At 73.0% G+C, this 55,630-nt stretch carries 48 protein-coding genes and 2 pseudogenes; 26 read left to right on the forward strand and 24 right to left on the reverse strand.

Annotation, left to right across the window (positions count from 1 at the left end):
- Positions 1-76: 76 nt before the first annotated feature.
- Both ACZ3YO_RS02230 and ACZ3YO_RS02235 read right to left on the reverse strand, forming a co-directional pair.
- Positions 77-2,401 (reverse strand): ArnT family glycosyltransferase, encoded by a 2,325-nt coding sequence (locus tag ACZ3YO_RS02230; RefSeq protein WP_465563657.1) that lies wholly within the window; start codon positions 2,399-2,401, stop codon positions 77-79.
- Between the two features lie 243 nt (positions 2,402-2,644).
- A complete protein-coding gene (locus ACZ3YO_RS02235; protein ID WP_465563660.1) occupies positions 2,645-3,763 on the reverse strand; it encodes an alpha/beta hydrolase in 1,119 nt (372 codons plus the stop codon).
- Positions 3,764-3,969: 206 nt separating this feature from the next.
- On the opposite strand from ACZ3YO_RS02235, the gene ACZ3YO_RS02240 reads away from it, so the two are divergent.
- Positions 3,970-4,929 (forward strand): hypothetical protein, encoded by a 960-nt coding sequence (locus ACZ3YO_RS02240; RefSeq protein ID WP_465563663.1) that lies wholly within the window; start codon positions 3,970-3,972, stop codon positions 4,927-4,929.
- 202 nt (positions 4,930-5,131) lie between these two features.
- Here ACZ3YO_RS02240 and ACZ3YO_RS02245 read toward each other — a convergent pair whose 3' ends face one another.
- Positions 5,132-5,776, reverse strand: a complete 645-nt coding sequence (locus tag ACZ3YO_RS02245) for a TetR/AcrR family transcriptional regulator (protein WP_465563665.1) — start codon at positions 5,774-5,776, stop codon at positions 5,132-5,134.
- 119 nt (positions 5,777-5,895) lie between these two features.
- Between ACZ3YO_RS02245 and ACZ3YO_RS02250 the strand changes: the two genes are divergently transcribed.
- On the forward strand, positions 5,896-6,306 hold the full coding sequence (locus ACZ3YO_RS02250; protein WP_396319213.1) for an ester cyclase: 411 nt from the start codon (positions 5,896-5,898) through the stop codon (positions 6,304-6,306).
- 248 nt (positions 6,307-6,554) lie between these two features.
- On the opposite strand, the gene ACZ3YO_RS02255 is transcribed toward ACZ3YO_RS02250, so the two are convergent.
- The 3 genes from ACZ3YO_RS02255 to ACZ3YO_RS02265 form a co-directional block, all read right to left on the reverse strand.
- Positions 6,555-6,965 carry a winged helix-turn-helix domain-containing protein gene (locus tag ACZ3YO_RS02255; protein WP_465563668.1) on the reverse strand — a complete coding sequence of 137 codons (411 nt, stop codon included), beginning with the start codon at positions 6,963-6,965 and terminating at the stop codon, positions 6,555-6,557.
- Entirely contained in the window at positions 6,962-7,795 is an 834-nt protein-coding gene (locus ACZ3YO_RS02260) for a hypothetical protein (protein WP_465563670.1), read from the reverse strand. Before ACZ3YO_RS02260 ends, ACZ3YO_RS02255 begins: the two co-directional genes overlap by 4 nt.
- Before the next feature lie 278 nt (positions 7,796-8,073).
- Complete coding sequence (locus ACZ3YO_RS02265; protein ID WP_465563672.1) at positions 8,074-8,808, reverse strand: dienelactone hydrolase family protein; 735 nt, start codon at positions 8,806-8,808, stop codon at positions 8,074-8,076.
- A 286-nt stretch (positions 8,809-9,094) separates the two neighbouring features.
- Here ACZ3YO_RS02265 and ACZ3YO_RS02270 point away from each other — a divergent pair, with 286 nt between their 5' ends.
- On the forward strand, positions 9,095-10,639 hold the full coding sequence (locus tag ACZ3YO_RS02270) for a putative Ig domain-containing protein (protein WP_465563675.1): 1,545 nt from the start codon (positions 9,095-9,097) through the stop codon (positions 10,637-10,639).
- 239 nt (positions 10,640-10,878) lie between these two features.
- Here the strand turns inward: ACZ3YO_RS02270 and ACZ3YO_RS02275 are convergent, their stop codons facing one another.
- A complete protein-coding gene (locus ACZ3YO_RS02275; RefSeq protein WP_465563677.1) occupies positions 10,879-11,496 on the reverse strand; it encodes a hypothetical protein in 618 nt (205 codons plus the stop codon).
- A gap of 225 nt (positions 11,497-11,721) precedes the next feature.
- Between ACZ3YO_RS02275 and ACZ3YO_RS02280 the strand changes: the two genes are divergently transcribed.
- Together ACZ3YO_RS02280 and ACZ3YO_RS02285 are read left to right on the forward strand one after the other, a co-directional pair.
- Entirely contained in the window at positions 11,722-11,979 is a 258-nt protein-coding gene (locus ACZ3YO_RS02280; protein WP_465563680.1) for a hypothetical protein, read from the forward strand.
- Positions 11,980-12,177: 198 nt separating this feature from the next.
- Positions 12,178-13,428 carry a hypothetical protein gene (locus tag ACZ3YO_RS02285; protein ID WP_465563683.1) on the forward strand — a complete coding sequence of 417 codons (1,251 nt, stop codon included), beginning with the start codon at positions 12,178-12,180 and terminating at the stop codon, positions 13,426-13,428.
- Between the two features lie 22 nt (positions 13,429-13,450).
- Here the strand turns inward: ACZ3YO_RS02285 and ACZ3YO_RS02290 are convergent.
- Positions 13,451-13,549, reverse strand: a pseudogene (locus tag ACZ3YO_RS02290) (MBL fold metallo-hydrolase); the annotation flags it as partial.
- A 228-nt stretch (positions 13,550-13,777) separates the two neighbouring features.
- Here ACZ3YO_RS02290 and ACZ3YO_RS02295 point away from each other — a divergent pair.
- Both ACZ3YO_RS02295 and ACZ3YO_RS02300 read left to right on the forward strand, forming a co-directional pair.
- Positions 13,778-14,359, forward strand: coding sequence for a SigE family RNA polymerase sigma factor (locus tag ACZ3YO_RS02295; RefSeq protein WP_465548324.1), 582 nt, complete (start codon positions 13,778-13,780; stop codon positions 14,357-14,359).
- Positions 14,349-15,578, forward strand: coding sequence for a hypothetical protein (locus ACZ3YO_RS02300; protein ID WP_465563685.1), 1,230 nt, complete (start codon positions 14,349-14,351; stop codon positions 15,576-15,578). Before ACZ3YO_RS02295 ends, ACZ3YO_RS02300 begins: the two co-directional genes overlap by 11 nt.
- Before the next feature lie 46 nt (positions 15,579-15,624).
- Here the strand turns inward: ACZ3YO_RS02300 and ACZ3YO_RS02305 are convergent, their stop codons facing one another.
- The 3 genes from ACZ3YO_RS02305 to ACZ3YO_RS02315 all read right to left on the reverse strand — a co-directional run bounded on the left by ACZ3YO_RS02305 (position 15,625) and on the right by ACZ3YO_RS02315 (position 19,564).
- Complete coding sequence (locus ACZ3YO_RS02305; protein WP_465563688.1) at positions 15,625-16,335, reverse strand: aspartate/glutamate racemase family protein; 711 nt, start codon at positions 16,333-16,335, stop codon at positions 15,625-15,627.
- A gap of 132 nt (positions 16,336-16,467) precedes the next feature.
- A complete protein-coding gene (locus ACZ3YO_RS02310) occupies positions 16,468-18,330 on the reverse strand; it encodes a CocE/NonD family hydrolase (RefSeq protein ID WP_465563691.1) in 1,863 nt (620 codons plus the stop codon).
- 271 nt (positions 18,331-18,601) lie between these two features.
- Positions 18,602-19,564, reverse strand: a complete 963-nt coding sequence (locus ACZ3YO_RS02315; RefSeq protein ID WP_465563694.1) for a hydrolase — start codon at positions 19,562-19,564, stop codon at positions 18,602-18,604.
- Positions 19,565-19,868: 304 nt separating this feature from the next.
- Between ACZ3YO_RS02315 and nicT the strand changes: the two genes are divergently transcribed.
- The gene (gene nicT, locus ACZ3YO_RS02320; RefSeq protein WP_465563697.1) at positions 19,869-20,990 is read left to right on the forward strand and encodes a Nickel transporter NicT; all 1,122 of its coding nucleotides are present in this window, start codon (positions 19,869-19,871) and stop codon (positions 20,988-20,990) included.
- A gap of 184 nt (positions 20,991-21,174) precedes the next feature.
- Here the strand turns inward: nicT and ACZ3YO_RS02325 are convergent, their stop codons facing one another.
- Complete coding sequence (locus ACZ3YO_RS02325) at positions 21,175-22,161, reverse strand: LuxR C-terminal-related transcriptional regulator (protein ID WP_396319196.1); 987 nt, start codon at positions 22,159-22,161, stop codon at positions 21,175-21,177.
- 342 nt (positions 22,162-22,503) lie between these two features.
- On the opposite strand from ACZ3YO_RS02325, the gene ACZ3YO_RS02330 reads away from it, so the two are divergent.
- The 3 genes from ACZ3YO_RS02330 to ACZ3YO_RS02340 all read left to right on the forward strand — a co-directional run bounded on the left by ACZ3YO_RS02330 (position 22,504) and on the right by ACZ3YO_RS02340 (position 26,143).
- Positions 22,504-22,686 carry a hypothetical protein gene (locus ACZ3YO_RS02330; RefSeq protein WP_465563700.1) on the forward strand — a complete coding sequence of 61 codons (183 nt, stop codon included), beginning with the start codon at positions 22,504-22,506 and terminating at the stop codon, positions 22,684-22,686.
- Positions 22,687-22,723: 37 nt separating this feature from the next.
- Positions 22,724-22,999: a hypothetical protein gene (locus tag ACZ3YO_RS02335; RefSeq protein ID WP_465548317.1), complete on the forward strand. Its 276-nt coding sequence runs from the start codon at positions 22,724-22,726 to the stop codon at positions 22,997-22,999.
- Between the two features lie 714 nt (positions 23,000-23,713).
- Positions 23,714-26,143, forward strand: coding sequence for an endonuclease/exonuclease/phosphatase family protein (locus ACZ3YO_RS02340; RefSeq protein WP_465563703.1), 2,430 nt, complete (start codon positions 23,714-23,716; stop codon positions 26,141-26,143).
- Positions 26,144-26,215: 72 nt separating this feature from the next.
- On the opposite strand, the gene ACZ3YO_RS02345 is transcribed toward ACZ3YO_RS02340, so the two are convergent.
- Positions 26,216-27,169 carry an SGNH/GDSL hydrolase family protein gene (locus tag ACZ3YO_RS02345; protein WP_465563706.1) on the reverse strand — a complete coding sequence of 318 codons (954 nt, stop codon included), beginning with the start codon at positions 27,167-27,169 and terminating at the stop codon, positions 26,216-26,218.
- Positions 27,170-27,492: 323 nt separating this feature from the next.
- Between ACZ3YO_RS02345 and ACZ3YO_RS02350 the strand changes: the two genes are divergently transcribed.
- The 7 genes from ACZ3YO_RS02350 to ACZ3YO_RS02380 all read left to right on the forward strand — a co-directional run bounded on the left by ACZ3YO_RS02350 (position 27,493) and on the right by ACZ3YO_RS02380 (position 34,994).
- Entirely contained in the window at positions 27,493-29,148 is a 1,656-nt protein-coding gene (locus ACZ3YO_RS02350) for an FAD-binding dehydrogenase (RefSeq protein WP_465563709.1), read from the forward strand.
- Between the two features lie 135 nt (positions 29,149-29,283).
- Entirely contained in the window at positions 29,284-29,925 is a 642-nt protein-coding gene (locus ACZ3YO_RS02355; protein WP_465548313.1) for a TetR/AcrR family transcriptional regulator, read from the forward strand.
- Between the two features lie 61 nt (positions 29,926-29,986).
- Positions 29,987-31,996 carry a protein kinase domain-containing protein gene (locus tag ACZ3YO_RS02360; RefSeq protein ID WP_465563712.1) on the forward strand — a complete coding sequence of 670 codons (2,010 nt, stop codon included), beginning with the start codon at positions 29,987-29,989 and terminating at the stop codon, positions 31,994-31,996.
- A 59-nt stretch (positions 31,997-32,055) separates the two neighbouring features.
- Positions 32,056-32,229: a hypothetical protein gene (locus tag ACZ3YO_RS02365; RefSeq protein WP_465563715.1), complete on the forward strand. Its 174-nt coding sequence runs from the start codon at positions 32,056-32,058 to the stop codon at positions 32,227-32,229.
- A 6-nt stretch (positions 32,230-32,235) separates the two neighbouring features.
- The gene (locus tag ACZ3YO_RS02370; protein ID WP_396319187.1) at positions 32,236-32,646 is read left to right on the forward strand and encodes a (2Fe-2S) ferredoxin domain-containing protein; all 411 of its coding nucleotides are present in this window, start codon (positions 32,236-32,238) and stop codon (positions 32,644-32,646) included.
- Positions 32,647-32,844: 198 nt separating this feature from the next.
- Complete coding sequence (locus tag ACZ3YO_RS02375) at positions 32,845-33,096, forward strand: hypothetical protein (RefSeq protein ID WP_465563718.1); 252 nt, start codon at positions 32,845-32,847, stop codon at positions 33,094-33,096.
- A 230-nt stretch (positions 33,097-33,326) separates the two neighbouring features.
- Positions 33,327-34,994: a purple acid phosphatase family protein gene (locus tag ACZ3YO_RS02380; RefSeq protein ID WP_465563720.1), complete on the forward strand. Its 1,668-nt coding sequence runs from the start codon at positions 33,327-33,329 to the stop codon at positions 34,992-34,994.
- Positions 34,995-35,252: 258 nt separating this feature from the next.
- On the opposite strand, the gene ACZ3YO_RS02385 is transcribed toward ACZ3YO_RS02380, so the two are convergent.
- Positions 35,253-35,735, reverse strand: coding sequence for a peroxiredoxin (locus ACZ3YO_RS02385; protein ID WP_405359475.1), 483 nt, complete (start codon positions 35,733-35,735; stop codon positions 35,253-35,255).
- A 327-nt stretch (positions 35,736-36,062) separates the two neighbouring features.
- On the opposite strand from ACZ3YO_RS02385, the gene ACZ3YO_RS02390 reads away from it, so the two are divergent.
- Positions 36,063-37,151 carry a sugar ABC transporter substrate-binding protein gene (locus ACZ3YO_RS02390; RefSeq protein WP_465563723.1) on the forward strand — a complete coding sequence of 363 codons (1,089 nt, stop codon included), beginning with the start codon at positions 36,063-36,065 and terminating at the stop codon, positions 37,149-37,151.
- A 54-nt stretch (positions 37,152-37,205) separates the two neighbouring features.
- Here ACZ3YO_RS02390 and ACZ3YO_RS02395 read toward each other — a convergent pair whose 3' ends face one another.
- Positions 37,206-37,538, reverse strand: coding sequence for a YnfA family protein (locus ACZ3YO_RS02395; protein ID WP_465548308.1), 333 nt, complete (start codon positions 37,536-37,538; stop codon positions 37,206-37,208).
- Between the two features lie 56 nt (positions 37,539-37,594).
- Positions 37,595-38,809, reverse strand: coding sequence for a pyridoxal phosphate-dependent aminotransferase (locus ACZ3YO_RS02400; protein ID WP_465563726.1), 1,215 nt, complete (start codon positions 38,807-38,809; stop codon positions 37,595-37,597).
- A 97-nt stretch (positions 38,810-38,906) separates the two neighbouring features.
- On the opposite strand from ACZ3YO_RS02400, the pseudogene ACZ3YO_RS02405 reads away from it, so the two are divergent.
- Together ACZ3YO_RS02405 and ACZ3YO_RS02410 are read left to right on the forward strand one after the other, a co-directional pair.
- Positions 38,907-39,323, forward strand: a pseudogene (locus tag ACZ3YO_RS02405) (winged helix-turn-helix transcriptional regulator); the annotation flags it as partial.
- Positions 39,324-39,654: 331 nt separating this feature from the next.
- Positions 39,655-40,398 carry an SGNH/GDSL hydrolase family protein gene (locus ACZ3YO_RS02410; RefSeq protein WP_465564172.1) on the forward strand — a complete coding sequence of 248 codons (744 nt, stop codon included), beginning with the start codon at positions 39,655-39,657 and terminating at the stop codon, positions 40,396-40,398.
- 73 nt (positions 40,399-40,471) lie between these two features.
- On the opposite strand, the gene ACZ3YO_RS02415 is transcribed toward ACZ3YO_RS02410, so the two are convergent.
- Positions 40,472-42,085: a DUF2079 domain-containing protein gene (locus ACZ3YO_RS02415; protein ID WP_465563729.1), complete on the reverse strand. Its 1,614-nt coding sequence runs from the start codon at positions 42,083-42,085 to the stop codon at positions 40,472-40,474.
- A gap of 303 nt (positions 42,086-42,388) precedes the next feature.
- Between ACZ3YO_RS02415 and ACZ3YO_RS02420 the strand changes: the two genes are divergently transcribed.
- Positions 42,389-43,279, forward strand: coding sequence for a pentapeptide repeat-containing protein (locus ACZ3YO_RS02420; RefSeq protein WP_465563732.1), 891 nt, complete (start codon positions 42,389-42,391; stop codon positions 43,277-43,279).
- A gap of 53 nt (positions 43,280-43,332) precedes the next feature.
- Here ACZ3YO_RS02420 and ACZ3YO_RS02425 read toward each other — a convergent pair whose 3' ends face one another.
- On the reverse strand, positions 43,333-44,064 hold the full coding sequence (locus ACZ3YO_RS02425) for a tyrosine-protein phosphatase (protein WP_465563734.1): 732 nt from the start codon (positions 44,062-44,064) through the stop codon (positions 43,333-43,335).
- Positions 44,065-44,316: 252 nt separating this feature from the next.
- On the opposite strand from ACZ3YO_RS02425, the gene ACZ3YO_RS02430 reads away from it, so the two are divergent.
- On the forward strand, positions 44,317-45,168 hold the full coding sequence (locus ACZ3YO_RS02430; RefSeq protein ID WP_465563736.1) for an LLM class flavin-dependent oxidoreductase: 852 nt from the start codon (positions 44,317-44,319) through the stop codon (positions 45,166-45,168).
- A gap of 327 nt (positions 45,169-45,495) precedes the next feature.
- Positions 45,496-46,134 (forward strand): tetratricopeptide repeat protein, encoded by a 639-nt coding sequence (locus ACZ3YO_RS02435; protein ID WP_465563739.1) that lies wholly within the window; start codon positions 45,496-45,498, stop codon positions 46,132-46,134.
- Between the two features lie 46 nt (positions 46,135-46,180).
- Here the strand turns inward: ACZ3YO_RS02435 and ACZ3YO_RS02440 are convergent, their stop codons facing one another.
- The gene (locus tag ACZ3YO_RS02440) at positions 46,181-47,089 is read right to left on the reverse strand and encodes an aminoglycoside phosphotransferase family protein (RefSeq protein WP_465563742.1); all 909 of its coding nucleotides are present in this window, start codon (positions 47,087-47,089) and stop codon (positions 46,181-46,183) included.
- A gap of 63 nt (positions 47,090-47,152) precedes the next feature.
- Between ACZ3YO_RS02440 and ACZ3YO_RS02445 the strand changes: the two genes are divergently transcribed.
- Together ACZ3YO_RS02445 and ACZ3YO_RS02450 are read left to right on the forward strand one after the other, a co-directional pair.
- Complete coding sequence (locus ACZ3YO_RS02445) at positions 47,153-47,743, forward strand: hypothetical protein (protein WP_465563745.1); 591 nt, start codon at positions 47,153-47,155, stop codon at positions 47,741-47,743.
- A 127-nt stretch (positions 47,744-47,870) separates the two neighbouring features.
- Positions 47,871-50,372 (forward strand): Tex family protein, encoded by a 2,502-nt coding sequence (locus ACZ3YO_RS02450; RefSeq protein ID WP_465563748.1) that lies wholly within the window; start codon positions 47,871-47,873, stop codon positions 50,370-50,372.
- A 73-nt stretch (positions 50,373-50,445) separates the two neighbouring features.
- On the opposite strand, the gene ACZ3YO_RS02455 is transcribed toward ACZ3YO_RS02450, so the two are convergent.
- The 5 genes from ACZ3YO_RS02455 to ACZ3YO_RS02475 all read right to left on the reverse strand — a co-directional run bounded on the left by ACZ3YO_RS02455 (position 50,446) and on the right by ACZ3YO_RS02475 (position 55,343).
- Positions 50,446-50,871 carry an SHOCT domain-containing protein gene (locus ACZ3YO_RS02455; protein ID WP_465563751.1) on the reverse strand — a complete coding sequence of 142 codons (426 nt, stop codon included), beginning with the start codon at positions 50,869-50,871 and terminating at the stop codon, positions 50,446-50,448.
- A gap of 112 nt (positions 50,872-50,983) precedes the next feature.
- Complete coding sequence (locus tag ACZ3YO_RS02460; protein WP_396319171.1) at positions 50,984-51,559, reverse strand: NUDIX domain-containing protein; 576 nt, start codon at positions 51,557-51,559, stop codon at positions 50,984-50,986.
- A gap of 61 nt (positions 51,560-51,620) precedes the next feature.
- A complete protein-coding gene (locus ACZ3YO_RS02465; protein WP_465548296.1) occupies positions 51,621-52,754 on the reverse strand; it encodes a type III polyketide synthase in 1,134 nt (377 codons plus the stop codon).
- Between the two features lie 100 nt (positions 52,755-52,854).
- Positions 52,855-54,063 carry a cytochrome P450 gene (locus ACZ3YO_RS02470; protein WP_465563756.1) on the reverse strand — a complete coding sequence of 403 codons (1,209 nt, stop codon included), beginning with the start codon at positions 54,061-54,063 and terminating at the stop codon, positions 52,855-52,857.
- Positions 54,064-54,326: 263 nt separating this feature from the next.
- Positions 54,327-55,343, reverse strand: coding sequence for an ArsR/SmtB family transcription factor (locus ACZ3YO_RS02475; RefSeq protein ID WP_465563759.1), 1,017 nt, complete (start codon positions 55,341-55,343; stop codon positions 54,327-54,329).
- Positions 55,344-55,630 lie beyond the last annotated feature (287 nt).

A 55,630-nucleotide genomic window follows, 5' to 3' on the forward strand; every position in this document is an offset into this window, starting at 1 on the left:
GCTGACAACACGAAGGGGGCGCACCGCCCGGAAGCGGCGCGCCCCCTTCGGCGTCTTCAGGAACCGGGGGGCCGCGTCAGGAACCGGGGGCCTTCGTCAGGTCGTAGAACGTCGAGCCGCCCACCGTCTCGGCGGTGTAGTGGCTCTCCACCCAACTCTCGATCAGGGCGGTCTGCGACTCCTGGGCCTCGCCGGTGGCGCCGCCGCCGACCGCCCGGCGGGAGCCGCTGCCGATGAACCAGTGGATCCTGCCCTCCTGCACGTACTGCCGGAAGGCGCTCAGGCTGAGCGAGGGGTCGCTGCCGTTGAAGCCGCCGAGGGCCATCACCGGGACCCCGGAGGCGAGTTGGTAGCTTGCGGCGTTCTGCGAGCCGCTGGTCGCGGCGGCCCAGGTGTAGTGGTCGGCGTCCCGGGCGAGCGCCGCGGCGGCCTCGTCGCTCACCTTGGCGCCGTTCAGCAGCCCGCCCATGCCGCCCGTGCCGCCGGGTGCGCCGCCCGTCGTGCCGCCGAACGCGCCGCGCTCGCCGCGGCCGTCCGTGCCGGGCCGGCCGCCCTGGCCGCCGCCTTGGCCGCCCGGCATCATGCCGGGTGCTCCGCCGGGCACGCCGCCCTGGCCGGGCGTGAACGGCCGGCCGTTGATGGCCGGTTGGCCACCGGGCGGCAGGCCGCGCATCCCGCCCGGGCCCATGCCCCTGCCGCCCGTGACCGCCGGCCCGGCCGTCACGATCGACCCGGTGTGCGGCGTGTTCACGGTGTCGACCGCGTATGCGGCCGGGCCGCCGAGCGCCGCCGCCAGGCCCACCGCTCCCGCCACCGTGGCGAGCCGGCCGGGAACGCGGCCGGGGAGGCGGCGCGCCAGCGGCCCGGTCAGCAGCAGCGCCGCCGCGGCCAGGAGCCCGCCGGCCGGCACCGCCCAGCGCAGCCACGGCAGGAAGTGTGCGCTGCGCCCGAGCAGCACGTGCGCCCAGACCGCCGTCACCGCCAGGGTGACCGCCAGCACCGCCGCGTACGGCAGCCGGTGCCGGGCCCGCCAGAGACCGTCCGCACCCATGCCGACCAGTGCCGCGACCGCCGGGGCCAGCGCCACGGTGTAGTACTGGTGGAAGATGCCGGACATGAAGCTGAAGGTCAGCGCGGTGCAGAGCAGCCAGCCGCCCCAGACCAGGAACGCCGCGCGGGCGGTGTCCGTCCGGGCGTGACGGCGGGTCGCCCAGAGGCCGGCCAGCAGCAGGATCAGCGCGGCCGGGATCAGCCAGGCGATCTGGCCGCCGATGTCCCCGTCGAACATCCGGGTGATGCCGGTCTCGCCCCAGCCGCGCATGGCCCTTCCGCCGCCGGGCGGGGCGTCCGTTCCGGCGGGGAGCCTGCCGCCGCCGCCCACGCTGCCGGTCTCGTTGCCGTTGAGGCGGCCGAGCCCGTTGTAGCCGAAGGTCAGCGAGAGGAAGCTGTTGTCCTGCGAGCCGCCGACGTAGGGCCGGGCCGAGGCCGGCACCAGCTCGACGACGGCGACCCACCAGCCGCCCGCGACCACCATGGCCAGCCCGGCGGCCAGCAGCTGGCGCACCCGGCGCCAGAGGCCGGCGGGCGCGACCACCAGGTAGACCAGCGCGAAGGCGGGCAGGACGAGGAAGGCCTGGAGCGTCTTGGTGAGGAAGGCCAGCCCGAACATCACCCCGGTGAACACCAGCCACCGGGTGCCGGCCGCCTCGACCGCCCGCACCAGCCCGTACGCGGCGAGCGTCAGCAGCAGCACCAGCAGCGCGTCCGGGTTGTTGAAGCGGAACATCAGCGCCGCCACCGGGGTCAGCGCCAGGACGGCGCCCGCCAGCAGGCCGCCGAGCGGGGAGAAGCGGCGGCGCACCGTCGCGTACAGGGTGCCCACGGTGGCGACCGCCATCAGCGCCTGCGGGGCCAGCACCGACCAGGAGGAGAGGCCGAAGACCCGGGCGGCCAGTGCCATCGGCCAGAGCGAGAGCGGCGGCTTGTCGACGGTGATGAAGTTCCCGGCGTCGGAGGAGCCGTAGAAGAACGCCTTCCAGCTCTGGCTGCCGGCCTGGACGGCCGCCGAGTAGAAGGAGTTGGCCCAGCCGGAGGCGCTCAGGCCCCACAGGTAGAGGACGGCGGTCGCGGCCAGCAGCGCCAGCAGCGCGGGCCGCGCCCAGCGCGGGTCGTCCGCGCGGCCGCGCCAGGCGCGGGCCGGCAGCGTGCGCAGCCGCCCGGCCCAGGAGACAGGGCCCTTGGGGCCGGCGGGCGGCAGCGGGAACTCCGGGAAGAGCGGTCCGGCCGGCGGGTCTGCGTCCGCGGGGGCGTCAGTGGCCGGCTGCGGCACCTCCGGCGGCGGGTGGTTCGCGGCCTCGGGCCACGGTTCGCCGGCCGGAGGGGAGAAGCTGGTCGTGGTCATGGGCGCTACGCTCGGCCGCGCGACTGAGAGGACCGTGAGACCCGGCTATGAGGGGTCTGTGATCCCTGCGGAACCACTGGAGGGACTACCGGAGGGGCCGCTGGGGAGGGCACTCGGGGGCGCTCGCGGCCTCGGAGGGGCTGTCGGCGGGGCGCCGGGGCCGCCGACGAGCACGGGGGCCGCGGGGCGGGCGGGACACCGGGCCGCCCCGGGGTGCCGGGGTGCCGGGGCGCGGGGCCGGGCTCAGGCCGCCTGGGGCATCGTCAGGTGCTTGCCCAGCCACTCCAGCGCGGGCGGGATCTCCCGGGTCCAGGTGTGGAAGTTGTGCCCGCCGGTGTCCAGGGTGATGGTGGAGAGCTTGGTCGGCGCCTTGAACGACTTCACCATCTCCTGGGTGGCGGCGTAGTTGTTCTCGTCGTAGGCGGTGCCCAGCAGCAGCGACACGGGTGCGGCCGGCTTGTTGTGCAGCCGCCACAGCAGGTCGTTCTCCTGCTTCAGCTGCCCGTTGCCGGCGAAGAGGTCGCCGGTGGTCTCGTCGATCGGTGCGGTGTAGTAGCCGGAGAGCGAGACGGCGGCCGGGTACGAGTCGGGCTTGCGCAGGGCGAACTTGAGCGCGCAGTAGCCGCCGGTCGAGTTGCCGATGACGGCCCGGTTGGACGGGTCGGTGCCGAGCCGGTAGGTGGTGGCGAGCGCCTTGGGCAGGTCGCTGGTGAAGAAGGTCTCCACCTGAGGGCCGTTGGGGACGTCCACGCACTCGGTGTCCCGGTTGCTGACGAGGGTCGGGCGCAGCATCACGAGGACGGTCGGCGGGAGCTTCTTCTGGTCGATCGCCTCCAGGGTGGAGGCGGGGTACTGCATCAGCGAGATCAGCTTCTCCGGCGTGCCGGGGTAGCCGGCCAGGACCAGCGCCATCGGGAACTTCCGCTGCGCGTACTCCGGCTGGAAGTACTGCGGCGGCAGATAGACGAAGCCGTCGGTGCTCAGGCCGCTGACGGCTCCTTTGACGGCGACCTGGTGGATCAGGCCGACGCGCTCCGGGTTCGAGCCCTGCTCCGCGTAGAACTTCTGCTCGCCGGTGATGGCGACGGCGGCGTTCGGCTGGTGGTCCACCACCGTGCCGGGCCCGCCGTTGGTGCCGAGCAGGTCGGTCCAGGAGCTGTAGAAACCGAAGTAGCCGTTGGCGATCAGGCCCATCGCGACCAGCACCGCGAGCTGGGTGGCGAGGAAGGCGCCGATCCGCCCGAGCCAGGCCTTCCAGCTCCGTCCGCCGAATCTCGGCCAGAGCCACATCGTGGCGGCGAACACGCAGATCGCGACGACGGAGGCGATGATCTGGAGCGGGAGTCCCGTGAGGCTGAACACGAGCCCGATCGTAGTTGACCGCGTCGCCCGCTCTGCGCGCCCCCATGTGCGCCGGTCCCGCGCTTCTGTGCGCCTCTTGTGCGCCCTGTTGACCGCGTCCCCCCGGCTCGGGATCATGTCGGCGGGGATTGCACGGAGCGTGCATCAGAGCTCACAGGGCCCGGTCACGGGACCGACGGGCCAAGGGACCACACCGGGGGAGCGGCATGAAGTCCTTCACCAAGGCCGGCCTGGCGGCCGGCGCCACGCTGCTGCTGGCAGCGTGCTCCAGCGGGGGATCAGGGGGTGCCGACGGGTTCGGCCTGGGGCCGGGGAAGACCGACGCGCCCTCCGCGAGCGCCACCCCGACACCCACGCCGACCCCGACCCCGACGCCGACCAGGCCGCCGTACGGGCCGGTGCTGACGGGCTACATCGACCCGGTCAGCACCGCGCTCGGCAAGCTCAACGCGTCCGCGAGCCTCGACGCCTTCTCCACGGCCCTCCAGGAGGCCGCCGCCGCGGCCTCCAAGGCCGGCAGCGGGCTCGGCCTCGCCGACGAGCCGGCCACCGTCACCACCGCCCAGCGCCAGCTGGTGGTGGCTCTCGGCCAGCTCTCCACGGACCTGACCAAGGTGCGCAGCGACATCAAGGCGAAGAACGTCTGCGCCACCACCTCGGCCTTCGCCGAGGTCGGCCAGTCCGAGGGTCTCAAGGGGGTGCCCGCCGCGCTCGCCCAGATGACCGCGGCCGGCTACCCCGCCACCTTCAACGTCCCGCAGGCCCCGCAGCTCCAGACCCGCACCCTGGAGAACGGCACCCTGGTCCGCCAGGGCCGCCTCAAGGGCGAGGGCGTCCTCAACGTCGACAACGGCGGCAGCTCCGACGCGGTGGTCTCGCTCGCCCAGAACGGCAAGTCGATCCACTCGGTGTACGTCGGCAAGGGCAAGAAGGCGTCCATCGAGGGCGTCGAGGACGGCACCTACGACGTGTACTTCGCCGGCGGCGTCGACTGGGACCCGTCACTCAAGGCGTTCACGCAGAGCTGCGACTTCAGCAAGTTCGACGACACCATGGCCTTCGAGACCGGTCGCACCTACACCTCGTGGTCGATCACCCTCCAGCCGACGGTCGGTGGCAACGCCAAGACCAGCGACGTGGACGAGGGCCAGTTCCCGCAGCCGTAGGCCCGTGTGAGGTCGCGTCGGTGGCGCCGTCGGCCGGACAGGCCGGCGGCGCCACTGTGCCGGGTGCGCCCGGTCCGGCCCCGGGCGGTCCCGGGGCGGCGGTTCCGGTGTCGGACGGGTCGCGTGTCGGGGGGTTCCGGCGCCGGGTGGTCCCGGATCGGCGGATCCGGGAGCGGGTGGTCCGGCGCCGGGTGGTCCCGGGTTATCCGAAGGCCGGGGCGAGGGTGCGGGCGACCGTCTCCACCGGGGGGAGGTGACGGACCGCGGCCTCGCCGAGCAGGTGGCTGTGGAGGGCGCGCTGGTGGGCCGCGCCGACGAGGAGGAGGGCGGCGGCAGCCGGGTCGAGTGCGGCCGGGAGCCGGCCGGCGGCCTGGCGGGTGCGGAGGGCGTCGGCGACGGCCCCGAGGGCGAGGTGCGGGCCGATCTCGCCGCCGCGCTCGGCGAGCAGCCCGCGCAGCTGGGCGTCGGACTGGACGGCGCCGAGGATCGGCATGATCCGGCGGTAGAACTGTTCGAGCCGGGTGAGCAGGGCGGTGAGGTCGGCCTGGAGGTCGCCGCCGGACCCGTTCTCCGAGCCGCCCCCGGGGCCGCCCCCGGGGCCGTCCTCGAAGGTGCCCAGCACGGCCGTCGCGTCGGCGAAGGCCGGCAGGTGCAGCCCGACGACGGCCTGGAGCAGGCCGAGCCGGTCACCGAAGTGGTAGAAGATGCTCGACTCCGCGACGCCCGCCCGGCGCGCGATCTCCTTGGTGGACAGCGCCAGTCCCGCGTCCCCGAGCACCTCCTCGGTGGCCTTGAGCACCGCTTCCCGTACCCCGGTCGAGGGTCGACCCCGTCGTGCCTGGGCCATGCCCGGCCTCCGTCTCTCCGTGCCGTCCCGGCTGCTTGAGTAATCGCTCAGGAAGAGGTTAACTTACTGATGGATCACTCAGTAATCAGCTCGGTCATCCACCTCGGGAGGGAACCCGCATGACCACCGTCGAGTACCGCAAGAACGCGATCCGCCGCCTCTACAAGGCACTTGAGGCCGGTGACGTGGACGTCGCCGATGAGCTGTTCACCGCCGACTTCGTCACCAGCGAAGGCCGGCACCAGAACGTCCGCGGCCCGCAGGGCTTCAAGGACGCCATCCGCGAGGTGCACGCCACCCACGCCGACCCGTCGTTCGAGATCCTCGACCTGCTGGGCGAGGGCGACGACGTCGCCGTCCGCTGGCGCATGACGGCCACCCACTCCGGCCCGCTGATGGGCATCCCGGCCACCGGCAGGCGCGTCAGCATGGAGGCGTTCGCCCTGTTCCGCTTCGTCGGCGACCGCATCAGCGAGCGGCACGCCGTCATCGACCGGCTCGGCCTGGTGCAGCAGCTCAAGGGCGAGTGACCGGCGCCGGGTGCGCGACCACGCCCGTCGCTGCCCGCCGGGGCGTTGCCGACCGTGGGTGCTACCCGCGGAGCACCAGTCGCAGCAGCCTCATGAACCGTCTCCGTCCCCGTGCGCCATCCGGCCGACGGTGCCGGCGACCGGCCGACTCCCCTGTGGTGGCGGCCGGTTGGTGACCACGGTGGCGGGCGCGGGCGCGGAGGCCGGCCGGCTCCGGTCGGACGACGACCGGAGCCGGCCCCGCACGGTCACGCCTCGGTCGGTTCCGGCCACGGGCGGGAGGAGTCCAGTCGCTGGACGAGTTCGCGCAGGGCCCTCAGCTCGCGTTCCAGTGCCTCGGCCCCCTGTGCGGTCAGGGTGACCCAGGTCCGCGGCCGGCGGCCGGCGTAGCCCTTCGCGACCACGATCAGGCCCGAGTCCTCCAGCACCTTGAGATGCCGGGACAGATTGCCGTCGGTGACGCCGAGCTGACCCTTCAGGTAGCCGAACTCGACGCGGTCGGCCTCGCGGCTGATGGTCAGGACCCCGAGCCGCACGCGCTGATGGACGGTGTCGTCCAGGTCCTGGGTCGGGTGGGGGCCCTCGGGTTCGCCGGCTTCCCGGCCCCGGTCCCCGGCTTCATCCTGGCCCCGGCCCCCGGGCGCGTCGGCAATGCTCATGAGGCGACCGTACTCGACGCGCCCGAGCCCGCCGCGGCCCGACCGCGGGCCACCGCCCGCTGCGCCAGCCAGGCCGTCAGCAGCACGGCGGCCAGCAGGAACGCCTTCAGCTGCGGGCCGTCGGCCCAACCGGTGCCGTCCGACTGCACCCACGGGATCCAACTGCTGCCCCAGGACGCCCCGAGGTAGGCGGAGAGCAGCGCGATGTGGGCGAGGGCCGCGCCCACGACGATACGGCTGCGCTCGGCCAGGCCGAGGACGAGCAGTCCGATCCCGACCGCGTACCACGGCGAGGTGTAGCTGTTCTCCAGCACGGAGAGGGTGAAGGGCTGGTTCCGGAGGAACAGCAGGGCGAGCAGGACGGAGGCGACCAGACCGGTGGCACCGAGACCCCCGACGGCCCAGGCGGCGCGGCGGGGCACGATCCCGCGCTCCTCGCCGCGCAGCCGGTACCAGCGCGCGAGGACGAGCCACGCCAGCGGAAGCACCGCGAACCATATGCCCCAGGCCACGAAGCGGAGCACGGATCCGTCGAACTCGCCCGCCTGGCAAGGGGCGTCGGGCGCGTGGGACACACAGAGGCCGGTCAGCTCCGCGTAGGCGAAGGCCGGGTAGGAGCTGACGTCGCGGGCATTGGAAGCGAAGTTGAACGCCTGCCGGGCGACCGGCACGGCCGCCAGCGAGAGCAGGCCGAAGGCCAGCAGCGGCACGCCCGAGCCGTGGAGCCGGATGCGGGCGCGTGCCCGGAGCGTCTCCGTTCCCGCCAGTAACTCGGCGGCCCTTACCGGGTCTTGCGGACCGACAGCGGCGATCTGATCGGGTGTTGCCATGGCCTACCCCCTGGTTGTCGCGCCGGTGCCGGCGCGGAGCGGACGGCGAGCGCTCCGTGCTCGCCGTCTGCGTCAACTTTGCAGTGCAAAGTAGATGGCAGTCAAGAGCTGATGGCATGACAAACTACTGTGTGCAGCGGTGAGATGAGGCGCCCGATGTGATGCCGAGGGCCGGTTCCCGTCGGGAGCCGGGGAACAGGAAAGGCCCCGACGGTGATCCGTCGGGGCCTTCCGGGGCGACTCCGCGGGGCGGCACAGCACCCCCGCGGCGGGTCCGCCTACAGGTACGTCTGCAGCGCCGCGTACACCCGGCGCCAGGCGTCCGCGCCGGCCTCCGGGTCGTAGTCGGCGGGGCGGTCGGAGCAGGCGAAGCCGTGGTTGGCGGCGGGGTAGGTGACGAGGTCGTGCGGGACCTTGGCCTCGGTGAGGCGCTCACCGGCCTGCTCCCACTCCTCGGCGGGGATGATGTGGTCCAGTTCGCCGCGGAAGCCGAGCAGGAACACGCCGTTGGCGGCGATCCGCTCGCTCGTCTCCAGCGGCGGGACCGGGCCGACCAGCGGGAAGCCGCTGTTGAGGAGCCAGCCGGGGTAGAAGACGGCGGCGAGTTCGAAGCGCAGCTCGGTGGCCGCGCGCACCGCGATGTGCCCGCCCATGCTGAGCCCCAGGAAGGCGACGCCCCGGCCGCCGGCCTCGGTGCGGGCGGTCGCGAGGGCGGCCGCGGCGTCCGCGACCAGCTCGTCGCGGTCGAGCGCGCGCATCAGCACCAGGCCGGACTCGCGTTCCTCGGCCGTGTAGCCGAGTTCGGTACGCCGGGCGTTGCGCCAGTAGTAGTCGGGTGCGATGGCGACGTACCCGGCCGCCGCCAGTTCGGCGCAGGTGTCGCGGACGTAGGCGTTCACGCCGTACAGCTCGGAGCAGACGACGACCGCGCCCCGGGCCTCGCCCTCCTGCGGGCGCTGGATGTAGGCCTCGACGCCGTCCGGTTCGCCGAGCGCTTCCCACTGACCGGCCATCAATTCCCCCGTGCTGCTTGTCGAAAAGTGCCGCCCAGCATCCTAGACGGTGCCCGTGGGCGGCCGGTCGAGTGAGTGGGGGTCGGCAGCCGGCCGGCCGGCCGGGCGGGCGGCGGTCGAGCGGCCGCAGGGTGGCCGGTGTGCGGCCGGCGAGCGGCCGGGTGAGTGGAATTCCGGTGGCGAGTTCTGCAGGCATGGTTGACGCATTGAAGTGGTCATGGCACTTTCGTGCGGCGCGGGCGTCCGCAACCGGTCGTACGCCCCGCAATCCCCCACAAGGAGAGCCATGTTCAGAAGATTTGCCGCCCTCGTCGGCGCGGGCGCAGTTGTCGCGGGTGGGCTCACCCTGGCCGCCACCCCCGCGCAGGCGGTCCAGGCAGGCGACCTGACGTCCACCATCGCGCTGAGCAACTGCTCCGCCTCGCTGGTGCGTTACCCCTCATCGGTCGACACCGACCGGGCCATGATGCTCACCAACGGCCACTGCCTGCCGACGATGCCGGCGGCCGGGGTGGTCATCCAGAACCAGAGTGCCAGCCGCAGCGGCACGCTGCTCAGCTCGTCCGGCTCGTCACTCGGCACCGTCCAGGCGGACAAGGTGCTGTACGCGACGATGACCGGCACCGACGTCGCCCTGTACCAACTGACCGACACCTTCGGTTCGGTCACCAGCAAGTACGGCGCCACCGCCCTCACCATCAGCGACACGCACCCGGCCGACGGCTCGGCGATGTACATACCCTCGTCGTACTGGAAGCAGGTGTGGAACTGCTCGATCAACGGGTTCGTCCCCACCCTGCGCGAGGACGCGTGGACCTGGCACGACTCGATCCGCTACAGCACCGGCTGCAACACCACGCACGGCACCTCCGGTTCGCCGATCGTCGACGCCGCGACCAAGAAGATCGTCGGCATCAACAACACCGGCAACGACGACGGCGAGATGTGCACGCTCAACAACCCGTGCGAGGTGGCGGCCGACGGCACCACCAAGGTCACCAAGGGCCAGAGCTACGGTGAGGAGACGTACTGGTTCACCACCTGCCTCGGCAACGGCCGCGTCATCGATCTCAACGTCAGCGGCTGCCTGCTCACCAAGCCGGCCGGCAGCGGCGCCGTCTCGGTCGCCAACCCGGGCAACCAGACCAGCGCACTGAACGGTCCGGTCAACCTCCAGATCGCGGCGAGCGGCGGCACCGCACCGCTCACCTACTCGGCCGCCGGGCTGCCGGCCGGGCTCTCGATCAACGCGTCCACCGGCCTGATCACCGGCACCGCGACGACGGCGGGCACGTCCACCGTGACGGTCACGGTCAAGGACGCGGCGGGCAAGACCGCCACGGCGACCTTCAGCTGGACGGTCAGCCGGGGCGACGGCTGCACCCCGGCGCAGCTGCTCGGCAACGCGGGCTTCGAGACCGGCGGCGCCGCCCCGTGGACCGCCACCAGCGGCGTCGTGGACAACAGCGCCTCGCAGGCCGCCCACTCCGGCTCCTGGAAGTCCTGGCTGAACGGCTACGGCTCGACCCACTCGGACAACCTCTCGCAGACGGTCACCGTCCCGCCCTTCTGCAGGGCGTCGCTCAGCTTCTACCTGCACGTCGACACGGCCGAGACCGGCACGACGGCGTACGACAAGCTGACCGTCACGGTGAACGGCACCGCGCTGAAGACCTACTCCAACGTGGACGCGGCCGCCGGCTACCAGCTGCGGACCTTCGACCTCTCGTCCTACGCGGGCCAGTCGGTGACGGTCAAGTTCGCCGGCACCGAGGACTCCTCGCTGCAGACCAGCTTCGTGATCGACGACACCTCGATCCAGACCAGCTGACGCCTTCGCGGTAACCCCTCGTGGCCGCCCGGTCCTTGACCGGGCGGCCACTCGCGCTCGACGGCCGGGCGCGCGGCTTCGGGGGCGACCGGCTGGGCCGGGCGCCTTCGGGCCGGCCACCACTCGTGGTAGCTCGCGGGAACGACGCCGCCCGCACACTGACATCACATCATCGAGCCTCAAGAACCGCTCAACTTCCGCGTGAACAGGTCGAGTCCATGACAGCTCCCGGGGGGCTGCTACTCCGTGACCTTCAGGGCCAGCGTCCGGGCGCCGTACTCGACCCCGGAGACCTGGTAGCCCACCCGCGTGTCACCGAGCGGCGCGTACGCGGCCACCACGTAGAAGGCCTGGTTGAGGCCCTCCCCGTTCACGGTGATGGTCCGCTCGACCTCGCAGCGCGCGTCGTCGTCCCCCTCCCACACGACCTGGAGCACGCTCCCCGCCTTCAGTACCCCCATCGCCGGGACCACCACGGTGACCTGGGCCATGCGCCCCAGTGCGAGCGCGCCCTCCCACGCCCCCTCGACCAGCGGCGCCGGCATGAGGAGTTCCGCGGCGCTCACGGTAAGGCGGAACGCCGTGAGGTCGTCGCCCCAGGCGGCGGTGACCTCCACCTCGCCGGGCGCCTCCCCGGCGACCAGCTCCACGGCGGCGAACCCGTCCTCGTCGGCCTTGACCGTGACCGTCGCCCCGGCCGCGCCGCCGAGCGAGGCGGCTCCGGAGACCGTGAACGTCACGTCCGCGTCCGGCGCCGGCATCTCGTCGGTGAAGGCCCGCACCCTCAGCGCGTCCGGGAACCGCGACCCGACCGGCGCCGTCCAGCCGTCCCCGCCAACGATCTGAACCCTGTCCACGGTCGTCACCCTGCGCCACCCCATTCTGCTGTTTCCGGCTCCTGCTCTTGCGGACGGATCATTTCATCCGGCGAGTGTCGGACCGGCCGTCAGAACCGAATCCCGACCGGCCGAGCGAAGCGGAGGCGGAGGGTTTCGGCCACCCTGACCGTCCGGAGGTCCGGCGAGCCGATCACCTTCCGGGGCCGGGGGGATCAGCAAGTCCACGTTGCACGGCCGGCTTACGTGGGCGGCGTCCCGGCCGGGGCGACCGCCGCGGCCGTCAACCTGACCGCGACCGGGGCCACGGTGCCCACCCGCCTCCCCGCCTGGGCCGGCGGCGGCGCCCGCCCCGGCACCAGCAACGTCAACGCCACCCCCGGGCTGGACGTCCCCAACCACACCACGATCCCGGTCGATGCGCAGGGCCGGTTCGACCTCGCCAACAACGCCGGGACGACGCACGTCGTCGCGGACCTCTTCGGCTACTACCGGAAGCAGTAGCGCGCGCACGGACACCCGAGGCCCGGTACCCCGTCCGTGGGGTGCCGGGCCTCGGGTGTTCCCGCCGTCGCGGGCCCCGGGGAAACCGCCGGAGGAATTCTCGGACCGACCTGCAACCCGGGCCGGGGCCGGACGTCCAAGGAATAGCGGTGCATCCGGAACCACCGGACCACCGGACTTACTTGGGGGGAACCAAGCATGCGCGTCCGCAACACGACCACCCTCGCCGTCCTCACGGCGCTCGCCCTGACCGTGCCCGTCCTGGCCGTCTCGCCGGCCGTCGCCGCCCCGACGGCGGCGTCGGGCTGGTCCGACGGCGTCACCGACCCGGCTGGCTTCGTGGGCATGGCCCCGACCCGGATGCTGGACACCCGCACCGACAACACGCCGAACCACGACCCCCGCACGCCGATCGGCCCCGGCGAGCACTACGTGGCCCCTCTGCAGGGCGACGTGATCCCGCACGGGGCGACGGCCCTGCTGGTCAACGTGACCGTGACCGACCCGACCGCCGCGGGGTACGTCGCGCTCGGAGGCGGCGGCGTGCCGGTGGGCGGAGGAGCGCCCGCCACCTCCAGCCTGAACTTCGTCCCCGGCCAGACGGTCTCCAACCTGGTCACGGTCGCGCTCGGGCAGGACGCGGTACGGCCCACCGTCGACGTCTTCAACAGCGCCGGGAAGACCGACGTCATCCTCGACGTGGTCGGCTACTACCAGCCCGGCACGGGCGACAAGTTCGCCCCGCTGGCCCCGGCCCGGATCACGGACACCCGGACCGACAGCGCCGGCCCCATCGGCGGAGGAACGGCCCGCACGATCAAGGTCGCCCGCCCCGAGCTCGGCACGGGTGACGCCCGCGCGGTGGTCCTCAACGTCACCGCCACCGACAGTTCCGCGGACAGCTACGTGACGGTCTACCCCGGCGGCACGGCCCGCCCGGCCGAGGGTTCGAACATCAACGTCCCCGTACGGCGCAGCGTCCCGAACCAGGTGGTGGTGCCGGTCGGTGAGGACGGGCGGATCAACATCTACAACAACGCCGGCGCGGCGAACGTCGTCGTCGACCTCGTCGGCTACTACGGCCCCTCGGGCACCGGCCTGTTCCGCGCCCTCAAGACGCCCCTCAGGCAGTTCGACAGCCGCCTCACCGGCAGCCGGATCGACTACCACCAGACGAAGCAGATCCAGGCCCTCTCGACGGACGGCTCCACCCCCGACGTCGTGGCCGTCGAGGCCAACGTCACGGCCACCGACATCTCCACCCCCGGACACCTCACGGTGTACCCGGGGCCGAACCGGCCGGACACCTCCAACCTCAACGTCGAGCTGGAGATGACCTCGGCCAACTCGGTGACCACCGGGCTGAACGGGGACACCTTCTCGGTCTTCAACGCCGGCGGTCCACTCGACCTGATCACCGACCTCACCGGCTACTTCACCAGGAGCTGACGCACCCGGGTGGTGGCAGTCCCGGGGTGAGGGACCGTCCGACGTGCGTGACGATCAGCCGGGCGGCGCCGGCCGCACGGGCGGTGTCGCCCGCCTCCTCCGGGGTGTGGTGGACCGGGTCGCGGTGGGGTACGGGGTGGCGCTGCCGAGGACGGTGAGGCGGAGGGGGGCGCCGGTCATCCGGGGAGTCTAGAACGCCCGCTCCCCAGGTGGCGTGCGTTTCCGGTGGGCCTGTGCCCCCCTCCGATCCGGTGGCGCGGCCCGGTGCAGGAGCGGCGTGGGACATGTTGTGTGAAAGTTCTCGTCCGAGGGCTGCCACATGACCGCGGGTCAGCGGCGTTAGAAGGTCATGAGTCAAACACCGAGCGCGGACACCCCGGCAGAGCCGGCGCCGCCCGACTTCCCGGCCTTCGTCGCGTCACGGGGGCGGTACCTCCTGCGCACCGCCTTCCTGCTCACCGGCGGCGACGCCCACCTCGCCGAGGACCTCGTGCAGGAGGCGCTCGGCCGGATCTTCGTGAAGTGGCGCAAGGTCTCCCGCCTCGACAACCCGAGTGGGTACGCGCAGACCGTGCTGGTCAACACCTTCCTGTCGTACCGCCGCAAGCGCAGCAGCTCCGAGCGGGTCACCGACACCGTGCCCGAGACCGCCGTGGACGGCCCCGACCCGGCGCTGCGGCTGACGCTGTTGCGGGCGCTCGGCGAGATACCGGCGCAGGACCGGGCCGTGCTGGTGCTGCGGTTCTGGGAGGACCGCAGTGTCGAGGAGACGGCCGCGACGCTGCGGCTGAGCAGTACGGCCGTGCGCTCGCGCAGCAGCCGGGCGCTGGCCCGGATGCGCGCCGCGCTCGGCGACGACCTGGGCGTCGGAGCGGGTCGCGCGCCCCAGGACCCGACCACCGAGAAGGCGGTGCTTCGCCATGCCCTTTGAAGACGACTTCGCCCTGGCCCTGCGCGACGCGGCCGAGTTGGCGCCGGAACCCGTGAGCCACACCGCCCTTGCCGCCGGAGCCGAGCGGCGCGGCCGCCGTGGGCAGCAGCGCCGGCGGGCCGCGGTGGCGGGCGGGTTGGCGGTGCTGCTGCTCGCCGCGGGCGGTGTCGCGGCCCTCGGCGGCGGTGTGGTGAACGCCGGTCCGGCCGGCCCGCCGCTGCCGTCGATGTCCGCCGACGAGGTGGTCACGCTGGTCACCGGTCTGCTGCCGGAGGGGAAGGTGACCGTGCTGAACACCGGCGGCACCGGCGAGGGCAAGCTGCCGGGGCACGAGTACGGGACCGGCGCGACGCTGCTGTTCGACGACGGCAAGGGGGCGAGCATCTTCTACTTCAGGGTGGAACGGACCGAGTTGACGCCCGAGGCGGGCGCGGTCTGCACGGACCCGTTCTCCACGCCACAGGACTCCTGCGACCGCGCGACGCGCCCGGACGGCTCCGTCGTGGTGATCGACAAGCTGCGGAGCAGGCCCCCCGAGGGAGACCATCGGGAGTGGCGGGCGACCTGGGCGGCCCCCGACGGCCGGCGGGTCAGCATCACCGAGTACAACGGTCAGCCTGCCACGCCCAACCGGGATGCCCCGCCGCTCGATGCAGACCAGCTGACCGCCCTGCTGACCTCCCCGGCCTGGGAGCAGGTCTTCGCCGCGCTGCCGCTGCGGCCCGATGCGCCCAAGCCACAGAAGGACTCCAGCCCGCCGAGCGCCGAAGCGACCCCGTCGGCGGCCGAGGTGGTCGCCAAACTGGTCCCGCTGCTCCCGCCGGGGACCACCCAGTCCGAAGTGAAGGGGGGCAGCAGTGCCAACCTGCTGGTGACCTTCGAGGGCCGCTCCAGCCTGCTGTCGGTGGTGCTGGGGCCGCCCGGCGACCGGGGGCGGAAGGACAAGGAGTACGCCGAGTCGGAGGGTTCGGCCGGTCCGCTGGCCGTGCGGGAGAAGCGGGCCGACGGCAGCACCGTCGTCCTCAACCAGTTCGGGAACGGCAAGACCGCCACCCAGCCGGTCCTGCACTGGACGGCCGCCGTGTACTACGCGGACGGCCGACAGGTGATGATCTCCGAGCAGAACGGTGAGAACGGCTACACCGCCCGGCCCGGGACCCCGGCCCTGAGCCTCGACCAGCTCAAGGCCATCGTCACCGATCCGGTCTGGCGGTCCTGACCCGCCGTCGGCGTCGCCCTGTCACAGGGGAGCAGGGCGACGCCGGCTAGCGCGCGTCCCCGAGCGCGTCCCCGAGCGCCGCCTCGACGGCGGCCTCGGCGTGCAGGCGGGCGGTCGGGAAGAGCGGCACGGGGCTGTCCTCCTCACCGACCAGCAGCTCGATCTCGGTGCAGCCGAGGATCACGCCCTCGGCGCCGGCGGCGACCAGTTCCTCGATCACCCGCCGGTATCCGGCGCGCGACTCCTCGCGGACGACGCCCAGGCAGAGCTCCTCGTAGATCACCCGGTGGACGAGGGCGCGCCCGTCCGCGTCGGGGACGACGACGGTGAGGCCGTTCGCCTCCAGCCGGCCCCGGTAGAAGTCCTGCTCCATGGTGAACGCCGTCCCCAGCAGGCCGACCCGGCGCAGCCCGGCGGACCGGACGGCGTCGGCGGTCGCGTCGGCGAGGTGGAGCAGCGGGACGGAGACGGCGGCCTCGACCTGGTCGGCGACCCGGTGCATGGTGTTGGTGCAGATCAGCAGCAGCTCGGCGCCGGCCGCCTCCAGCGAGCGCGCCGCATCGGCGAGGACCTCGCCCGCCTCCGTCCAGCGGCCCTGCGCCTGGAGGCGTTCGATGGCGGCGAAGTCGACGGAGTAGAGCACCAGCCGGGCGGAGTGCAGGCCGCCGAGCCGCTCGCGAGTGAGCTGGTTGAGCGTCCGGTAGTACTCGGCGGTGGACTCCCAGCTCATGCCGCCGATCAGGCCCAGTGTCTTCATGGGCACATATAAACATTGCTGGGCAATATCGGTAAAGATATAAGGATTGCTTTCTGCTCCTGCGCTGCCCGCACGGGGGCGCCGGGCCGGAGAGCACACAGGGGCCCGGCGCCCCCGCCCCGGCGGGTCGGGCTACGTCGCGCCACGGGGGATCTGCTGCTGCCAGTCGCGGGTGAAGACGACGTCGCCGGCTTCGAGGGCGGTCAGGCGGGTGTGGGCGAGGAAGTGGGTGGGGGTGCAGCGGAGTTCGGTCCGGGTCTGGAGGGTGACGTCCCAGCCGATGGCGGGGCGTTCGAGGCGGACGGTGAGGTCGGTGCGGGCCTGGGCGCTGGTGGGGGTGGCGCTGAGGATGCGGTACGCGGTGACGGTGTGCTCGTCGCGGACCAGGCCGTCCGCCTGGGTGCGGGTGCCGTCGGTGGCGGGGGAGAGCTCGGTGCGCCACTCGTGGCGGGCGATGTCGTGGATGGTGAGGCGCTCCGGGCGGGCGGTGAGCGGCTCGGTGGTGTGCACGGGCGGCGGGAGCGGGAGGGTGGGCGAGGCGAATGTGACGGGCGCGGCGCCGGAGTCGGCGGCCAGGTGGCGGACGGGGAGGGTCAGGGTGCTGCGGGAGGGGTCGAGGCCGAAGCCGGCGGGCTCGGGATCGGGCCAGAGCCACGGCCAGTAGGTGGAGGAGAGGGCGAGCCTGAGGCGGTGGCCGGGCGGGACGGTGTGGCCGGCGGCGGCCAGCTCGACGGTGACGTCCGGCGTTTCCGGGGAGGTGACGAGGGCGCCCCGGGTGACCAGGGTGGAGGTGCCGTCGGGGGCGACGTCGCAGAGGCGGGCGACGACCAGGCCCGCGACGGCCGAGGGGCGCAGCCGCAGCCGCAAGGACGGGGCACCGAGCAGTTCGAGCGGTTCGGGCAGTGGCTGGGAGTCGAAGCAGACGGAGCGTCCGTCCTCCTCCCGCTGGTCCGGCGCCCGGTCGGCGGGGCGGCCGAGCGGGATGTAGGCGCCGGCGTTGAGCCCGGTGTGCTGGGGGGAGCGGACGGGGACGTAGCGGTCGTCGGAGGCGGTGCCGGCGGTGCGCAGCGGCCCGTCGAGGCCGTAGTGGATGTCGCGGACGTCGGGGGAGGGCCAGGCCTCCTCGCCGGTCCAGCGGGTGCTGATCCAGCTGCGCAGGACGGGGGTCTTGAGGGCGCCGGTGTCGATGTCCCGGAGCCAGTGGTCCCACCAGCGGAGCGTCTCGGGGAGGATCTCGTCGGGCAGGCCGTGCGGCCAGGGGCCGAGGACGGCACGGACCGGGACGGGGCCGGAGGAGAGCAGGCGCAGCAGCAGCGTGCAGGACGGGTCGCCCCAGCCGGCGACGGCGAGGGTGGGGACCGTGGCGGTGCCGGGCGGGTCGTCGGGCGGGGCGTCGGCGATCCAGCCGGGGAGGGCGGGTTCCAGGGCGGCGAGCCGTTCCTGCCACCGGGGCCGCCAGTCGTCGCCGAGGTACTGCGGGTCGGGTGGGCGGGCCGCGTCGGCGAGGTGGGCGGTGGCACGGGTGTGCAGGTCGGCGGCGGGGACGGCACCGCCGGGGCGCAGGCCGGTCTCGGGGCAGGCGGCGACGACGGCGTGGACGGCGTCGGGGGCGTGGGCGGCGAGCCGCAGGGCGGTGGCGGCGGCGGGGCCGGTGCCGAGCAGGCCGGTCCGGCCGCTGGACCAGGGGCGGTCGGCGAGCCAGGCGAGGACGGCGGCCCCGTCGGCGAGTTCGGTGGCGTCATCGGGTGCGCCGCCGGAGTTGCCGTGGCCGCGCCGGTCGACCCGGACGCAGGCGTAGCCGTGGCCGGCGTACCAGGGGTGGCGGCGGGCGTCGTCGGTGGCGGTCCAGTCGGTGAGGCGCCCGGTGGAGTACTCCAGCAGCGCGGGCACGGGGTCGTCGGTCACCGGGCGCCAGAGACGGGCGTACAGCTCGGTTCCGTCGGGCAGGGGGACGCGTACGTCCTCCCGGAGGGTGCGGTAGGGGTACGAGGGCATGGCCGCTCCCATCGGGTCCCGGGAGTCCCGGGTCGGCGGGCGCCCGGGTGGGGCGGGGTTCCCGCTCGGCGGGCCACGGTGCGGGGCGGGCCGGGTGGCCCGCCCGCGCCGCAGGCGTCAGCATTCCGACCCTAGGGGAGGATGCCGCCGATTTCCTGGTGAGCCGGGGTTCCCGGGCCCACCGGAGCCGCCAGGCCCACCGGAGCCGCCCGGCCCACTGGCGCCGCCCGGTCGGCCGGAGCTGCCCGGTCGACCGGGGTCGGCCCCGTCGTCACGCCTTGCTGAGCCAGGAGGTGGCGTTCAGGGCGAGGGCGGCGTCGGTCCCGGCCGGGTCGTCCCAGCCGTTGAACAGCTTGTTGCCGCTCTGGCCGGTGCCGTCGTCGATGGGCGAGCTGTCGCCCCAGATGGCGACCCGGCCGCTGCCGTAGGTGCTGGTGACGAAGAACGCGCCGGTGTTGCCGCTGGAGCCGGTCCGGTAGACCAGGCCCTTGACCGTCGGGTTGTCGGCCGGCTTGAGGGTGAAGGTGGTGCCGTTGCGCAGGATCGAGCCGGTGACGGTGCCGAAGGGGCCGTGCAGGACGGGGTCGGTGGCGGAGTCGGCGGCGCGCGGGTTGTCGGTGGTGATGTTGAGCAGGTCGACCGAGAACCCGAAGGGGTCGTTGTTGTTCACCCCGTTGTTGGTGAGCAGGTCGTTGATGATCGCGGGGGAGTCCCAGCCGTCGTTGTTGCGGTCGCTCTGGGTGTGGTCGGAGATGAGGAAGAGCCCGCCGCCGTTCTGGACGAAGCGCATCAGGGCGGCCTTCTCGGCCGAGCTGAACCGGATGTTCGGCTCGGGGATCACGAAGGTGTCGAAGTTGGCCAGGTCGAGCGCGGCACCGGTGCCGTAGCTGATGGTGGAGCCGGCCGGGAGGGTCTTGAGGCTGTACTGGCCGGTCTTCTGGAGGGCGACGCCCCAGGCGGAGAGGGCGCCCGTCCAGCTCTTCTCGGTGGTGGGGTTGGCGTTCTGGGCCAGCGGGTCCGGCTGGGCGCTGGAGATGATCCAGTCGGCGTTGCCCGCGGTCTCGGCCTTGCTGTTGTCGAACAGCACGCGGTGGGGGGTCGCACTGACGGCGGCCGTGGTCGAGGTGGTGGCGACGGCGGTGGGGGTGGCCGAGGCGGTGGGGGCGAGGCCCGTGAGGCCGGCCGCGAGGAGGGCCGGGGCGGCCAGGGCGGCGGCCGTTCGAATGCGGATCATATGCCGTTCCTCCGTGGGGAGTTGAGGGTTCGGCGCCCGATTATTCGCGCGTAGAACTTGAGTATCCGCGCGTAGACGGGGTGGTGAAAGGCTTGGGAGGTTACGGGTATTTGTACGGTGCATGACGATCTCTGGGAGGGTGTGCGCCTTTCCCGGTCGCCCCCTCCGGCGGCCTTGCGCGCCCTCCTCGCGCGCCCCTTCGCATTCGTTCGCCGCCCACCTGTAATTGCGCATGACTTGCAAGTACTTCACTGCCGGGGGAAAGATGGCCCAGCTCCGCACGTTCCCCCGAAAGGACGACACGATGTCCAGCGCCGCCGCAGGTGCCACCGCCGTCAGATGGCGCGACCGGCTCACCCGTGAGGAGTGGATCCGCCTGGCAGGCATGGGCGGCTTCATCCTCGCTCTGCACGTGATCGGCTGGTTCACCCTGCTCGCGGTCATCGCGCCCGAGCACTACGACGTCGGCGGGCAGGTGTTCGGCGCCGGCATGGGCCTCACCGCCTACACCCTCGGCATGCGGCACGCCTTCGACGCGGACCACATCGCGGCCATCGACAACACCACCCGCAAGCTGATGGGCCAGGGCAAGCGCCCGCTCTCGGTCGGCTTCTGGTTCTCGCTGGGCCACTCGTCGATCGTCTTCGGCCTCTGCGCGCTGCTGGCCTTCGGGATCAAGTCCCTCGCCGGACAGGTCGAGACGGACGACTCCACCCTGCACGAGGCCACCGGCCTGATCGGCGTCACCGTCTCCGGAACGTTCCTGCTCCTGCTCGGCCTGATCAACCTGGGCGCCTTCAACGGCATCCTCAAGGTGTTCCGCAAGATGCGGGAGGGCGAGTACGACGAGGCCGAGCTGGAGGCGCAGCTGGAGAAGCGCGGCTTCATGAACCGCATCCTGGGCCGCGTGACCAGGGCCGTCACCAAGCCGTGGCACATGTACCCGGTCGGCCTGCTCTTCGGCCTCGGCTTCGACACCGCGACCGAGGTCTCGCTGCTGGTCCTGGCCGGCGGTGCGGCGGCCTTCCAGCTGCCCTGGTACGCCCTGCTGGTGCTGCCGGTCCTCTTCGCGGCGGGCATGAGCCTGCTGGACACCATCGACGGCTCGTTCATGAACTTCGCCTACGAGTGGGCGTTCTCCAAGCCGGTCCGGAAGATCTACTACAACCTGACCGTCACCGGCCTCTCGGTGCTGGTCGCGCTGGTCATCGGCTCGATCGAGCTGATCGGGCTGCTCGGGGAGAAGCTGGACATCACCAGCGGGCCGGTCGCCTGGATCGGCGAGCTGGACCTCAACCTCGTCGGGTACGCCATCGTCGCCGTGTTCGTGCTCACCTGGGCGGCGGCCATCGCGTACTGGAAGCTCGGCAAGGTCGAGGAGAAGTGGTCGGCGGGGCTGGCCGCGGCGGCCACCGAGTCCGACTAGGTCCTGCGCGGCGAGAGATGGGTCCTGCGCGGCGCGACGAGGGCCCGCCGGCCCGGTGAACCCCGGGCCGGCGGGCCCTCCGCCGTTTCCGCGGCGGACGCGGCGTTCCGGGGGGCGCGGCGGGTGCCGCAACGGCCGTGGCGGCTTCCGGACGGGATGCGGCGGAGCGGGGGCGGGGGCCCGGCTACAGCCAGCCGCGCTGCGCCGCCTTGAGGCCGGCCTCGAACCGGCTGGTGGCGTCGAGCCGCTCCATCAGGGCGGACATCTGGCGGCGGACGGTGCGGACCGAGATCCCGAGCCGCTTACCGGCGGCCTCGTCGGTCAGGCCCGTCCCGAGCAGCCGGAGCAGGTCGCTCTCGGCCGGGGTGAGGCCGGTGTCGTGGTGGGTGGGCTGGTCGTCGCCGAGCGGCACGGCGGTGGCCCAGGCCTGTTCGAACAGGGCGACGAGCGAGGCGACCAGCCCCGGCTCGCTGGTGCAGAGCGCCCCGAACCTGGTCCGGGTCGGGTCGATCGGGACGACGGCGGTGTGGCGGTCGAACACCAGCAGCCGCGGCGGCAGCAGCGGCGCCGTCCGGACCTGGCCGCCGAGCCCGGTGAGCCACTGCGCGTACGCATGGGTGGCCTGGTCGTTGCGGACGCTGTCCTGGTAGAGCGTCCGCATGACGACGCCGCGCGCCAGCGCGTCCTGGTCGAGCGGACGGGCGGCGTCCATGCTGGCCTGGGACTGCGCCCCGCCCGAGATCGCGGCGAGGAACTCCTCCTGCAGGTCGCGCGCCAGCGTTTCGAGCTTGACCTGGATCGCGTCCATCCCGACCAGCCGCTCGGTGGCCTCCGAGGTGGTGTTGGGCAGGAGGTCCGCGTAGGCGGCGACGGCCTGGGCGACGGCGGCCTTGCTGGCGACCAGCTCCTGCTGGCGGCGGGCGAGGTCGTCCTCCTGACGGCGGATCACGGCCTCCAGACCGACCGCCGGGTTGACCGGGCGCAGGGCGCCGAGGACCTCCTGGGAGGGGCGCAGCAGCGTCAGGTCCGCGAGCTGGTCGAGGGCCTCCCGGACGGCGGTCTCGGAGAGGGCGAGCCGGTGGCACAGGTCGGCGACCCGGCACCCGGGCTCGGCCAGCATGGCTGCGTAGACAGCTTCCGCCGTCGGGTCCAGTCCCAGTGCCTCGAGCACGCTTCCCCCCGGACTCGGCGATGGGCGGCCCGGCCGAGATGGCCGCCTGCGTGATTCTCACAGTTCGCACATGTGTGTGCAAGGCGATCTGACGATGCATCGGTGGGGCGGAGCGGGCGGGGCGGGCGGACGGGGCGGGTGGGGTGGCGACATGCTGCCTGGCCGGATGATGCCTCGGGGAAGGTCTTCCGGGGTGCTGGTCCGGACCAGCAGGATGTGAATCGCCGAGCTGCGGGGGCGCCGGGCCCCGCAGCCGGTGGGGCGGCGGGGGACCAGACCGCCGTCCGCTCGAAGCCCGGCGGACGAACAGACTGACGAACCATCACACAGGGGGTTGTTTCCATGCGGATCACCGCTCGCGTTCTCGGTGTCCTCGCGGCTGCGGCAACGGTGGCCACGCTCGCTCTGCCGGCCGCCACCACCTCCGCGGCGCCGGCCGCGGCTCCGGGCGTGTCCGCGGCGGGCGGCGCCGGCAGCGGAGACCCGACCGACCCGGGCAGCATCAGCTGGGACGACTTCAAGTGACCGACGCCGTCGGCGCCGGACCCTTGAACCGACCCCGATGCACATCGTCCGCCTGACCCTCACAAGCCCCGACCGGCAGCTGTTGACCGATGCGGACGCCCACGTCCTGAAGGACGTGCTCTGGGCCCATGCCGATCCCGGCGGCGGCCTGGAGCACGTCCAGTCGAGGGCCGGCCGGGACTCGATCGACCTCGTCGTCTTCACCAGCGGGGGGAGCGGCGACGACGCTCCCGCCCATTCGCTGGCCATGTGTTCCGCGGCCCTCTCGTGCTCCCCGGCTTTCCAGTCCTGGCGCGTTTCCGTCGCCGGCTGAAGTCGCCGGCTGAAGTCATCGGCTTCGGCTGAAGTCACCGGCCGAAATCGCCAGGCTGAAGTCGCCGGCCGAAATCGTCGCGGCCGAAACCCTCCCGGCAGGCCGGAATTCCGCAGGCCGTCCTTTTCCGGTGACCGGTCACGGGTGGGGTTCCTCCGGCCCGGCGGGCGGAAGGCGTCGGAGAGGCCCGCCGGGCGTGCGAAACGGGCGGCTGCGCCGCCACCGGTCCGCACCGCCGGCGGCATCGGTGACCTGGCGGCGGTGGGATTCGGACCCGGGGCAGACCGGAAGGCCCTGCCTCGGCAAGGGCACCGGCAATGGCCTGAGCTCCCGCACCGAGATCGGCTCCGGCGGCTGGCAAACGGGGGTCGGACGGCGTCGGCCGGGCGGGGTTCGGTGCGGCGGGCCCGCAGGCTGGGAGACTTTCCCGGCCTGCGGGCCCGCCGCTGTGCGGGCGTCAGAGCGGCCGGTGGTACCGAAAGTTCACCACCGGGGGCTTGTCGCGTCATTTTCTACGCGCGTATCTTGAGCGCTGCGGGGGGCGCTTCTCGACTCCCGTGCCTTTTTCTACGCGAGTAGCGCACGGTGTGCGCCTGCCCCACCCACACTCTGACCCACCCTCACGGCCCGGCGGCCCCACGTCCGCCGGGCGAACGTGCCGCCCCCGTTGCCGTGCCGCCGTGCGCCCACGGCAGACCAAGGAGTCCCGCCCAGGTGACCACGTCCCCCGCTCCCCGCACCCGCTCGCGCCGCGCGCTGCTCCGTGCCACCCTCCTGCCGGCCGGCCTGGCCGCCTCGCTGGTGCTCGTCCCGCTCCCGGCCGCCGTGGCCGCGCCCTCGGCCGACGCGGTGATCGCCGAGGTGTACGGCGGCGGTGGCAACTCCGGCGCCACGCTGAAGAACGACTTCGTCGAGCTGGCCAACAAGGGCGGCGCCGCCTTCGGCCTGGACGGCTGGAGCGTCCAGTACATATCCGGCACCCCCGGGGCCAGCACCCAGTGGGGGGTCACCCCGCTGACCGGCGCGATCGCCCCCGGCGGGCGCTACCTGGTCGGCGAGGCGGCGGGCGCCGCCGGCACCGTCGACCTGCCCACCCCGGACGCGGCCGGCTCGCTGGCCCTCTCCGGCACCAGCGGCACCGTCGCCCTGGTCCGCGGCACCGACCCGCTGACCTGCAAGACCGCCGCCGACTGCGCCGCCGACCCGCGCGTGCGCGACCTGGCGGGCTTCGGCACCGCCGTGGTCCACGAGGGCTCGGCCTCCGCCGCCGGCGCCTCCAACACCGCCTCGGTGGCCCGCCGGGCGGGCCTCGCCGACACCGACGACAACGCGGCCGACCTCGCCGCCGGCGCTCCCACGCCGACCAACAGCAAGGGCGAGGTCGCCGAGGGCACCACTCCGACCGGGCCGACCGAGCCGGGCACCGTCCGGATCCACGACATCCAGGGCACCACCCGCCTCTCCACCCGGACCGGCAAGACCGTCGCCGGCGTGCCCGGCATCGTCACCGGCGTGCGCGGCTACGGCTCCAAGGGCTTCTGGATCCAGGACCCCAACCCGGACGCCGACCAGGCCACCAGCGAGGGCATCTTCGTCTACACCGGCAGCGCCACCCCGGCCGTCAAGGTCGGCGACTCGGTGCTGGTCACCGGCAAGGTGACGGAGTACTACCCGAGCTACAGCGGCGGCTCGCAGTCGCTGACCCAGCTGACCAACCCGGCCGTCACCGTGGTCTCCTCCGGCAACCCCCTGCCGGCGCCGGTCGTCGTGGACACCCGCAACATCCCCGGCACCTACACCCCGCAGGCCCCGGCCGGCGGCACCATCGAGTCGCTCCCGCTGAACCCCGAGAAGTACACCCTCGACTTCTACGAGTCGCTGGAGGGCATGCTCGTCGAGGTCAAGGACGTCCGCGTGGTCCAGGCGACCGACAAGTACAACGAGCTCTGGGTCGCCGCCGACAAGCAGGACCAGAAGAGCCAGCGCGGCGGCGTGCTCTACGAGTCGTACGCCGAGCCCAACGTCGGCCGCCTGATGGTGCAGCAGCAGGCGCCCGTCATCCGGCAGCCGTTCCCGGTCGCCAACGTCGGCGACGTGCTGACCGGCACCACCAGCGGCCCGCTGGACTACAACCAGTTCGGCGGCTACACCCTGGTGGCGGGCGCCCTCGGCGCGCTCCAGGACAACCACCTCCAGCGCGAGGTGACCGCCCCGGCCACGGACCGCGAACTCACCATCGCCACCTACAACGTGGAGAACCTGGCCCCCGGCAACCCGGACTCCAAGTTCGCCGAGCTGGCCCAGGCCGTCGTCACCAACCTGCGCTCGCCCGACGTCGTCGCCCTGGAGGAGATCCAGGACAACAACGGGGCCGCCAACGACGGCACGGTGGACGCGAGCGTGACGGTGGCCAAGTTCATCGCCGCGATCAAGGCGGCCGGCGGCCCCGCGTACGACTGGCGCTCGATCGACCCGGAGAACGGCAAGGACGGCGGCGAGCCCGGCGGCAACATCCGTCAGGTCTTCCTCTTCAACCCGCAGCGGGTCTCCTTCACCGACATCCCCGGCGGCTCCACGACCTCTGCGGTGGACGTGGCCGGCACCGGCGCGGCCACCGCGCTGACCGCCTCGCCGGGCCGGATCGACCCGGCCAACGAGGCCTGGGCCAACAGCCGCAAGCCGCTGGTGGGCCAGTTCTCCTTCCGCGGCAAGAAGGTCTTCGTCATCGCCAACCACTTCAACAGCAAGGGCGGCGACCAGGGCATCGACAGCCGGTTCCAGGCTCCGACCCGCAGCTCCGAGGAGCAGCGGATCAAGCAGGCCACCGTCGAGCAGGCGTTCGTCGCCAAGCTGCTGGCCGCCGACAAGGAGGCCAAGGTGGTCTCGCTCGGCGACTTCAACGACTACCAGTTCTCGCCCGCGCTCGCCGCGGTCACCAAGGACGGCGTGCTGCGCGACCTGGTGAACGAGCTGCCGGAGAAGGAGCAGTACTCGTACGTCTACCAGGGCAACTCGCAGGTGCTGGACCACATCCTGGTCAGCCCCGAGGTCGGGTACGCCAAGTACGACGTGGTGCACATCAACAGCGAGTTCGCCCGGCAGGCGAGCGACCACGACCCGCAGGTCGTCCGCATCAAGCCGTAGTGCCCGCGGCGTGACCGAGGGGGCGGTGACCGGGGTCTGGTCACCGCCCCCTCGGGGCTCTCCACGGCTGTGTCAGCGCAGCGCGGCGAGCACCGCGTCCGCCATCACCTTCTCGCCGGTGGCGTTCGGGTGGAACGGGACGGCCGGGGAGCCGGGCAGCGCACCCTCGATCCAGCGGTCGTCCGAGCAGACGTCGTGGCCGGCGGTCGGGGTGGCGGTGTCCACGTAGGTGGCGCCGTTGGCGGCCGCGGTGGACTTCAGCATGGCGTTCAGCCGGCCGAGGATGCCGTACATGTACTCGACGTCACCGGCGGTGACGGGCTGGCGGAGGAAGCACTTCGAACCGTCGGCGGGCAGCACGGAGGGGTAGCCCACCAGCAGCACCCTGGCCTTGGGGGCCTTGCTGTGGATGCTCTTCAGGGTGTCGGCGATCTGCGGCCTGGCGGTGGCGATCCGGTCGGCCAGGTCGTCGTTGCCGTACTGCCAGGACCAGCTGGACCAGTCCCAGTAGCCGTGGTGGAAGACGTCCTTGCAGGGCGTGCCGAGCGGGTTGACCACCGCGCCGGCGATGCAGACGCCGACCAGCTCGCCGAGGCCGAGGTCGGTGGCGCCGAGGTCGTTGCCGCCGATGCCGAGGGTCACCAGGTCGGTGTCGGCGGTGACGGCGTCCAGCTGGGGGTCGTTGACCCGGATGAAGGCGTCGTACTGCGGCTGTGTCATCGCCTTCACCTTGGCGGCGGCGCAGGTGACGTCGGTGTACGCGCCGGCCTTGAGGGCGGCGGCCACCAGGTGGCCGTAGTTGCGGTCCGACCGCAGGCAGAGGCCGGCGGACTGGCCGGGCACGCCGGCGCCGGCGGCGTAGGAGTCGCCGAGCGCCACGTAGTGGTGGGGCGCGGGGGTGGCGGCCTGTGCGCTGGTCGAGGTCAGGGCGAGCGCGGCGCCCAGCGCGGCGGCGCCGAGCAGGGCGGACTTCCGGGCCGGCCGGGTTTCGCGGGGGGTGGGGAGTTTCCGGGCAGGGCGGAGCACGGTTCCTCCTGGGGGAGAGAAACGACGGTGGGTGGGGGTCGTGCGAGCCGGGCCACAGCTACTACTCACAAGTAAGTTACTGTCAGGTTTCGCATGCGTCCAGACATTGCGCGGAAATTTCCGAAAAACCGTCAGAAGTATTTCCGAATTACGCTCCAGTGCGTATCGAAGGTATTTCCGAAACGACCCGGAGCGGAATTCACGCTGCTGCTTGTCACCGTCCCGACCCCGTCGGCGCGTGTTACCGACCGGTTGACGCCCCCCGTCGCAGGCCGCAGTATCGGGCGCACGCGCACCGCCGGAGCACCGATGGAGGACCCCGTATGGCCCTGGACGCCGACGTCATCGTCATCGGAGCCGGACTGGCGGGCCTTGCCGCGTCCGCCGAACTCGCCGACGCCGGACGGAAGGTGATCCTGCTCGACCAGGAGCCCGCGGCCTCCCTCGGCGGCCAGGCGCACTGGTCCTTCGGCGGTCTGTTCCTCGTCGACTCGCCCGAGCAGCGCCGGATGCGGATCCGCGACTCCCACGCGCTCGCCCGGCAGGACTGGCTCGGCACCGCGGGCTTCGACCGCCCCGAGGACGCCTGGCCGCGTCGCTGGGCCGAGGCGTACCTCGACTTCGCGGCCGGCGAGAAGCGGGCCTGGCTGCACGGGATGGGCGTGCGGTTCTTCCCCGTCGTCGGCTGGGCCGAACGCGGCGGGCTGCTCGCCGACGGGCCCGGAAACTCCGTGCCCCGCTTCCACATCACCTGGGGCACCGGGCCCGGCCTGCTCGAACCCTTCGTCCGCCGGGTCCGGGAGGCGGCCGCGCGCGGACTGGTCGACCTGCGCTTCCGCCACCGGGTCACCGGGCTCGCGGCGAACGCCGGGGTCACCGACACGGTGACCGGCGAGGTGCTGGTGCCCAGTGCGGTGGCCCGCGGCGAGGCCAGTTCGCGCGAGGTGGCCGGCTCCTTCGAACTGCGCGCCCAGGCCGTGATCGTCACCTCCGGCGGCATCGGCGGCAACCACGACCTGGTCCGCAAGGCCTGGCCCGCCCGGCTCGGCACCCCGCCCGACCGGATGCTCTCCGGTGTCCCCGCCCACGTCGACGGACTGATGCTCGGCATCACCGGCGAGGCCGGCGGCAACCTCATCAACGGCGACCGGATGTGGCACTACACCGAGGGCATCGAGAACTGGGACCCGATCTGGGCCCGGCACGGCATCCGCATCCTGCCCGGCCCCTCCTCCCTCTGGCTGGACGCGCGCGGGCACCGGCTGCCCGTCCCGCTCTTCCCCGGCTTCGACACCCTCGGCACCCTCGAACACCTCCGCTCCACCGGGTACGACCACACCTGGTTCGTACTCAGCCAGAAGATCATCGAGAAGGAGTTCACCCTCTCCGGCTCCGAGCAGAACCCCGACCTCACGGGGCGCTCCCTGCGCGGCGTCCTCGGCCGCGCCCTGCCAGGAGCCCCCGGCCCCGTCCAGGCCCACCTGCGGCACGGCCCCGACTTCGTGGTCGCCGGCAACCTGCCCGACCTCGTGCGCGGCATGAACGCCAAGACCCGCGAGGCGCTGATCGACCCCGACGAGCTGCGCCGCACCGTCGAGGCCCGGGACCGGCAGCTCGCCAACCCGTACGCCAAGGACCTCCAGATCACCGCCATCCACGGCGCCCGCCGCTACCTGGGCGACAAGCTGATCCGCACCGCCGCGCCGCACCGTCTGCTCGACCCGGCCGCAGCGCCGCTGATCGCCGTCCGCCTGAGCATCCTGACCCGCAAGTCGCTCGGCGGGCTGGAGACCGACCTCTCCGCCCGGGTGCTGCGGCCCGGCGGCGAGGTGCTGGACGGCGTCTACGCGGCGGGTGAGGCGGCCGGCTTCGGCGGTGGCGGCGTCCACGGCTACCGCTCCCTGGAGGGGACGTTCCTCGGTGGCTGCCTCTTCTCCGGCCGCACGGCGGGCCGGGCGGCGGCGGCCGCGACGGCGTAGGGCTCCAAGGGGTCGGGGCCCGCCCGACGCAGCGTCAGAAGTGGAGTTCCGTTCTAGATAAATTCTCCAGTTCTGCTCTATGCTGGCCGAGTTGGCGGTCGAGGCCGTGGTGTGACGGGTCGAGCGGAGGCGGACATGCCCCCCAAGCAGCAGCGGGGCGAGGCCACCGTGGAGTTGCTGTTGACCAGTGCGTTGCGGGTGTACGCGCAGGCAGGCCAGCAGGGGTTCACGGTCACCGCGGTCACCGCGGCGAGCAGGGTCAGCCCGGGCAGCCTCTACCACCACTTCGGGAGCTTCGACGGCCTGGCCGCCGCGCTCTACATCCGGTGCATGGAGCAGCTGTTCGACGAGATGATCGTCGCGCTGCAGCGCAGCCGTACCGCGCGCACCGGCGTGCGGGCGCTCGTCCAGGCCTATCTGCGCTTCACCGAGGAGCACCGGGACGCCGCCCTCTTCCTGCACGCCTCCGCCTACTCCGGTTACCTCGCCGCCCGGGCCGAGCAGATCAAGGCCGCCAAGACGGCCAAGCTGGCGGTGATCGGCGCCTGGATGCAGCCCCGGATGGAGCGGGGCGAGATCCTGCCCGTCCCCGGCCCGCTGGTCGAGGTCCTGGTGATGGGACCGGTCGCGGAGGCGGCCCGCCGCTGGCTGTCCGACACCTACGAGTTGGACCTCGGTGAGGTCGCGCGGATCCTGCCGGAGAGCATCTGGCGTTCGCTGCGGCCCGACCGGCCCGGCACGACCGGTGCCGACGGGGCCGAGGGTGGGGAAGACTGATGGCGGGACGAGCTGAGTCATGGACGACCCGTCGGGGCGGGGATTCGCGAGAGGGCAGGTTATGACTGGTCGGGGGGCCGTACTCGGAGGTCGCTACAGACTGACCGAGTGGATCGGCGGCGGGGGCATGGGTGCCGTCTGGCGCGCCGACGACCGAATACTGGGGCGGCAGGTCGCGGTCAAGGTCCTGCACGCGGGGCTGCTGGAGGAGGGGACGTTCGCCCGGCGGTTCCGGCGCGAGGCCCAGCTGCTCGCGGCGATCAGCCACCCGGGCATCGTGGAGGTCCACGACTACGGGGAGAGCGGTGGCGCGGACGAGGGCGGCGCCCAGGGCGAGCGGATCGCCTACATCGTGATGGAGCTCGTCGAGGGGCGTCCGCTGGACAAGGTCCTCGCCGAGGGCGGTCCGATGGCGCCGGAGCTGGCCCTGGGCCTGCTCGCGACGGCGCTCGACGCCCTGCACGCCGCGCACCAGCAGGAGATCGTGCACCGCGACGTCAAGCCGTCCAACCTGATGCTGGGCGCGGACGGCCGGGTGACGGTGACGGACTTCGGCATCGCGCGGGCGCTCGTGAGCACCACGCTCACGGCGACCAACGTGGTGATCGGCACCGCCCTGTACATGGCGCCCGAGCAGGCCGGGGGCGGGGGCGTCACACCCGCCTCCGACCTCTACTCGATCGGCGTGGTCTGCTACGAACTGCTCACCGGCTCACCGCCGTTCACCGGCGAGAGCGTGGTCGAGGTCGCTCTCAAGCACGTCCAGCAGCCGGCGCCGGAGCTGCCGGAGGAGTTCCCGCGGGAGGTACGGGAGTTCGTGGCGCGGGCCCTGGCCAAGCAGCCCGGCGACCGGTTCGCCGACGCGGCTGCCATGGCGGCCGCGGCACGGGCAGCGGTCGGCGACCGGTCGGTGCCGGTCGCGGCGGTCGTGCGTCCCGTCCCCCCGGCCGCCCCCGAGGCCCCGGCGGCCGGCGCCGCAGGCGTCGAGGTCGCCAGGGTGGAGCCCCGGACCAGCCCCGAGCCCGCCGCGCGCCGGACGTGGCGTCGCTTCCTGGTGCCGATCGTCGTCCCGGTGGTCGTCACCACGAGTGCCGCCACCGTCCTGCTGGTCGAGCGGGGGCCGTTCCAGTCGCAGGCACAGACCCCCGGCGGGCAGCCCGTTGCCTCGGTGTCGGCGCCCGCGGTCAGCGGCCCGTCGACGGCCGGCACGCCGCCGACCGAGCCGGCCCCGACCACGCCACCGGCGGGGGAGCCGACGCCGGGCACGCCGCCGACGGCGCAGCCCGAGGCCACCCCGGCGCCGAACAGCGATGGTCAGCCCGTGGCGCCGGCTCCGAACGCCGGTGGCCAGCCCGTGGCCCCGGCGCCGAAGCCCGGTGGCGGGGCGGCGGCGGGCGGCACCGGGTCGTCGGGTGGTTCCGGCGGATCGGGCGGCACCGCGCCGAAGACGGGCGGCAGCGGCGGCGGAGGCAGCAGCGCCGGGGGCGGCAACGCGGGTGGCGGGAACGCGGGTGGCGGGGGTGCACCCGCACCCAACCAGCCGCCCCCGCCCGCCCCGGCGCCCACCCAGCCCGCCCCGTCGGCGCCCGCCCCCAACCAGCCGCCGTCCAACCCGCCGGCCTCCAAACCGCCGACGCCGACCGTGCCGCCCGGGTGCGGTGGCGCGAACTGGGGCGCCATCGTCAACGTGGCCGACGGCCAGCAGCTCGGCCTGGCCACCGACAGCCCGTCGGCGGGCGCGGCGGCCGTCATGGGCGGGACGACCGCCTACGGCTGGGTGCGCTCGGCGCCGGACCCGGGCGGCTGGTACCAGATCTACCCGTGCAACCTGAGCAGCCCGGCCCTCGTCCAGGACACCGACTTCTCGAACCAGTCGAGCCAGAAGGTGCTGCTCTCGTCGGGGTTCAGCTTCATGAAGAGCTGGTCCGTGGTCGGCGCGGGCGCCTCGGGCACCTACTACCTCAAGAACTACATGGGGTCGACCTGCCTGACCGACAACGGCGCGGGCGCGCAGGTCACCATGACCACCTGCACCCCGGGCAACAAGTACCAGCAGTGGCGGATCCCCTGAGCCGTCGAGCCGGTCGGGCGGCGGCCCGGCGCCGGCCGCCGGGTGCGGAGGGTCGCCCGGTGACCGCCCGGGCGTTCGGCACCGTGCCGGCGGCCCGGGTCGTGGCAGGTACGCTGCCGTTGCCGCTCGGCGTCGCCGGGCACGAGGGCTCCACCGTGATCGTCGGCCGCAACGGCCTGCGGTTGCCGCGCGATCGGGCGTGGCAACGGGCCCTGCCGAACGAGGAGGGGTGAGAGGCGATGAGCCGTCGGGACCGTGAGCGTGCCGGGACGAAGGGGCCGGCCGCCCCGGTGACCGTCACCGTCTGCCGGGGCTGCTGCTGCGGCACCCAGGAGAAGCACCCCGGCGTCGACCACGCCGGCCAGTACGAGCGGCTGCGCGAGGCGGTCGGCGCGGCGGGCAAGGTCCGGGCCGTCAAATGCCTGGACGCGTGCGCGCACTCCAACGTCGTGGTGGTCGGCCCGTCCAGCGAGGGCCGCGCGGCGGGCGGCCGCCCGGTCTGGCTGGGCTGGGTGCTGGCGGACGACATGGTCGAGGAGGTGGCCGAGTGGGTGCACGCCGGCGGCCCCGGCCTCGCCGAGCCGCCCGGGCTGCTCGACCTCCAGCAGATCAGCGTCTCCCGCCGGGTGCGGGACGGCCTGCCGGGCTGAGCCGGTGCTGCGTTGTACGGACGGCAGGTCGTCCGGCGCCGGACGCGGGCGGGCCGCTGCCGGCCGCGGGACACCCGGTGCCGATCGCGGGCCGGCCCGTGCCGGCCGCCGGCTGATCGCGGGCCGGTTCCGGGGCGGTCCGCGCGGTTGGCCGGGGCACTACCATTTCCTGGGGCGCCCCGGCTTGGGAGGAATCACGTGACCACGGTCTGCCGTATCTGCGCGGGCACCGGCCGTACCGCCGGGCTCAGCTGCCGCACCTGCCAGGGCACCGGCACCACCGAGGTCGGCGGCGGGGGCGGCAACTGCTTCCTCTGTGACGGCACCGGCGTCTACGTCCGCTACCGGGTCGACGCGGCCGGTGCCAAACACGCCTACCGCGACGAGATCTGCCGCACCTGCGACGGCACCGGCAACCGCGCCCCCTCCACCTGGGACGAGACCTCCTGACCGGCTGACGGCGTGACCGCCCGGCCGGGCTGACGGCGTGACGAGCTGAACGGCCGGCACGTGCGGGTGCGTCAGGGACCGGGCCGGGAGGGATGATCCCGGCCGGTCGGCACACGCACCGAGGCTTTGCCGAAGCATGGTCGAACATTGGCGTTCGACTGACCGGCACGCCGGTGCCCGTTCACCGCGCGTCCGTGTGCGGTCTACACACCGCTGGAAGAGTCCCGCCCATGGATATCCCCAACATGGGCGTGCCCGCGAAGCTCGCCGACCGCATGAGCATGGCCGAGCAGCACGAGTACCTGCGGGCCCGCTTCTCCCGCCGCCGGATGCTGCGCGCCGGCGCCGTCACCGTCGGCGCGCTGGCGGTGGGCGGTGCGCTGGGCAGCGGCACCGCGACCGCCGCGCCGGCCTCCCCGCAGCTGCTGACGGGCGGCACGGCCGACGGCGTCGACGGATCGCTGGTCGCCCCGATCGGCCGTCACCTCGCCTTCGGCCCCGAGCCGGACACCCAGTTCCGGGTCTCCTGGCAGGTCCCGGCCCCGGTGAAGAAGCCGTTCCTGCGCTACGGCCGGCACCCGTGGGACCTCAGCCAGAAGGTCCAGGCCGAGGTGCGCGCCCTGCACACCCCCGCGCTGACCCCGACCGGCCAGCCGGTGGACCAGTACTACCTGCACGTGGCGCTGGAGGACCTCCAGCCCGACACCACCTACTACTACGGTGTCGGCCACCAGGGCTTCGACCCCGCCTCGCAGCAGGCGATCTCCACCCTCAGCACCTTCCGCACCGCGCCCTCGCGCGACCACCGCTGGGGCAAGGTGTACGAGCCGTTCACGTTCACCGCCTTCGGCGACCAGGGCGTCAGCGCGCACGCGGCCGGCAACGACCACGTCATCCTGGCCCAGAACCCGGCCTTCCACCTGCACGCCGGCGACATCTGCTACGCCGACCCGGCCGGCTCCGGCACGGACCCGGACAAGTCGGTCTACAACGCCCGTACCTGGGACGACTTCCTCGTCCAGACCGAGACCGTGGCGTCGAAGGTGCCGTGGATGGTCTCCTACGGCAACCACGACATGGAGGCCTGGTACTCGCACAACGGGTACGGCGGCGAGAACAACCGCTTCTACCTGCCGGACAACGGCCCGGACCCGCGGACCGTCCCCGGGGTCTACAGCTTCCGCTACAAGAACGTCGGCGTCATCTCGCTGGACGCCAACGACGTCTCGTACGAGATCCCGGCCAACCTGGGCATCTCGGCGGGCCGGCAGACCAAGTGGCTGCAGCGGACCCTCAAGGACCTGCGGAACGACGAGACCGTCGACTTCATCGTGGTCTTCTTCCACCACTGCGCCTTCTCCACCACCCACCAGCACGCCTCCGAGGGCGGCGTCCGCGAGGCCTGGGTGCCGCTGTTCGAGAAGTACCGGGTGGATCTGGTGATCAACGGTCACAACCACGTCTACGAGCGCACCGACGCGATCCTCGGCAACAAGGTCTCCAAGGCGGTGCCGAGCGGCGCCACCGTCGAGCCCGCCACCGACGGCGTCGTCTACGTGACGGCGGGCGCGGCCGGCCGCAGCCTTTACAGCTTCGACGCCCCCGACACCTACGAGGGTCACGAGCACCGCCTCGACTCGGTGGACACCTTCCACTTCGCCAAGGGCGGGGTGAAGGTGACCGAGAAGGTCGAGTGGTCCCGGGTCCGCTACACCGGCTACTCCTTCATCAAGGTCGACGTCACCCCGGCCCACCTGGGCCAGAAGTCGTCCATGAAGGTGACCGCGCTGGCCGAGAACGGCACGCAGGTCGACCACTACACCATCCTGCGCAAGGTCGGCGAGGGCTGGGACAGCAAGACCGACGACGACGGCGAGGGCGGCGGCTGGGGCTGGTAGGCAGCCCGGAGCCGCTCCGGTGGCCCGGCCGGGAACCCCCGGCCGGGCCACCGGCGTATCCGCGTGAGCGGATCACCACCGGCGGATCGGTGTCGGCGGACCAACCGCTCGCGCGGCCCCGCGGGCGGATCGGTGTCGGCGGACCAACCGCTCGCGCGGCCCCGCGGGCGGATCGGTGTCGGCGGCCCAACCGCTCGCGCGGCCCCGCCGGTGGATCAGGGTCGGCGGACCAGCCGCTCGAACGGCCCCGCCGGTGGATCAGAGGGAGGCCAGCTGCTCCGCGAGGGTGTCGCTGTGCTGGAAGGTCAGCCCGGCCAGGGCGACGTGCTTCCAGCGGACCGTGCCGTCGCCGTCCAGGACGAACACCGACCGGCGCAGCCCGAGCCCGGGCACCGCGATGCCGTACGCGCGGACCACCGTCCGCTCCGGGTCGGCGAGCAGCGGGAAACCGAGGCGGTGCTTGCGGGCGAACTGCTCGTGGCTGTCCAGCCCCTGGGGGCTGATGCCCCACACGGTGGCGCCGAGCCCGCGGAACCGGTCCAGGTCGGAGCTGTACGAGCAGAGCTGCTTCGTGCAGACCGGGGTGTCGTCGCCCGGGTAGAAGACCAGCACCAGCGGGCTGCCCTTCGCCTCGGCGAGCCGGTACTCGCGGCGCTCGGCGGTGCCGCTCTGCTCGTCCAGCAGCAGTCCGGGCAGGGTGAACTCGGGCGCGGGGGCGCCCACCTCGGGTGGTTTCGCCATCGTCGTCTCGTCCTTCGCTAGCGGCGGCGCGGTCGCGCCCACCCTATGTCCGGCCGGCGCCGGGAAGACGGCCCGGCCGGCAGCCTCCCGAGGTCCGCGGATTCCGCCCCGATGGCCTTTCCCTGTTGAAGAGTTGATGTATACGGGTGGCGGTGTCGTGACCGCCATTGTCACTGTCTGCGCTGATGTCCGCACGATCTTCACTTCATAACGAATCGAGCAGCTGGATAACGAGTTGTCCATTCAGTTATTGACGGGAGTGCCAGTCGGGGATTGACTCCGTCCTCTGCCGCAACGCCGCGGCGCAGTCAGGAGGCACGCCCCACCATGAAGAGAACGACCCGTCGCGCGGCCGCAGGCACGGCAGCCGTGTCGCTGGCCCTCGCCCTCGCAGCCTGCGGCCAGAGCGACGGAGGAACCCGGTCCGACGGTGTGGGGAGCACGACCGTCGGTCTGCTGCTGCCCGAGAAGACGTCCTCCACCCGGTACGAGGCCTTCGACAAGCCGCTGATCGAGTCCACGGTCGGGTCGCTGTGCACCGGGTGCGTCGTCGACTACGCCAACGCGGACGGCAACGAGGCCGCCCAGAAGCAGCAGTTCGACGACCTGCTGGCCAAGGGCGTCAAGGTCATCCTGCTCGACCCGGTGAACGCCAAGGTCACCGCTCCCTGGGTCGAGGCCGCCGCCGCCAAGGGCGCGAAGGTCATCGCCTACGACCGGCTGGCCGAGGGCAAGGTCGCCGCGTACGTCTCCTTCGACAACCAGCGCACCGGCGAGATCCAGGGCCAGGCCCTGCTGGAGGCGCTCGGCCCGAAGGCCTCCGCCGCCTCGGTCGTGATGATCAACGGCGCCGAGTCCGACCCCAACGCGGCGATGTTCAAGGCCGGCGCGCACCGGGCGCTCGATGAGAAGGTCAAGAAGATCGTCTACGAGCAGTCCGGCGAGTGGAAGCCGGAGGTGGCCACGGCGAAGATGAACGAGGCCATCCGTACCCTCGGCAAGGACGGCTTCCAGGCCGTGTACGCCGCCAACGACGGCATGGCCGCCTCCGTCATCGAGGCGCTGAAGGCGGCCGGGATCAGGAACGTCCCGGTCGGCGGCCAGGACGCCTCCCTCGACGCGGTGCGCCGGGTGATCTCGGGCGAGCAGACCTACACCGTCTACAAGCCGTACAAGCCGGAGACGGACGCCGCGGGGAGTATCGCCGTCCAGCTGCTGAAGGGCATGGACATCAGCTCCTCCGCCAGTGCGGCGGTCGACAGCGGCGGGCTGCGCATTCCCGCGCTGCTGCTCACCCCGATCGTGGTGACCAAGGCGAAGGTGCAGGCCACGGTGGTCGGCGGCGGCCTGTACAAGGCCACCGAGATCTGCACCCCGCAGTACGCGGACGCCTGCGCGGCGGCCGGCGTCAAGTAGCGGGCAGGCAGGCAGGCGGGCGGTGTCGGGGGCCGGCGCCGCCCGCCCGGCCGGTCAGCGGCGGGGGCCGTACATGATCACGGCGACCCCGGCCAGGCAGATCAGCGCCCCGGCCACGTCGTAGCGGCTCGGCCGGAACCCGTCCACCGCCACGCCCCAGAGCAGCGAGCCGGCCACGAAGACGCCGCCGTACGCGGCCAGCACCCGGCCGAAGTGACTGTCCGGCTGAAGCGCGGCGACGAAGCCGTACCCGCCGAGCACCACCACCCCGATCCCGGCCAGCCACCACGGCCGGGACTCGCGCACGCTCTGCCAGACCAGCCAGCAGCCGCCGATCTCGGCGAGCGCGGCGAGGGCGAACAGGGCGGCGGAGCGAAGGACGGTCATGGCCGCCAAGCCTACGAGTCGTACGGGTTGCCCCGGTCGGAACCGGCGGCGGGGCGTCAGACCTGGCGGTAGCTGGTGAGGAAGCGGCCGATGCGGTTGATCGCCGTCTCCAGGTCGTCGGCGCGGGGGAGGGTGACGAAGCGGAAGTGGTCCGGCCGGGGCCAGTTGAAGCCGGTGCCCTGGACGACGTGGATCTTCTCGCGGAGCAGCAGGTCCAGCACGAACTGCTCGTCGTCGACGATCCTGTGTACGGCCGGGTCCAGCTTGGCGAACGCGTACAGCGCACCCTTGGGCTTGACGCAGCTGACGCCGGGGATCTCGTTGAGCGCCTTGAACGCGACGTCGCGCTGCTCGGCGAGCCTGCCGGTGGGCAGCACGAGGTCGTTGATGGACTGATGGCCGCCGAGCGCGGCCTGGACGGCGTACTGGGCCGGGACGTTGGGGCAAAGCCGCATGCCGGAGAGCATGGTGAGCCCCTCCAGGTAGTCCGAGGCGAGCTGCTTGGGCCCGGAGACGACCAGCCAGCCGCTGCGGAAGCCGGCCACCCGGTAGGACTTGGAGAGGCCGTTGAAGGTGAGGGTGAGCACGTCCTCGGCGAGGGCGGCCAGGCAGTGGTGCTCGGTGCCGTCGTAGAGGATCTTGTCGTAGATCTCGTCGGCCAGGACCATCAGGTGGTGCCGGCGGGCGAGGTCGAGGATGCCCTCCAGCAGCTCCTTCGGGTAGACCGCGCCGGTCGGGTTGTTGGGGTTGATGACGACGATGGCCTTGGTGCGAGCGGTGATCTTGGCCGCGATGTCGTCGAGGTCGGGGTACCACTCGGCCTGCTCGTCGCACGCGTAGTGGACGGCCTTGCCGCCGGCCAGCCGGACCACGGCCGTCCAGAGCGGGTAGTCCGGCATCGGGACGAGCACCTCGTCGCCGTCGTCCACCAGCGCCGTGACGGCCATCTGGATCAGCTCGGAGACGCCGTTGCCGAGGTAGACGTCGTTGACGGTGACCCCGTTGACGCCGCGCTGCTGGTAGTACTGCACGACGGCGCGACGGGCCGGCAGGATGCCGCGGGAGTCGCTGTAGCCGTGCGCGTTGGGCAGGTTGCGGATGATGTCCTGGATGATCTCTTCCGGCGCCTCGAAGCCGAACGTCGCCGGGTTCCCCGTGTTCAGCCGCAGCACGCTGTGCCCGGCCTCCTCCAGGGCGTTGGCCCGGTCGACCACCGGGCCCCGGATCTCGTAACACACGTCCGTCAGCTTGCTGGACTGCCGAAACTCCATCTGCGGCCTCCCGACCGTCACCCCGCATGGTTCCTGGTTGCTTTGTTCTACCAAGTAAGCACTTGGAAAGTCCAACCTTTTGGCTATGCTGATCCACATGTCACGCCGAAGCTACGACCAGTACTGCGCCGTCGCCCGCGCCCTGGACGCGGTGGGGGAGCGCTGGAGCCTCCTGATCGTCCGTGAACTCCTGGCCGGCCCGCGCCGCTACACGGACCTGCACGCCGACCTCCCCGGCGTCTCCACCGACATCCTCGCCGCGCGGCTCAAGCAGCTGGAGGGCGAAGGCCTGGTCCTGCGCCGTCGGCTGGAACGCCCCGCCAACGCCACCGTCTACGAGCTCACCGAGCGCGGCGCGACGCTGCGTCAGGTGGTCGACGCACTGGGGGTCTGGGGCCTCGGAGCCCTCGGCGAGCAGCGGCCGACGGACGCGGTGCGCGCGCACTGGGTCACGGGGGCGGTCGCGGAACGGCGGGCAGTGGCAGAGGCCGGGCGCCAACCGGCAGGAGCCGGGCACGAGTCGACCGCTGCCACGGTGGTGCCGGCGGGTTAGGCCCGCCGGGGAGGCGTTCACCGTGAAGACGCCCTTCGAGGCGCCGACGGCCTGACGGCCGCGGTGGTCCCACGGCCGGGGCGGGCGGGCGCCCGCCGGGCCGGAAGAGGGGGAGGCCTGCCGCGGCGAGCCGGGGCCCTGCGCGTACGATCGTCGGGCCATGGAGAACACAGCGGAGAAGAGCGCGCGCACCGCGCCCACGACCCCCACCGGAGACCCCGCTCACGCCGGTCACACCGGCCACACGGGCTACGCCAGTTACCTCGCCCTCGGGGACTCCTTCACCGAGGGCATGTGCGACGAGCTGCTCCCCGACGGCCACTACCGCGGCTGGGCCGACCGGGTCGCCGACCGCCTCGCCGCCGAGCAGCCCGCCGGTGCCTTCCGGTACGCCAACCTCGCCGTCCGGGGCAAGCTCATCGGCCAGATCCACGACGAGCAGCTGCCCGCCGCCACCGCGATGGGCGCCGAACTGGTCACCCTGGCCGGCGGCCTCAACGACGTGCTGCGCCCGCGCTGCGACATCGCCCGGGTCGAGGACCTGCTCGGACGCTCCGCCACCGCGCTGCGCGCCACCGGCGCGACCGTGGTGATGTTCACCAGTACCGACCCCACCCGGCGGATGGCCGGCAGCGCCCGGCTCCTCCCGGCGATCCTGCGGATGAAGGCCTTCGTGCACGAGCTCGGCCAGGACCCGGGCATCGCGGTGGTCGACCTGTTCTCCGCGCCCTGCTTCGACGACCGCCGGCTCTGGGCCGAGGACCGCCTGCACTTCTCGCCCGAGGGCCACCGCCGGGTCGCCGAGGCGGTGCTGGAGTCGCTCGGCCGTCCGGCCTCGTCCGACTGGCGCGCCCCGCTGCCGGCCGCCGCGCCGCGCAGCCGCACCGAGAAGCTGGCCGCCGACGCCCGCTGGGCCCGCACCCACCTCGGCCCCTGGGTCGGCCGCCGCCTCACCGGGCGCTCCTCCGGCGACGGCCGGCCGCCGAAGCGCGCCGAGCTGCTGCCGTACGAGTCGCGCGAGCCGTCGGAGGGCTGAGTCCGGATCTCCCGCGGTCCGGTGGACCGGCCCGGGCGGTCCGGTGGGCCGGCCTTCGGGCGGTCCGGGTGGGTCAGCCGCGGAAGAGGTTGTGCCCCACGTCGCTCGGCACCTCGTCCTGGTACGGGGTGCTGCCCGGCCCGGGGACGTGCTCGCCGGGCACCGGCTCGGAGCTCTCCCGGTGCAGCAGCACGACGCCGTCCTCGGCCCAGATCTGCCGGTAGCCGTGCGCCAGCAGCAGCTCGATCCGGGCCGCCTGCTCGCGGTCGGTCTTGAACGGGAACGCGCGCTTGTCCGAGCGGATCAGCACGTACTCGCGCCCGCGCGGCTTCTCGTCCACCAGCACGACGTCGGTACGGGCGGAGAGCCGCGGCGCGGCCTGGTTGTCGGCCTCGACGGTGGCGCCGTCCGGAATCTGCCCGGCACCCCGGAGCAGTGCCGCCCCGCTGGGCTTCGCCTCCCAGTAGGCGGGGACGAACAGGTTCGCCGCCCCCAGCGGCAGCGCCGCCGCGACCGTCACGGCCGCCGCCGCCACGCCGAGCCGGCGGGTCAGCGCGCCGGCGTGGCAGCGGCCCAGCACCTCCAGCGCGGCCACCAGCAGGATCGGCCAGAGGAACGCGTCGTAGTGCCGGGCGATCGACCAGTGGTTCGGGTTGCTGGAGAGCACCCGCTCCGCGAGCAGCGGGACGGCGCAGAGCACCGTCGCCGAGCGGAGGGGGAGGAGGAACAGGGTGCCGAAGATCCAGAGCAGCAGCAGCGGCTTGAGCGGCGCGTCGAACAGCGTGGAGAAGAGGAGGGTCGGGTCGCCGAGGACGTTGGAGACCGCGGAGCCGCCGTCCTCGCCCAGCGACTGGTAGTTCCAGTAGTAGCCCGGCACCCCGCCCATCGCCGGGATCAGCCAACCGATCGCGACCGCGGCCGCCAGCGGCCCGCCCAGCAGGAGACCGGCGCCCCAGCGGGCGGTCTGCCGGCGGCGCCGACGGTCCTCGTCCCGGCGGGCCCGCAGGAGCAGGACCAGCCCGTACGCGCCGACCGCGAGGCCCATGTCCTCCTTGGTGCAGCAGAGCAGCAGCCCGGCCAGCGCGGCCGTGCCGTAGCGGCGGGCCATCCCGCGCTCCAGCATCAGCAGGGTGAGCGGCACGGCGAACGCCACCTCGTGGAACCCGCCGCGCGAGGCCACCAGCAGCGGCCAGCCCAGCCCGTACGCGAGCCCCGCCAGGTCGGCGGCGCGGCGGGCGGTCCGCGGGTCGGCGTCGGCGAAGCAGCGGTCCGCCACCCGGCGGATCAGCGGCACGCCGGCCGCGAAGCAGAGCGCCTGGCCGAGCAGGAGGGAGCGCGGGTCGTCCCAGAGCCAGTAGAGCGGTGCCATCAGCGCGATCACCGGCGAGAAGTGGTCGCCGAGGAGTGAGAAGCCCGGGGGGAACTCGTGGTGGAAGCTCTTCAGCGACGACACCGGCAGACCGAAGTGCGCGTAGCCGCGTACGCCCTGGTCGAAGATGCCGAGGTCGAAGCCGCCCAACTGGAGGGTGGTCCACTGCTGGGCGGCGATGCCGAGGCAGACCGCGAAGCAGAGCAGGGTGAGGGCGGCGGTGCGGGCGCGGGGGGAGAAGCGGGGGCTCGCGGCCGGCGCAGCCGGGACGCCGGTGTCCTCGGTGTCCGGGTACGCCGCCACGTCGTGCCGGGACATGCCTGCTCTCCTCCAGTGATCGGTTGCCGACCGGTTGGCGATCGGGCGCTGATCGGTGGCTCCGGGTGTCTCCGGTGCCCCCGATTTCCGTACAGACCGAACCGACACCGGCCGACCACACTAACGGACTGCTCTGAGCGGGCCGCCGGTTCCCGGGTGAGCGGGCCCCTGGTTCCCGGTCCGCCGCGGGCGCGGTGGTGGTGTCGGTACGCTCTACCGGGGCCCCGGACCAGCCGGGCGCCCGTCGTCCGGAGGAACCCCAGCACAGTGACCGAGCCCACGCCTGTTTCCCCGACTGCGCCCGTGCCCGCGCCGCTGAACCTGCTGTCCGACTGCGGGAGCTGCTTCGGGCTGTGCTGTGTCGCGCTGCCGTTCGCGGCCGGCGCCGACTTCGCCGTCGACAAGTCCGCCGGCACCCCCTGCCGCAACCTCCGGACGGACTTCGGCTGCGGCATCCACGCCCAGCTGCGCGACCGGGGCTTCCAGGGCTGCACCGTCTACGACTGCTTCGGCGCCGGCCAGCACGTCTCGCAGGTCACCTACGGCGGCCGGAGCTGGCGTGAGGAGCCGGCGGACGCGCAGCAGATGTTCGAGGTGTTCCCGGTGGTCCGGCAGCTGCACGAGCTGCTCTGGTACCTCACCGAGGCGCTCGCCTTCGCCCCGGCCCGCCCCCTCCACGCCGAACTGCGCCGGGCCCTGGAGGAGACCGGGAGGCTCGCCGCCGGCACGCCCGAGGAGATCCTCGCGGTCGACGTCCCCGCGCACCGGCAGGGCGTGGCCGAGCTGCTGCTCAAGGCGAGCGAACTCGTCCGCGCCGCCGTCCCCCGCCGACGCGAGCACCGCGGCGCCGACCTGTTCGGCGCCCGCCTGCGCGGCGCGGACCTGCGCGGCGCCAACCTGCGCGGTGCCCTGCTGGTCGCCGCCGACCTCTCCGGCGCGGACCTGCGCCTCGCCGACCTGATCGGCGCGGACCTGCGCGACGCCAACCTCGCGGGCGCCGACCTCACCGAGGCGCTCTTCCTCACCCAGGCCCAGCTCAACGCCGCGCGCGGCGACGCCACCACCCGGCTGCCGGAGTCGCTCACCCGCCCCGGCCACTGGCCCGCCACGGCGACCGCTGCCGCGGCCCACCCCGGCCGCAAGCAGCAGGCCGGCGGCCGGCCCGCCCGGTCGGGGCGCCCCCGCCGGCGCTGAGCGCCGGGGGCGGCCGGTCGACCCCGGCCTGGTCCGCTACCGGGCCTGGTCCGCTAGCCGGCGAGCAGTCGCTCGCGCAGGTCGCCGATCAGCTCCTCGCCGATGCCGAGTTTCCCGGTGGCATAGGCGCGCACCGAGCCGTGGGCGCGGGTCAGATCGGCGAGCACGTGCCGGATCACGTCCTCCGGTGCGCGCCCGAACCCCGGCCAGCGCAGCGCGCGCCCGGGGTTGGAGGCGTGCCAGTCGGCCACCAGCTGCGGGGTGGCCAGCTCGGTGAGCGCGAAGTCCGCGGCCACGTCGTCCTCGGAGACCCCGACCAGGGTGAGCACCAGTGCGGCGATCAGCCCTGTGCGGTCCTTGCCCGAGGCGCAGTGGAACACCACCGGTCGGTCGGCCGCGGCGATCACCTCCAGCACCTCCCGGATCTCCACCACCCCGTCCTCGGCCACCTCGGCGAACCGGTCGGCCAGGTACCGCCAGGGGTCGAGCTCCGGGTCGATCTCGGCCTGGTCGTACGGCCGGTGCTCGATCGAGAGGTTGTGGTACGCCACCCCGTCCAGCTCGGCTATCCGCCCCCGGCGGGCGATCTCCCAGGGGTAGCGCAGGTCGATCACGGTCCCGACGCCGAGCGCCCGGAACCGTTCCAGGTCGTCGGGGGAGGAGAGCTTCCCGAGCGAGTCCGAGCGGTAGAGCCGGCCCCAGCGGGTCGACCGGCCGTCAGCTGTCGAGTAGCCGCCCAGGTCACGGAAGTTGCAGAGGCCGTCGAAGGCGAGGTGGCGTGTCATGCCCGCACCCTATCGAGCGCCTCCACGCCAACTCCCGGGCCGGGAAGTCGAACCGGCCGGCTACCCGCCCCGGGACCTGTTCCGGAAAAGGCGTTGCCCGGTGGTGGCCGCCGTGCGTAGGGTGGCCGCACTCTGACGAGATCAACGCTCTCTGGAACGAACGCCGCAGAACGGGAGCAAGCCCGCGCACAGCGCGCGGTGCCACGGAGGGGCGGTACGCACATTCCGCATGCCCTCCGGAGGTCTCACCCCATGAAGATCGGCCTCGGCCTTCCCGTCGACGACCCCGCCCGGCTGCTCACCTGGGCCCGGCGCGCGGACGCGGGCCCGTTCAGCACGCTCGGCCTGCTCGACCGGCTCGTCTACGACAACCCCGAACCGCTGGTCACCCTCGCCACCCTGGCCGGAGCGACGTCCCGCATCCGCGTCCAGACCGAGGTGCTGATCGCGCCCCACCACAACACCGCGCTGCTCGCCAAACAGACCGCGACCCTCGACCGCCTCTCCGGCGGCCGGCTCACCCTCGGCATCGGCGTCGGCGGCCGTGAGGACGACTGTCGCGCTGCCGGTATCGACCTGCGCCGTCGCGGCCGCCGCCTCGACGAGCAGATGGCCCTGCTACGAAGGGCCTGGTCCGGTGAGCCGTACGGCGAGGAGATCGGCCCCATCGGGCCCACGCCCGCGACGCCCGGCGGCCCGGAGGTGCTGTTCGGCGGCTTCGCACCGGCGGCGATCGAACGGGTCGGCCGGTTCGGGGACGGCTTCCTCGGCGCCGCGCTGCCTCCGCGGATCATGGACGGCCTGTACCGGCAGGCCGAGGCGGCCTGGGAGCGGCACGAGCGCCCCGGCCGGCCACGGCTGGTCGCCCAGACGTCCGTGGCGCTCGGCCCGGAGGCCACGGTCGAGAGCGCCCGCCGCAACCTCCACGACTACTACGCCTTCACCGGCCGCGCCGAGTACATGGCCAACAGCCTGCTCACGACGCCGGAGGCGATCCGGACGACGGTGGAGGGCTACCGCGCCATCGGGGCCGACGAGGTGGTGCTGTACTGCTGGGCCTCGGACGCCGACCAGGTCGACCGGCTCGCCGACGCACTGTTCTGACGGTCGGGGCCACCCGGGCGGTTCGCTTTCCGCGCGCCGCCCGGGGCCACCCACACCGTGCTCCGTCCGCGCGTGCCCGGACACCTCCTGATCGACGTGCCGTTCGGGCACTCGGCCCTGCCCGGTCTCCTTATCGAGGTGTACGACCCGGGCCTACCTGTGCCCGGTCGGCTGCTCGGACTTCCAGGTGACTTGGGCCCCGGGCTCCGATTCGTTCGCGGACTCTCCTCCGCCTGGGGACACGAGCTGAGCGAGGGTGACCTCACCACCATCCTCCTCTGGGCCCGGCCCGACCCGCCATCCTGCTCAACGCATAGGCTCACGGCCATGGACGAGCGAATCGAGTGGGCCCAACTTCTCTGCGACCGTGCCACGTTCGGTGGTGAGACGGACGTCCTTCCCACCGCCGACCGCGAGCTGGACGCCGTCGAAGCGGACCTCGCGCTCGCCCGGGGGCGTGTCCTCCACGCCCGGTTCCTTCAGCAACGCACCGCCGAAGCCGCCGAATTGGCGTTCTTCGAGCGCGCGTCCCACCTCTACCTTGCCCTCGGTGACCAACGCGGCGAGGCCGAGGCAGAGTTCTGGACCGGCGTCTACCACCAGGTGGTCCAGGGGGACCACGACTCCGCCCTCCCCTCCCTCCGCCGCTCGCGCGACCTCGCGACCGCCGCCGGCGACCACCGCACGCTCTCCTACGCGTTGCGCCACCTCGGCATCGCCGCCCACATGGCCGGGGAGCTGGACGACGCCCGCGCCTTGCTGGAGGAGTCCACGCGGCTGCGGCGCGAACTCGGCTTCCCCTCGGGCGTCGCCGCCAACCTGGTCGGGCTCGCGTACCTCACCGCCGGCGAGGGGCGCCCCGGCGAGGCGCTCGCGCTGCTGGACGAGGCCGCCGCCCTCGCCGCCGGCGCCGATGCGAAGGCCGTCCTGCGGTCGGTGGACGAGGCGCGCGCGGCGGTCGGCTGAGGCGGCGGCGGTCCGGAGAATCAACTGCCCGGACCGGTCCCGAAGTTCACACGCTGCGGTCGGCGAGCACCTCGCGGATGACGTGGCGGGAGTTGGCGGCCAGGGACGGGTTGGTGGAGCGGTAGTAGGGGAGTTGGATGAGGGCGATGGAGAGGGCCCAGGCGCGGCCGCGTTCCCAGGTGGCGTCGTCGGTGGCGAGGGCGGCGCGGAAGACGGGGCGGGCGGTGGCGGGCAGGAGGTTCCAGGCGGCGATGAGGTCCACGGTCGGGTCGCCGACGCCCATCAGGCCGAAGTCGATGACGGAGGCGAGCTGTTGGTCGGCCAGCAGGACGTTGCCGGGGGAGAGGTCGCCGTGCATCCATGCGGGCCGCCCGGCGGGTTCGGGGAGGCGAAGCGCCTTGTCCCATAGGGTGGTTGCCGCTTCGGTGTCGATCGTCCCGGTCAGCCGGCCGATCGCGGCGCGGGTGGCGGCGTCCCGGGCGGCGAGCCGGCCGCCGCGGGAGGACGGCGGGGCGCCGGCCGGGTCGGCGGAGCGCAGTGCGGTGACGAACGCGGCGAGGTCCTGGGCGAGCCGCAGGGGTGCGGTGACCGATCCGAGGACCGGGTTGGCGCCGCCGAGCCAGCGCAGCACCGACCACTCCCACGGGTAGCCGGCGGCCGGGCGGCCGTGGGCGAGCGGTTCGGGGATCGGCAGCGGCAGGTGTGGGGCCAGTCGCGGCAGCCACTGCTGCTCACGGGCGATGCTGTCGGCCGCCCAGCTCACCCGGGGCAGCCGGACGGCGAGTTCGGGACCGAGCCGGAACATCGCGTTGTCCGTCCCGGCCGAGGCGACCTGTTCGAGTGGGAGCGTTTTCCACTGCGGGAACTGGGCGGCGAGCAGCCGCCGTACCAGGGCGGCGTCGATGTCCGGTTCGCCGTCGTGCGGGCGGTTGTGCATCCGAGCGGCAGCGCACATGCCCGGCACTGTACCGCCGGGTGCGGCAGTGGTTGGGTGAATTTCGAACACTAGGGTGAGGTCATGAGAGCTGGGTGGGGCCGTAGGGTCATGTGGGGGGCGCTCGGGGGCGCGGTGGCGCTGGGCGCCGCACTACTGGTGGGCCGGCTCCACCGGCGCTCGGGCGGGCTGCTGGTGTTGCGGGAGTGGCTCGACCATCCGCTGCTGTTCGGGACGTTGGTGCTGGCACTGCTCTTCGTGGCACTGGTGTCCGCACGGGGGAAGGTCTGGGCCCGCAGCGTGCTCGGCGTCGTGGTGGTCACGTTGGGCCTGTTCACCGTGCCGTTCTGGTTCCTCTACAGCGTCCTCCCGGACGACCTCACCACGACGCGCAACGAGGCGGCGCCCGGCCGGCCGGACCGCCGCCTGGTGGTCCAGGAGGGTCTGTCGGGATTGGGTCCGGACCCGCTCTACTACGTCTACGTCGACGACGGTTCCGGCCTGGCCACCCGTCGCTGGGAGGTCGCGTTCATCGACGGCGGCTTCAACGGCATCGAGGCGCTCACCTGGACCGGCCCGGACCAGTTGCGCCTGGTGACGGCGGACAAGCAGACCCACCTGATCAGGATCGCCGACAACGGCCGCCCGGAGCCGACCATCAACGACCGCTCCTGACGAACACCCGCACGCGGCAGCCCGCGCCACGCCCGGTGGCGGCGGGTGCGTCCGGGAGGTGTCGCCGGGCAGTGCCAGAATGCAGGGACATACGGGGACAGCAACTCTGGAGAAGGTGACCGGCTTCGTGACCACGCCAGTCGAACAGGTGGCCAAGCAGGCCCAGCAGGCGATCGAGCGGAAGATCGCCGAAGAACTGGGCGTTCGCGACGGGCAGGTGAAGGCGGCGGTCGAGCTGCTGGACGGCGGGGCGACCGTGCCGTTCGTGGCCCGCTACCGCAAGGAGGTCACCGGCTCGCTCGACGACGCGCAACTGCGCACGCTGGAGGAGCGGCTGCGCTACCTGCGCGAGTTGGAGGAGCGCCGTACCGCCGTCCTGGAGTCGATCGGGTCGCAGGGCAAGCTGGACGACGCGCTGCGCGCGCAGATCCTGGCCGCCGACTCGAAGGCGCGGCTGGAGGACATCTACCTGCCGTACAAGCCGAAGCGGCGTACCAAGGCGCAGATCGCCCGCGAGGCCGGGCTGGAGCCGCTGGCCGACACGCTGCTCGCCGACCCGGCGCAGGACCCGGCCGCGCTCGCCGCGACCTACCTGAACGAGTCGGTGGCGGACGCGGCCGCCGCGCTGGAGGGCGCGCGGTCGATCCTGGTCGAGCGGTTCGGCGAGGACGCGGACCTGGTGGGCTCGTTGCGCGAGCGGATGTGGACGCGGGGTCGGGTGGTCGCCACCGTCCGCGAGGGCAAGGAGCAGGACGGCGCCAAGTTCGCCGACTACTTCGACTTCGCCGAGCCGTACACCAAGCTCCCCTCGCACCGGATCCTGGCGATGCTGCGCGGTGAGAAGGAGGAGGTGCTGGACCTCGATCTCTCCCCGTACGACGGTGAGGAGGCCGGGGACCTCCCGGGCGCGAACGACTACGAGCAGCGGATCGCCGCCCGCTTCGGCGTCGCCGACCGCGGCCGCCCGGGCGACAAGTGGCTCGCCGACACCGTGCGTTGGGCGTGGCGCACCCGGATCCTCGTCCGGCTCGGCATCGACCTGCGCGGCCGGCTGCGCCAGGAGGCCGAGGACGAGGCGGTGCGCGTCTTCGCCGCCAACCTGCGTGACCTGCTGCTGGCCGCCCCGGCCGGCACCCGCGCCACGATGGGCCTGGACCCGGGCTTCCGGACGGGCGTGAAGGTCGCGATCGTGGACGCCACCGGCAAGGTGGTCGCGCACGACACGATCTACCCGCACCAGCCGGCCAACAAGTGGGACGCCTCGATCGCCACCCTGGCCGCGTTGGCGAAGAAGCACGCCGTCGACCTGGTGGCGATCGGCAACGGCACCGCCTCGCGGGAGACCGACAAACTCGCCGAGGACCTCATCAAGCGCCACCCGGAGCTGAAGCTGACCAAGGCGATGGTCAGCGAGGCCGGCGCCTCGGTCTACTCGGCGTCCGCGTTCGCCTCGCAGGAGCTGCCGGAGCTGGACGTGTCGATCCGCGGCGCGGTCTCGATCGCCCGCCGCCTCCAGGACCCGCTGGCCGAGCTGGTCAAGATCGACCCCAAGTCGATCGGGGTAGGCCAGTACCAGCACGACCTGAGCGAGGTGAAGCTGTCCCGCTCGCTGGACGCGGTGGTCGAGGACTGCGTCAACGCGGTCGGGGTGGACGTCAACACGGCCTCGGCGCCGCTGCTGACCAGGGTCTCCGGCATCACGGGGACGCTCGCCGACAACATCGTCGCGCACCGGGACGCCAACGGCCCGTTCCGCACCCGCAGGGCGCTCAAGGACGTCGCCCGGCTCGGCCCGAAGGCCTTCGAGCAGTGCGCGGGCTTCCTGCGCATCCCGGACGGCGACGACCCGCTGGACGCGTCCAGCGTGCACCCGGAGGCGTACCCGGTGGTGCGCCGGATCCTGGCCGCGACCGGCGGGGAGCTGCGTGGGCTGATCGGCAACGGCACCGCACTGCGGGCGCTGCGGCCGGGCGACTTCGCCGACGACACGTTCGGTATCCCGACGGTCACCGACATCCTCGGCGAGCTGGACAAGCCGGGCCGTGACCCGCGCCCGGCGTTCCGCACCGCGACCTTCAAGGAGGGCGTCGACAAGATCGGCGACCTGGAGGTGGGCATGGTGCTGGAGGGCGTGGTCACCAATGTCGCGGCCTTCGGCGCCTTCGTGGACGTGGGCGTCCACCAGGACGGGCTGGTGCACGTCTCGGCGCTGTCGAAGACCTTCGTCAAGGACCCGCGCGAGGTGGTCAAGCCCGGTGACATCGTCACCGTCCGGGTGACGACCGTGGACGTGCCGCGCAAGCGGATCGGGCTGACGCTGCGGCTGGACGACGAGGTCGGACGCGAGCGGGGCGGCGACCGCGGCGGCTCCCGGGGTAACGACCGGGGGAATGACCGCGGGAACGACCGGGGCGACCAGGGTGACCGGGGTGCGAGGCAGGGGCGCCCGCCGCGCCAGGACCGGCGTGGTTCGGGCGGTGGCTCGGCCGGCGGCTCCGGCGGCTCCGGCGGCTCCGCCGCGGGCAGCCAGGCTGCGCCGGCCAACAGCGCCATGGCCGACGCGCTGCGCCGGGCCGGGCTGACCGGCGGCTCCGGTTCCGAGGGCGGCCGCCGCTCCGGGCGGCGCTGAGCCCCGCGGAGGACGGCAGACGGCGGGCCGGCGGACGTGCGACGTCCGCCGGCCCGCCGTCGGGTGCGGGAAGTCAGACCAGGAGCTTCTCCTTGGCCTTCTGGTACTCCTCCTCGGTGATGGCGCCGGCGGCCTTGAGGTCGGCCAGCTTGGCCAGGTCCTCGACGTGGCTGCGGCCGCCCCCGCCGCCCGCGGCGCCGCCGCCCTCGGGTGTGTCGGTGGCGGCGTCACGGATGTACGCCTTGAAGGCGGCCTCGCTCTTCTGCGCCTGGGCGACGTCCCGCTCGCCCATCGACTTTCCACGGGCGATGACGTAGACCAGCACGCCGATGAGCGGTATCAGGATCACCAGGATCAGCCAGCCCGCCTTGCCCCAGCCGCTGAGGTCGTGGCTGCGGAAGATGTCCGTGATGATCTTGAACAGCAGGAAGAACCAGAGGATCCAGAGGAACAGCTCCAGCATCGTCCAGAAGATGTTGAGCAGCGGGTAGTTGTCCATGACGCTCCCGTCGGTGCGGACCCGAGTTCAATCGAGTCGTATCACCGCATACCGGACGGTGTGCTGCGCTGTTCGGCCATTCCGGTGACCTTCGGCCCCGACGGGCGTGGGCTCAGCCCGCGGCCGCCCGCTCCCGCAGCTCCACGGCCAGCCCGACCAGCTCGCCCCACCAGGCCTCGTGGCTGCGGACCAGCAGCCGCTGTGCCTCGGCCGGCTCGACCGCCCGCACCTCGACCACCTGCTCGCCGTCGTCCGGGTTGGTCGGCGTGGAGTCCACCGCGACCTCGGCCCAGCCCCAGAGCCAGGCCTTCTCGGGGTGCGGCTGCCACGGCCGGTAGGGCACGGGGTTGTCGGTCACGCAGCGGTGCGCACCCAGCCAGACCGGCTCGCCGAGCAGGCGGGCACCGGCCTCCTCCCGGAGCTCCCGGGTCAGGCAGGACGCGATCGACTCGCCGTGCTCGCGGGTGCCGCCCGGCAGGAACCAGTGGTCGCGGTCGTCCCGGCAGAGCACGATGCGCCCGCCGTCGAAGCCCACGAGGTGGATGTTGGTGACGAGTTCGTCCGGCGGCAGCGCGGTGGAGAACTGGGCGTCGAAGCGCCCCCAGGCCCAGTACTGCGCCGCGTGCAACTTCGGGAACCGGGTCGGCAGGTCCGCCGGCCCGCCGGCTCTCTCGGTGGTGTCCGTCATCTACTGATCATAGTCCTCGGGCCCGCAGCCGGGTCGGTCCGTCGGGCCTCCCGCCGGTGCGTCAGGTCGCGGCCGGAACGCCGAACTTCGGCTGAAGATCGGCGGTGTCGAGGGTGCGCGGACGGTGCGGGATGGCCGCCTCGATCGGGGCTCCGGCCCAACTGCCCAGCGAGATTTCGGCGGTGATGCCCGGGCCGAAGCCGGCGATCAGACCGTGGGTGCCGTCGGCGACGGTGCCCTCCGCGAAGAGGCGGGCCAGCGCGTCGAAGACCACCGCGCTGGCGATGTTGCCGCGTTCGGTGAGCGTGGCCCGGCTGAACCGGAAGGCGGCCGGCTCCAGGCCGAGGAAGTGGCAGAGGTCGTCCAGGATGCGCGGTCCGCCGGCGTGCACGATGTAGAAGCCCAGGCCGGAGACGTCCCAATTGTGCTCGGTGGCGAGCGTGCGCAGGGCCGGGGCCAGCATCTCCATGGTGCCGGGGACGCGCTTGTCGAGCTGGAAGTGGAAGCCGGTGTCCTTGACGCCGTAGGAGATCCAGTCCTCGGTGTGCGGGACGAGGTGCGAGCCGTTGCGCTCGACGTGCACGCCGGTGCCGCCGCGGCCGCGCATCACGGCGGCGGCGATCGCGTCCCCGAACAGGCCGTTGGAGAGCAGTGAGCCGACGCCGAGGTCGGTCGGCTGGTAGCAGAGCGAGCAGAACTCGCAGGCCACGATGAGGACGTTGGCGCCGGGATAGGCGCGGCAGAAGTCGTGCGCGCGGTTGACCGCGGCGCCGCCGGCCGCGCAGCCGAGCTGGGCGATCGGCACCTGCCGGGTGTCGGAGCGGAAGCCCATGGTGTTGATCAGCCAGGCGGTCAGCGAGGGCATCATGAAGCCGGTGCAGGACACGTAGACGATCAGGTCGATGTCGCGGGCGGACAACTCGGCGTATCCGAGGGCGCGTTCGACCACCTCGGGGACGCGGCGCTTGGCCTCGCGCTCGTAGACGGCGTTGCGGGTGGTGAAACCGGGGTGCCGCAGGGTCTCGTCGATGGGCTGGACCAAGTGCCGGGTCCGCACCCCGGTGTTCTCGATCAGCCTCAGCGCAAGCCCGAGTTGGGGGTGGTCGGCGTGCAGGGTGCGGGCCAGGTCGAGGGTCTGGTCGAGGGTGATGACGTGTTCGGGTACGGCGATGGCGGGACGGCAGAGTGTTGCCATGGGTGTGAAGTCTCCCCTGGTGACCCGTGCGGCCGGCGGCCGGCGCGGGCAGTGGCCTACGGGTGCGGTGGACGGGCGCCGGGACGGTGCGGCGGGGACGTCACCAGGCGACCGGCAGGGTACGCGGGTAGCGCCAGATCGAGCCGGTCTGCCAGTCCAGCTCGGCGGCCGGCACGGCCAGCCGCAGCCCGGGGAAACGGCGCAGCAGCGTGCCGATCGCCACCTGGAGCTCCATCCGGGCCAGGTGGGCGCCGGCGCAGTGGTGGGTGCCGTAGCCGAAGGTCATGTGGTTGGCCGCGCCGCGGTCGAGGTCCAGCTCGTCGGGGCGCTCGAATACCGCCGGGTCGCGGTTGGCGGCCAGGTAGGAGACGTGGACGGCCTCGCCCGCCCTGATCAGCACGCCTCCGAGCTCGACGTCCTCGGTGGCGACCCGGGCGATGCCGACGCCCTGGCGGAACGGGATGAAGCGCAGCAGCTCCTCCAGGGCGCTCGGCAGCGTCTCCGGCCGGGCGCGCAGCTTGGCGAGCTGCTCGGGGCGGGTGAGCAGGGTGTAGGTGATGTTGCTGAGCTGGTAGGTGCTGGTGTCGTGGCCGGTGACCAGCAGGACCATGGCCATCACGGCGAGCTCCTGGTCGTCCAGCAGCTCCTCCTCGTCCCGTGCGGTGGCGAGCGCGCTGATCAAGTCCTCGCCGGGGTCGCGGCGGCGGGCGGCGGTCAGCTCGGAGAAGTAGGCGCGCAGGGCGGCCTTGGCGCGCACCTGGCCGTCACCGCTGCCGGGGCCCATCGCCATCATCGCGACGGCGTTCTCGCGCAGCTCGGCGCGGTCCTGCTCGGGGATGTCGAGCATCTCGCAGATGGTGGTGAGCGGGAGCCGGCCGGAGAGGTGGTGGACGAGGTCGGCGGGGGAGCCGTGCTCCTCCATCCCGTCCAGGAGGCCGTCGACGATCCGTTGTGTCTTCGGGCGCATCCGCTCGACCTGGCGGTTGGTGAAGCCCTTGGCGACGAGCCGGCGCAGCCGGTTGTGGGCGGGCGGGTCCATCAGGTTGATCGCCTCGACCTGGGCGATCGGGGCGGGCGTCATGCGGGGGAGGTCCCGGCCGATGCCGGCCGCGCGGCTGAACCGGCGGTCGGTCGTGACGACGCGGACGTCCTCGTACCGGGTGGCCAGCCAGGCCTCGCCCTCGCCGTGCGGCAGCCGGATTCTGGCGATCCGCTCCTCGGTGAGCAGCAGTTGCTTGAGGAGGGGGTCGAACTCCAGGCCTTCGGTGTGGTTGAAGGGGCAGTCCCACACGGGGGCGGAGGTAGTCACGGGCTGATCCAAGTGGCCGGAGTCGGTACCGCCCGGACGTTGGTTCGTTCGGGCGCGGACGTGCTGATGTTCCCCCATCGGGCGGCGGAAATCCGGATACGGCGGATTGTTCGCTCGATCGAGCGAGATAGCTGATTGTCATGCGATATGGGCGAGTTGGGGCCGGTGTCCCCTCCCGGGAGGGCGGGCGCGGGACGCCCGTGCGCGGGAGGGCGGCCACGGGAGGGCGCGCGGGAGGGCGGGCCGGAAGTGTCAGGCAAGCCCTAAGCCGGAGCCTCCCGCCCCGGGGTACGGGCGGTGGTGGTGCGGTTGAGCAGGTCGGTGCCGAGCGGCGTGAGGGTGTGCAGGACGGCGCCGCCGCGGCGCTGGGTGGTGATGAGGTTGGCGTTGCGCAGCACGGTCGCGTGCTGGCTGGCGGAGGCGGCCGAGACGTTGAGCCGGTGGGCCAGTTCGGTGGTGGTGCAGCTCGCCGCGACCGCGTCCAGGGCGGCGGCCCTGGTCCGGCCGAGCAGGGCGGTGAGCGAGTGGCGCCCGGAGCCGTTCTCCTCCTCGCTCCACAGCGTGGCGGCGGTGAGGACGTCGCGGACGGTCGGGATGGCGAGGGTGAGCGGTGCCTGTGGCTCGTCGCCGTCGGTGAGCAGGACGGGAGGGTCGGGGAGGAAGACCATCGGGGCCAGGACCAGCCCCCGGCCTTCGAGCCGGACCTCGTTGTCCCGGGGGTAGTCGACCTCCAGGACCGGTGCCCGCCAGCGGATCCGCTGCGGGTGGGCGGTGGCCAGCAGCTGTTCGACGCCGCCGTCCAGCAGGGTGCGCGCGTAGTCGGCCCGGACGGCGTCCAGGTGGGTGCGCAGCCGGCTCCACTGCGGTCCGACGGTGAGGTCGTGGCAGGCCGTCAGCGAGTCCGCCAGCAGACGCCGGGCGGACAGGTCGCCCTGCTGGAGGGCGGCGTGCCAGCGCGGGTCGGTGCGGGCGGTGGCGACGTCGGCGACCTCCAGCCGGAACGTCCGGTCGGGGGTGCCGAGCAGCCGGTCGATGCCGCCCTCGACCGTGGTGTCCCGCTTGGTGAGCGTGCCGAGGTCCAGATGGGGGCTGAGGGAGGCCAGCGGGCGGAGTTCTGCGCCGATCCTCCGGGAGAACCGTCGGCGCCAGGGCCGGAACTGCGGGCAGCCGCCGGGGCCGGTGAGCTGGTGGAGGCCGAGGAAGGCCTCGGTGAGGGGGCCGAGCGTCGGCGCGACCCGGACCCGGGCGAGATCGTCGGCGGTGAAGTGGATGCGGAGCAACGGCCCTCCCCAGCAGTTGCGTCGAGTCTCCCGCAGGGCGCGCACCGCGTCCAGCAGGGGCTTTCGGCGAGCGCCGAAACCCTTGGCGGGGAGCCCGGTCGGGCGGTCAGGATGGGTCCGACGCCGGTGCCCGGTACGGGGGTCCGGGCACCGGCCCGGTCGGGGCGCAGGGCCGTGGAGGGCGCTGGCCCGTCGGGGCGCCGGGCCGTGGAGGGTGCCGGCCCGGTCGGGGCGCCGGGTCGTGGAGGATGCCGGGCGCGACCCCGTGAGGCCGTCAACGCGCCTGC

The sequence above is a fragment of the Kitasatospora sp. NPDC022785 genome (assembly GCF_055561295.1).

What these genes read in the sequence shown, in the direction of transcription:
- ACZ3YO_RS02330 (WP_465563700.1), top strand. Translation starts at nt 22,504, where the DNA reads ATGCGGATCACCGCTCGCGTTCTCGGTGTCCTCGCGGCTGCGGCAACG.
- ACZ3YO_RS02430 (WP_465563736.1), top strand. Translation starts at nt 44,317, where the DNA reads ATGAAGATCGGCCTCGGCCTTCCCGTCGACGACCCCGCCCGGCTGCTC.
- ACZ3YO_RS02390 (WP_465563723.1), top strand. Translation starts at nt 36,063, where the DNA reads ATGAAGAGAACGACCCGTCGCGCGGCCGCAGGCACGGCAGCCGTGTCG.
- ACZ3YO_RS02425 (WP_465563734.1), bottom strand. Translation starts at nt 44,064, where the DNA reads ATGACACGCCACCTCGCCTTCGACGGCCTCTGCAACTTCCGTGACCTG.
- ACZ3YO_RS02245 (WP_465563665.1), bottom strand. Translation starts at nt 5,776, where the DNA reads ATGGCCCAGGCACGACGGGGTCGACCCTCGACCGGGGTACGGGAAGCG.
- ACZ3YO_RS02350 (WP_465563709.1), top strand. Translation starts at nt 27,493, where the DNA reads ATGGCCCTGGACGCCGACGTCATCGTCATCGGAGCCGGACTGGCGGGC.
- ACZ3YO_RS02230 (WP_465563657.1), bottom strand. Translation starts at nt 2,401, where the DNA reads ATGACCACGACCAGCTTCTCCCCTCCGGCCGGCGAACCGTGGCCCGAG.
- nicT (WP_465563697.1), top strand. Translation starts at nt 19,869, where the DNA reads ATGTCCAGCGCCGCCGCAGGTGCCACCGCCGTCAGATGGCGCGACCGG.
- ACZ3YO_RS02335 (WP_465548317.1), top strand. Translation starts at nt 22,724, where the DNA reads ATGCACATCGTCCGCCTGACCCTCACAAGCCCCGACCGGCAGCTGTTG.
- ACZ3YO_RS02285 (WP_465563683.1), top strand. Translation starts at nt 12,178, where the DNA reads ATGCGCGTCCGCAACACGACCACCCTCGCCGTCCTCACGGCGCTCGCC.
- ACZ3YO_RS02415 (WP_465563729.1), bottom strand. Translation starts at nt 42,085, where the DNA reads ATGTCCCGGCACGACGTGGCGGCGTACCCGGACACCGAGGACACCGGC.
- ACZ3YO_RS02360 (WP_465563712.1), top strand. Translation starts at nt 29,987, where the DNA reads ATGACTGGTCGGGGGGCCGTACTCGGAGGTCGCTACAGACTGACCGAG.
- ACZ3YO_RS02265 (WP_465563672.1), bottom strand. Translation starts at nt 8,808, where the DNA reads ATGGCCGGTCAGTGGGAAGCGCTCGGCGAACCGGACGGCGTCGAGGCC.
- ACZ3YO_RS02240 (WP_465563663.1), top strand. Translation starts at nt 3,970, where the DNA reads ATGAAGTCCTTCACCAAGGCCGGCCTGGCGGCCGGCGCCACGCTGCTG.
- ACZ3YO_RS02460 (WP_396319171.1), bottom strand. Translation starts at nt 51,559, where the DNA reads ATGACGGACACCACCGAGAGAGCCGGCGGGCCGGCGGACCTGCCGACC.
- ACZ3YO_RS02355 (WP_465548313.1), top strand. Translation starts at nt 29,284, where the DNA reads ATGCCCCCCAAGCAGCAGCGGGGCGAGGCCACCGTGGAGTTGCTGTTG.
- ACZ3YO_RS02295 (WP_465548324.1), top strand. Translation starts at nt 13,778, where the DNA reads ATGAGTCAAACACCGAGCGCGGACACCCCGGCAGAGCCGGCGCCGCCC.
- ACZ3YO_RS02315 (WP_465563694.1), bottom strand. Translation starts at nt 19,564, where the DNA reads ATGATCCGCATTCGAACGGCCGCCGCCCTGGCCGCCCCGGCCCTCCTC.
- ACZ3YO_RS02305 (WP_465563688.1), bottom strand. Translation starts at nt 16,335, where the DNA reads ATGAAGACACTGGGCCTGATCGGCGGCATGAGCTGGGAGTCCACCGCC.
- ACZ3YO_RS02435 (WP_465563739.1), top strand. Translation starts at nt 45,496, where the DNA reads ATGGACGAGCGAATCGAGTGGGCCCAACTTCTCTGCGACCGTGCCACG.
- ACZ3YO_RS02465 (WP_465548296.1), bottom strand. Translation starts at nt 52,754, where the DNA reads ATGGCAACACTCTGCCGTCCCGCCATCGCCGTACCCGAACACGTCATC.
- ACZ3YO_RS02410 (WP_465564172.1), top strand. Translation starts at nt 39,655, where the DNA reads ATGTGCGACGAGCTGCTCCCCGACGGCCACTACCGCGGCTGGGCCGAC.
- ACZ3YO_RS02400 (WP_465563726.1), bottom strand. Translation starts at nt 38,809, where the DNA reads ATGGAGTTTCGGCAGTCCAGCAAGCTGACGGACGTGTGTTACGAGATC.
- ACZ3YO_RS02395 (WP_465548308.1), bottom strand. Translation starts at nt 37,538, where the DNA reads ATGACCGTCCTTCGCTCCGCCGCCCTGTTCGCCCTCGCCGCGCTCGCC.
- ACZ3YO_RS02440 (WP_465563742.1), bottom strand. Translation starts at nt 47,089, where the DNA reads ATGTGCGCTGCCGCTCGGATGCACAACCGCCCGCACGACGGCGAACCG.
- ACZ3YO_RS02455 (WP_465563751.1), bottom strand. Translation starts at nt 50,871, where the DNA reads ATGGACAACTACCCGCTGCTCAACATCTTCTGGACGATGCTGGAGCTG.
- ACZ3YO_RS02370 (WP_396319187.1), top strand. Translation starts at nt 32,236, where the DNA reads ATGAGCCGTCGGGACCGTGAGCGTGCCGGGACGAAGGGGCCGGCCGCC.
- ACZ3YO_RS02380 (WP_465563720.1), top strand. Translation starts at nt 33,327, where the DNA reads ATGGATATCCCCAACATGGGCGTGCCCGCGAAGCTCGCCGACCGCATG.
- ACZ3YO_RS02310 (WP_465563691.1), bottom strand. Translation starts at nt 18,330, where the DNA reads ATGCCCTCGTACCCCTACCGCACCCTCCGGGAGGACGTACGCGTCCCC.
- ACZ3YO_RS02270 (WP_465563675.1), top strand. Translation starts at nt 9,095, where the DNA reads ATGTTCAGAAGATTTGCCGCCCTCGTCGGCGCGGGCGCAGTTGTCGCG.
- ACZ3YO_RS02260 (WP_465563670.1), bottom strand. Translation starts at nt 7,795, where the DNA reads ATGGCAACACCCGATCAGATCGCCGCTGTCGGTCCGCAAGACCCGGTA.
- ACZ3YO_RS02385 (WP_405359475.1), bottom strand. Translation starts at nt 35,735, where the DNA reads ATGGCGAAACCACCCGAGGTGGGCGCCCCCGCGCCCGAGTTCACCCTG.
- ACZ3YO_RS02250 (WP_396319213.1), top strand. Translation starts at nt 5,896, where the DNA reads ATGACCACCGTCGAGTACCGCAAGAACGCGATCCGCCGCCTCTACAAG.
- ACZ3YO_RS02445 (WP_465563745.1), top strand. Translation starts at nt 47,153, where the DNA reads ATGAGAGCTGGGTGGGGCCGTAGGGTCATGTGGGGGGCGCTCGGGGGC.
- ACZ3YO_RS02255 (WP_465563668.1), bottom strand. Translation starts at nt 6,965, where the DNA reads ATGAGCATTGCCGACGCGCCCGGGGGCCGGGGCCAGGATGAAGCCGGG.
- ACZ3YO_RS02300 (WP_465563685.1), top strand. Translation starts at nt 14,349, where the DNA reads ATGCCCTTTGAAGACGACTTCGCCCTGGCCCTGCGCGACGCGGCCGAG.